Raw genomic sequence first — 57671 nt, forward strand, 5'->3', positions numbered from 1 at the left:
GAAATTAAGATTTTAACCGTAGGTGATCTTATGAAAGCTATAGCGGCGCGGAGATTAGATGATGATGTGATTAACGGATAAATCAATAACGGCTGAAGATTCGCCTGCTGTTTGGCCATGAATATACCATACCTGTCAATGATCACATCGAAGGACAAACGTATAAAGTCAATATAAAGAAACCGATCGTGCTTTTATGTGAGCAGGACTTCTTTCACGGTGTCCCTCCCTGGCAGATCCTTCGCAACAACAATGATCTTACCTCCTACAGGCAATGATGCCGCCTTATAACGCCACTCTATCCCGTTCCAGCCTAACTCCGCCCTGCCACTCTCTTTGATCACGCCGTCCGCATCCAGTACCTTTACTTCGACTTTCGCTACGCGGAATTCATCTTTCGCCGTTACCACCACATCATTCTCTTCCAGCCTGATATTCTGTACTTCCGGAGAACGATAGGCATCTTTCACCGCCATATTATAGGCATTCTGACCAGGACCGGCCATAGATGCATAATATTCCTTTACTGCAGGATCTTCCATCATTGCCTGCGCCAGAGAGGAGGCAATGATCATTCTCTTCCTGGCTGCCAGCTGTTTTTGAGTCGGTTTTTTAGTAGACGGGCCGCGTTTCTTCGCCATAATGATCTGCCCGTTCCTTTCATAGATAGTGAGTTGTCTGCCGATAGTACCCCGGACAAACTGCATGAGGATGTTATCCTTAATAATTGCCATAATAGGTCATTTTGAGATTGTTACGACAAAGGTAAGCCGTTCGGCCGCTGTCCCAATGCATTGTGTAATAAATAGGTTGTTTACAGGTCACTTCAATATCTAGCTGATATAATAGTGACCTGTATCTGACCTGTTTATAACCGGAAGTATCAGCATCTTAATGCTACCTAAGAGATGAAGGAACTATATGCGAAGTGGTAGACATACTATTTTGGGGCTTGTTAACTTTGAATTAACTATATTGTAGAAAATAACTCGTTACTTCGTGACTGTTACCATATCATGGAGAGGGTCCTATGAAACCGCTACATTGATAACCGCACTGTTAATCCGTTTTCCCCCTAATGGCTACTATTTTTTAATTGTTATCCCAATCTGCCACTTTTTATGCAGTCGAGATTTGCTATGTTTTTATCGCGCACGCAGATATTACGCGTGGTTATGTACCTATTCTTAGCAACAACGTATAACGTGTCGCTTATTAGGGCACAGAATCGTCCTGCTAATACTATCAGACCCTCAGCCAGACCAGCGGCATTGTCCCCTGGCTACAGATCCGCGCTTGTGAACCGTATACGTACCTGGACACCAGCCGCTCCGGCTACTGATACGGGATGGGTGACCGCCACTACCAGAACAGCAGTGGAGGTACGTATGCAGACACAGTATTTTGACGGATTAGGACGTTTGTTGCAGACAGTCGGCCGGCAGCATAGCCCTGGAGGAAAAGATGTCGTATCTCCGGCGTTGTATGATGCTTTCGGAAGAGAGCAGTTTAGCTATCTGCCCTATGCACAGCAGACAGGGATCAGCAATGGGGCATTTAAGACGACCCCTTTCCCTGCACAGAGCGCCTATTATAAGGATAGGGCGCTGTCTCCTGGTGTAGGAAGTGATAGTATTTATTACACCCAGACGCGTTATGACGCTTCTCCATTGAACAGGGTAACACATGCCTGGGCACCGGGTAATGCCTGGGCAAAAGAAGGTGGAAGCCGGCCGGTGATGCAGCGTTATCAGGTCAATACTGTCGCTGATTCTGTAAGATGCTGGACGATGCCAGTGACGGGACAGATACCTGTCAGCGTCCGTATATACAGCGCAGGGACCCTGTTAAAAGATGTGGTCATCAGCGAAGCCGGTGTACAGCGTATAACTTACCATGATAAGGCAGGACGTGTTGTATTGTATCGATCACAGCTGGCCGCCAATCCCGGTACCGGGCATATGGGATGGTTATCTACCTATTACGTGTATGACGATGCCGGTATGCTACGTGCGGTGATACCGCCCAAAGCGGTCGATCTTATAAAAGGCAGCTGGACCGTTCCGGAAGTGGCTGCCACTGAACTGTGTTTCCTATACCGCTATGACGGTGAATTACGGACGATCGTACAGAAAGTACCGGGGGCAGATAGTATCGAAATGGTCTATGATAAGCGCGACAGGATCGTGGCCCGCAGAGATGGAGTTATGAAGGCGATGGGGCAATGGTATGCCATCTCATATGATCAGCTCAACAGGGAACGAAAGACGGCCCTGATCAATCTTCCTGATAGCAGGGCGCAATTGCAGATGCGTGTCGATCAGCTGATACCCGGATCGCAGGATATCCTGTCGCTGGTTGCTGCCACTCAGACAAGAATACTGACGAATACCTTTTACGATGATTATAATTTCCCCGGTAAACAATCTTATCTCGTTGCAGATATCAATAAAGTGAAGGCAGGCGGCAATTCCTATCCGGTGTTGCTACCCTCCGTTGCCAGCCAGATGACGAAAGGCCTGATGACGGGGAGGAGCGTGCGGGTCGAAGCGACTGAGCAGTTCATTACGGCTACATTTTATTACGATGCGAAAGGAAGAGTGACGCAGGTGCTGGCTAATAATATGGCTGGAGGTAACGATGTTATTACCACCCTGTATGATTTCAGCGGAAAGATATTAAGCACTTACCAGCGGCATACAAATCCGAGAAGTGTATTGACACCACAGACTACCATCCTGACCACATTCGCCTATGATGCCCTGGGGAGGGTAGACTCGGTAGGGAAGCGTATCAATGATGATCCTGCCACGCAGCACACCATCGCTGTAAATGTCTATGATGAAAATGGCAGGTTACGTACGAAGCGGCTTGAAGTCACCGGCGCCAATGCGCAGTTGGAAACATTGCAGTATGTGTATAATATTCGCGGATGGCTGAAGTCCGTCAACGGGACATTCGTCAATACCTCCGGTTCGACTTCCAACTGGTTCGGACAGGAGTATAGCTATGAGTATGGTTTTGACAGTAGTGAGTATACCGGTAATATAGCCGGTATAAAATGGAAGACTGCCACTGACGGCATTGTCCGGGCCTACGGATTTGACTACGACAGGGCGGACCAGCTCAATTATGCTGATTTCGTACAGCAGCAACCCGGTAGTACCACCTGGACAAATGACAAGGCAGACTTCTCAGTCAGCGGACTAACATATGATCCCGGCGGAAATATCCTGTCGATGAAACAGCGGGGCGTCAGCGGAATGGCTGTGCGGACGATCGACAGTCTGAAATACGGTTACTTCCCCGGCAGTAACCGGCTGAGTTATGTGACCGACAAACGAAACGATCCTGCCACCCAGCTTGGCGACTTCAGGGAAATGGATAACAGGGAAGTGCAGGATTACTGGTATGACCCTAACGGGAATATATCCAGAGACAACAACAAGGCAATCGACACAGTCCTTTACAACCACCAGCAACTGCCAGCAATACTACTTGCTAAAGGAAAAAAGGCCTCCATCCATTATCTCTATGCCGCGGGTAAAGGAGAACTGCTGGCAAAGATGGTGGCTGACACGAGTATAACACCACATCGTTCCAGGATTACACATTACATCAATGGGTTCCAGTACGAACAGGATACCCTGCAGTTCATTGCCCAGGAGGAAGGTCGTATCCGGCCAGTTTACAAAACAGGTAAACCGGTAGTATATGTATTTGATTATTTCCTGAAAGATAACCTGGGAAATGTCCGCATGGTACTCAGCACAGAAAAGGACACTGTCGTATATAAGGCGACAATGGAGACTGCTTCTGCCGCCAGAGAAGCCACCCTGTTCAGTAATATTGCGGAGACGCGTGCAAAGAAGCCGGTTGGTTATCCGGACGGCCTAATAGGAAGCACGGATGGATATGTTGCCAGACTAAACGCCATCAACGGACAAAAGATCGGTCCTTCATTGGTCATACGTGTAATGGCTGGCGATAGTCTCATGATCGGTGTTAACGCATTTCATAAAAAGGGCCCGGCCACACCCATCAATATCAGACCAGAAGCAATGATCACGGCCTTATTGGATGCGTTTAACAGTAAACTACCAGGCAGCCAGGTGCACGGTATAACGGACGCCAGTTTGTCATCCTTCCCGTTTGGCACGGCTGCTCACAAACAATTACAGGACCAGTTACCACGAAACGACATGCCGGATCCGTTACCCGCATATCTCTGTTTTGCAGGCTTTGATGACCAGCTTAACCTGGTCAGCCGGAATACCGGTGTAAGACAGGTACAACCGGAGACAGACATTGTACAAACACTGGTGGCGCCACCGATGCGGATAGATAAGAGCGGATATGTTTATATTTATACCACCAATGAAAGTGCCCAGGATGTATACTTTGATAATCTGACAGTTACACACATTACTGGTCCTTTGCTGGAAGAGACACATTATTATCCTTTTGGCCTCACGATGGCTGCCATCAGTTACCCGGCCCTAAAAGGACTGCAGTACCCGGAAAACAGGAAACGCTATAACGGCATTGAACTTAACACAGCGCTTAGCCTCAATGAATACGATGCCTTTTACAGGACGTTAGACCCTCAAACAGGTAGGTGGAAGCAGATAGACCCCAAGATTGATAAGATGGAGGCATGGTCGCCCTATGTGTCTAATTTCAATAATCCTATACGCTATAGTGACTTCCTGGGAGATAAACCGGAGCCAGATCCGGGGCAGGGAATACTTAAAACGATGTTCCAGGTGTTCAATGTGATGGTGCGACAGCTCAATAACTATATGAACCAGAATAGAAAGGAGAACATGGCGGTGATCCGTGGAGCTGTAAATCAGGGTGTTGAGAATTTTAAAGGTCGTATAGCAACAGGAAACACTACGCCGCAGCTGATATATAATGCGTTTAGGCAAGATCCGCTCGGCGCCGTGACCGGATTTGGAGGATTAGAGCTGAAAGTGGCAGTAACAACGACAAAAGAGCTGGCGCTTACATCGAATGTGGGGAGTGGTGGAGCGAAAGTAGCAGAGGGGATAGAGGTAGGAGTGAAGATGTCAGGGAAGTTGGATGGTGCAGGGCGGGCGAAAGAGTTCGGTGACGAGTGGTCGAAGGCCAGTTTAAGTGAGGCAATAGAGAAATTTGCGCCGGGAGCGGAAGGTGTGGTAAGCGACAATGGAAAGAAAATTATTTATGCAAATGAGGGCTCTACTATTCAAGTAGTAGAAGACCGGCTAGGTAATTATTTTCGAATAGAAAATACTGCATTATCCGGCAAACGAAAGTTTTTAGACTTTGATGGAAAGGTGCCGAATAATAAGATTGTAAACGGAAAAACAAAAGGTAGATCCCAGCCAGAATATAACCAAGTTACGCACTATTTAAATATTGATAAATGAAAACACGAATAATTACAGTGCCCATTGACAAGGAAGCACAATATGAATTAGACTACGATAGGGCAGAGCCACATCAATTGATCGAAATAATGATTGACCAAAGTGAATTCAAGGAATTAGATTCAGCCGGAGTCTTTGATCGAATAAACGAAATTGCTGACGCAATGATAGATGATTATGAAGATGATGGAATAGTTGAAAAGGAAAAGTTGCAAAAAGTTTTGGCAAGCGACGTTTTTGATATTCCAGTCACTACTAATAAACTTAAAGAACTTAAATCTTTATTTATTGAAGCGCTTCAGCGTGGTACCGGTGTATTTTTCTACTTCTGAGATTCGTTATCAGTGATAAAAGAGTTTTACACCGTCTATTTAAGTAGTGATAAATTTCTATCACTACTTGAATAGACTTCGCTTGGGAATCTCCGTGCCGTCCTAATGTCTGCAGTCAGGTTTGCAGATGGAGATGGAGGGCCTTAGCCCTTCATGCGCGGCTCAGCCCATGCAACAGGGGTTTAATAGCCCCACTACCGCCCAATGCCTATCCCTCAGTAGCATAGCAAGGACGCATGGAGGGGTACAGCCCGTAATCCCATCTGATACCGGCAAAGACCATCGTCTGATAAAACCTGTAACGACACCCATTCAACAGCGCATACGCTATCTTGCACATATAAATATTGATCAAATCTATGCCCATACCTTCCCATAGTTCCAATACCCCCGACACCACTACTTAAAAAAACAACATATCCTCCCCATATACCTATTCAAGTAGTTTGATTTTTACAACCCCTCTATTTTTCGTTATTCCCTAAATAACATAACGTTCCCTCTCTCTCAAATCAAATCCCGGATCCATAAACTTTGAATTTTATAGTTATCTGTTTGAATATTACAATTTGCATAACCCTCCTTCGAACTAAATTTGCTTTTAAACGTTAACGATTTCAGGAAGCAAAGGTCAAATTTGATAAGTGATTCCCGTCAGGAACCTGCGGCCACACGCCGTATACGGGTCGTCAGCAGTATCAGTGATCCCTGCCGCAAGTCAACCTATTTAGATCAATTATTTACAGAAAAGCAAATCTTTATGGTTAAACTAAAGATCAACCAGAAAGAGTATTCAGTGGACGCCAGCCCTGACATGCCATTACTATGGGCATTGAGGGACGTGCTGGGATTAACTGGTACCAAATTCGGTTGCGGAATGGCGCAATGTGGCGCCTGTACCGTCCATTTAGATGGAGAAGCAGTGCGTTCATGTGTAACATTGGTGTCACGGGCCGTAGGCAAGGAAGTGACAACAATTGAAGGCTTATCTGCCGATCCGGAAAATTACCTGCAGAAAGCATGGCTGGACATTGATGTACCGCAATGCGGCTATTGCCAGTCCGGACAAATTATGTCCGCCGCCGTTCTGCTCAGGGAGAATCCAAATCCTACAGATGAAGACATCGACAACGCAATGTCCGGGAATATCTGTCGCTGCGGCACATATCCCCGTATAAGAAAGGCTATTCATTTAGCCGCAAAAATGCAGCGGGAAGGAGGTAGCGCGAAATGAGTGAAGTATTGAACAGTAGCAGGCGTAACTTCCTGAAAGCCGGTGCCGTACTGGGTAGCGGATTGCTCATCTCCTTTACCGTACCCGGAGCGAAGAAGCTCGCCGGCGCCGGCGGAGCATCTATGGTAGGTCCGCAAAGCGGAGCAGCATTTGCACCAAATGCCTACCTGCATATCACAGCAGATAATCAGATCCTCGTCTACCTGGCGCACGCCGAAATGGGACAGGGTATCTGGACGACACTGTCTATGATGATCGCAGATGAACTGGATGTTGACGTAAATAAAATGGTCGTGCAACATGGCGATGCCTGGAAACCATACAACCATACGCTGTTTGGTATACAAATCACCGGAGGTTCCAGTACCACATATTCTGAGTTTGAAAGATACCGTAAAGCAGGAGCGACCGCCAGGATGTTACTGGTGGAAGCAGCGGCGAAGAAATTCGGTGTGAGCCCGTCAGCATGTACGACGGCAAACGGTATCGTTACAGCAGGCAATAAAACCGCTACTTACGGCGAACTGGCATCCGAGGCGGCCACATTGACCGCACCGGCTGATGTGCCGCTGAAAGATCCGAAAGACTGGAAATATATCGGTAAAGGCGTGAAACGCCTCGATACCCCCGCGAAGATCAATGGCACCGCTAAATTCGGCATGGATGTGCAGTTCCCCGGACTGCTGACCGCCACCGTTTTACATGCGCCGGTTTTTGGGGCGAAAGTAAAGTCAGTGGATGCAGCGAAAGCGAAAGCTATTCCAGGGGTGAAACAGGTCGTGCAGATCCCGACCGGAGTTGCCGTGCTGGCGGATAACTACTGGGCAGCTAAGAAAGGACGCGCCGCATTGAAAGTGGAGTGGGATTTAGGTAGTGGTGTGCAGGTGGATTCTACAGCGATGATGGCGAAGTATAAACAACTGGCCAAAACACCCGGCGCACCGGCAGCGAAAGGCGGTAACGTAGATACAGGTATGTCAAAGGCCGTGAAGACGGTAGAGGCAGTATACACCTTTCCCTATCTGGCACACGCTCCGATGGAACCACTGAACGTGACCATCGAACTGAAAGACGGAAAGTGCGAGATCTGGTGCGGTACCCAGATGCCAGGTATGGACCAGGATGCAGCAGCGAAAGTACTGGGATTGAAACCGGAACAGGTAAGGGTGAACACCGTATTCCTGGGTGGAGGCTTCGGTAGAAGGGCTACGCCGGCATCCGACTTTGTAAAGGAGGCAGCCGAAATTGTTAAAGCAAGTGGTAAACCACTGGTGAAGATGGTATGGGCGCGTGAAGATGATGTGAAAGGCGGATTCTATCGTCCGGCATTTGTACATAATGTCAAGGTGGGATTGAACGCGGATGGTATGCCGGTTGCGTGGAGTCATAACATCGTAGGACAGTCCATCATGGAAGGGACCCTGTTCGCTGCTATGATCAAGGACGGTATTGACGCAGCCTCTGTGGAAGGGGTAGCCGATTCTCCCTACCTGGCGGCGGTGCCTGACAAGCTGGTGACCCTGCATTCGCCAAAGAACGAAGTACCGGTGCTCTGGTGGCGCTCCGTTGGACATACACATACAGCGATGGCCATGGAAGCGATGATCGATGAACTGGCCCATGCGGTTGGGAAAGACCCGCTGGCATACAGACAGGAACTGCTGAAAGACCATCCGAGACACCTCGCGGCACTGAACCTGGCGGCTGAAAAGGCCGGATGGGGTAAGCCATTGGCTGCAGGACGGTTCAGGGGTATCGCAGTACATGAGTCGTTCCTGAGCTATGTCGCGCACGTGGTGGAGATCTCCCTGAACAGTGATGGTACCATTAAGGTGCACAAGGTCGTGAGTGCCATTGACTGCGGACTGGCCGTTAACCCGGATGGCGTAAGGGCCCAGATAGAAAGTGGTATCAACTTTGGCGTGTCCGGTGCGCTGCTGGGTGAGATCAGCCTGGAAAAGGGCCGTGTGCAACAGGGCAACTTCAATGATTACGTGGTGTCAAGAATGTTTGATACACCAGCTGAAATAGAAGTACATATCGTGGAAAACGGTGGTAAAATGGGCGGTGTCGGAGAACCTGGCGTTCCTCCGGTGGCACCGGCTATTGCCAATGCGTACTTCTCAGCTACCGGCAAACGACTGAGAGATCTGCCGTTTAACAAGGCAATCCTGAAGGCGTAATGTTCCTGATTATTTACACGTAAAGCGATGTTATGTCACAAATAACTAAAAATCAATTTTTTAATACAAGAAAGGGGATTTACCTGCTGCTTGCTGTGACGGCAATTTCGTCGGTTGTAGTATCTTTCCGCTCGGACGCATTCAATAAGGTGCCCGCCGAAAAGAAAACAGCTACTGTTGCGATGCTGGAAGCGGCGGAACCAGACAGCGTGATCTCTAAGAAAGCCTTTTTACAGGCATATAAAGTGCTGATGCACCCGCGTTGTATGAACTGTCATCCAACAGGAGACAGGCCACTACAGGGTGACGACAGCCACATACACACCATGAACGTGCAGCGTGGGGTAGACGGTAAAGGACTGTATGCCATGAAATGTTCTAACTGTCACCAGCCCCAGAACACACCGGGACTGCATATGCCGCCGGGTAATCCGAACTGGCACCTGCCACCTGCTGACATGAAAATGGTGTTCCAGGGTAAGTCGCCGAGAGAACTGGCACAAACAATGCTGGATAAAAGCCAGAATGGTCATAAAGACTATGAAGGCCTGATCGAGCACGTCAGTAAAGACTCGCTCGTAGGCAGCGGCTGGAACCCAGCAGAAGGGCTGGCACATCTGCCAATGAGCCGCGCAGAATTTGTAAAACATTTTAAAACATGGCTGGATAAGGGTGCTTATCTGCCTGACAAATAAGATGAAGGAAATTGAGGATATCATACGGGCGTATAAAGTTTCCCAACAGTCTGGAAAGAAGGTCGCACTAGCTACCGTTGTATATGTGGAAGGCTCTTCCTACCGTCGTCCGGGTGCCAGAATGCTGGTCACGGAAGACGGAGAGATGACCGGCGCTATCAGCGGCGGATGTCTGGAAGGTGACGCACTGAGAAGGGCGTTACTGGCCATCGTGCAGCAGCAGAATAAGCTGATCACCTATGATACAACGGATGAGGATGATGCAAAGATCGGTGTACAACTCGGGTGTAACGGGGTAGTGCATATCCTGTTCGAACCCATAGATCCGCAGTCGCCCCATCATGCTATCCGCCTGCTGGAACAGGTGCTGGAGAAACGGGAAGACGCCGTATTAGTAACCCTGTTCAGGTTAAACCAGGCTGCTCAGCAGCCTGGTACCTGTCTTCGCTATGCTGGTAATAGCTTTGCCGGTAGTCTCGAAGACGGAGAACTGAAAACCATGATCGTAAAGGATGTATTGGAAGTGTTCAGTACAAAGCAGGGCATGGTTAAACAGTACGGCGACGAAAAACCGGCATTGCATGCTTTCGTCGAACTGCTGAAACCTCCGGTATCCCTGATCATCGCCGGTGCTGGTAATGATGCGATGCCCCTGGTGGAGATCGCACGTATACAGGGTTGGCATACTACCGTGGTGGATGGAAGGGCGTTATATGCCACTCCCGCCAGGTTCCCCGGTGCAGGCAGAGTGATCGTCAGCAAAGCGAAAGATGTGTTGGATAAAGTAGTGATTGACGAACGCACCGTTTTTGTGCTGATGACGCATAATTACAATTATGATCTCGCACTGCTGGAATTACTGCTGCAAAAAGAAGTAACTTACATCGGTACGCTGGGGCCGAAGTCAAAGCTGGAACGTATGCTGGATGAACTGGCAGCGAAAGGGATGGTGGTAAGTGAAGAAAGCAGGGCCAGGATACATGGTCCCGTGGGACTCGATATAGGTGCGGAAACAGCAGAAGAAATTGCATTGTCTGTGACGGCTGAAATAAAAAGCGTACTTTCAGAGAGGACCGGCATTCCTCTCAGAGAGAAAGACGGGCCGATACATACTTTGTAAATCGTATGGATATGGAAAAATACGGTGTTATCATTTTGGGAGCGGGAAATTCATCCCGGTTGGGACAGCCGAAACAATTACTGATGTACCAGGGCAAAACCCTGATCTGTAAGATGGCGGAAGAAGCAATTGCGGCAGTAGGCAGTCCGGTGGTATTGGTGACCGGCGCAAACGCGCCCCTGATCATGAAAAAGTTGTGCGGGTTCGCACTCGAGATAATAGAAAATGACCATTGGTCAGCAGGCATGGGATCATCTATCAGCACAGGCATGAAGCTGATAGCCCGTCATACAGATCTCGCCGGGGTGATCATCATGGTATGTGACCAGCCATTCGTGAATGCAGCTCTCCTGCAACAGCTGATCGATCAGCAGACGATCGCCGGAAAAGGCATCATCGCCTGCACATACGATAACACGGCTGGTACCCCCGTACTTTTCAGCAATACCTATTTCGATGCACTCGCTGCCCTTGAAGGACAGCAGGGCGCTAAAAAGATCCTGCAGCAATCCACCGATGATCTGGCGCTGGTGCCATTTCCGCTGGGTGCGCTGGATATTGATACCGCTGAAGACTATCAGCGATTACTAACAGGGCAAGTCGTAAACTGATGATAATTGATTCGTATAACCGTGTGCATGATTACCTGCGGATTTCCCTGACAGATAATTGTAACCTGCGGTGTTTTTACTGCATGCCGGAAGAAGACTATGACTTCACGCCGGCTTCCCGGTTGATGCAGGCGGATGAAATAGCCACTTTAGCAGGGATATTCACTGCCAATGGCGTCCGTAAGATCAGACTGACCGGTGGCGAGCCACTGGTAAGAAAGGATGCTGCAAAGATCATCCTGTCACTTTCCCGGTTGCCTGTCGAACTGACCATGACGACCAATGGCGCCCGACTTCATGAATTTACAGACGTGCTGGAAGAAGCGGGTATCCGCTCGCTCAACATTAGCCTGGATACACTACAGCAGGATAAATTTACGCTCATCACCCGCAGGGATATTTTCCCGCAGGTGAAACGGAACATCGATCTGCTGCTCAATAAGGGTATTCGCGTGAAAGTGAACATGGTTGTAATGAAAGGGCTGAACGATAGCGAGATCAATGACTTCGTTGCCTGGACAAAAGATACCCCGGTACATGTCCGCTTTATTGAGTTCATGCCTTTCAGCGGTAACCGGTGGACGAGCAACAAGGTCCTGTCTTTACACGAGATCCTGCATGGCATCAACGCGGAATATGACTTCTTACCTTTGAAAGGAGGGGCAAATGATACGGCTAAAGGTTTTATCGTACCAGGCCACGCCGGCACCTTCTCCGTGATCAGTACCATGACCGAGCCTTTCTGCAGTACCTGCAACAGGATGCGTCTCACGGCGGATGGTAAACTCAAGAACTGTCTGTTCTCACAGGGAGAAACTGACCTGCTGACCGCCCTGAGAAATGGAGAAGATGTACTACCGCTTATACAGCAGAACATCCGCAGCAAAGCCAAAGAACTGGGTGGCCAGTTCACCGGCAAACTGGAAGATGTGCATGCAGAACTGATTAACAACAGGAGTATGATCACCATCGGTGGTTAATGCGTGAAGCGGTTACATTTGCAGACAGCGTATCCCCGGACAGTGAACAGCACCTCATCTCAAAAGCATCAAAAGACCAACCGGCATCTGAAACATGGAAAAGGCAATCAAGGACATTCTCTCTAATGGGTTACTGAAAATAAACGGAAGTCTCTGGATGGAAGGCGACGGCAAACGTTTCTTCGGTCCCGGCCCCGTAGAACTCCTGGAACTGATCCAGGAAACAGGTTCTATGAACCAGGCAGCCAAGAGAATGAAAATGTCGTATAAAAAGGCCTGGGAGCTGATTAATAACCTGAATAGCATGTCGGCGACACCTCTGGTCATCACCAGCACAGGAGGCGATAATGGAGGCGGTTCCGCTATTTCCGATGAGGCCCGTCAGCTGATCGCCTATCATCGTGAACTCAGGACCAGGTTCAGTAAATTCCTGGAAGAAGAGACGGCAAGGCTAAAATAATGACAGACAGACTGCACATCACCCGTATGTGCTTTTTTTACCTGATCGTTATATCTGATGGTATATAACGAAGCAAATCACTATTATGACCAGACATCTATTCATTGTGTGTAGCCTGGTGAGTGTGGGAGTGCAGGCGCAGGAAAATCCTGCTCCGCAAAAGGATACTGCTATTAAAATTTTATCAGAAGTAACGGTTTCGGCATCGCGTACGCGGGAAAGCCTGCTGCGGTCTCCGGTGAGTATACAGAAGGTCGGTGAACAGTACTTTCGTAACGCAGCCGCGCCTTCTTTCTACGACGCACTGGAGCACTTGCAGGGCGTGCAGCTGATCACCCCCAGTCTGGGATTTAAAGTGCTGAACGCACGTGGATTTGCCAATACGACAAATGTGCGCTTTGCTCAACTGGTTGATGGCATGGATGTACAATCGCCGCATATCGGCGGACCTATCGCCAACGCACTTGGTCCGTCTGAACTGGATGTCACTAACGTGGAAATATTGCCAGGTGTGGCGTCTGCCTTATATGGCATGAATACCATCAACGGACTGGCCAACATCACTACCAAAAATCCATTTACATCGGAAGGACTGCGTATCCAGCAGAAGACAGCCCTGACACATGCCGGAGATGCAAACAGCGCTGTGAAGGCCTATACGGAGACTAGTATCCGCTGGGCGAAGGTCATCAGTCCTACACTTGCGTTTAAGATCAATGGTACGTTCAACCACGGATACGACTGGATCGCCAATGATCACCGCGAACTGAATGGTGAGGCGAATGCCAGTACTGGTTTGCTGGGTAATGACAATCCGGCACAGGACCCGTTGAGCAGCTATGGCAATGAATCATCAGACAGAAAGACGATCTCCCTCGGTGGTCGTAACTATGTCGTATCACGGACCGGCTACGATGAGAAAGATGTAGTAGATTATCAACTGCAAAATACCAAGGCGGATGCCGGCATCTACTACGAACTGAAACCAGGTATGACGCTGACCTACCTCTATCATATGGCCCTGCTGGACAATATATACCAGCGCGCCAACCGCTTCCGGCTGGCAGACTATCTCGTACAGCAACACGGCTTGCAGTTTCAGTCGAACAGCGTGCAGCTGAAACTCTATCTGAACAGGGAAAACACAGGCAACTCCTACAATCTCCGGTCAATGGCAGAGAATATTGACCGTACCTATAAGCCCGATAATCAGTGGTACGCCGATTATACGGCTGCTTTCAATACCGCAACCGGCGCAGGCGCTACCATTGCCGATGCTCACAGACAGGGGAGGATCGCGGCTGATGCGGGCCGCCCCTTACCAGGAACGGCCGCATTTAATAACAGTCTGCACCAGCTGGCACAGATCAATAACTGGGATCTCGGTGCTGCCCTGAAAGTAAAGGCCAGCTTCATTCATGCAGAAGGACAGGTAGACCTTACACAGCAGCTGTTAAGTGATCTGAAAGAGAAAGCAGGCCTGCAGATACTGGTTGGCGCTGATCACCGTACCTATATCATTGAACCGGATGGTAACTATTTCATTAATCCGAAGGCCGGAAAGGAATATACCAATATCCGTTACGCGAAGACAGGTGGTTTTGTGTCTGTCACCAAAACGCTGCTGAACGGCGATCTGAAGCTGGGTGCCATTGTGAGAGGTGATAAGAATGACTATTTTGACCTGATGATCACACCGCGTTTTACAGCGGTGTATTCTCCTGTAACCACACAGCATTTCAGGGCATCGTACCAGAGCGGCTACCGTTATCCCAGCATCTTCGAAGCGTATTCTAATGTCAATAGCGGTGGCGTAAAACGTGTCGGTGGGTTACCAGCCATGTCTAACGGTATCTTTGAAAATGCATGGCTGGCATCTTCCATTACCTCCTTTCAACAGGCCGTCCTGAATGATGTAAACGGCGGCGGACTAACGCAGGACCAGGCCATCGATAAGAACAGGGGCCTGTTGAAAAAGAATCCTTATACCTACATCAGGGCGGAACATGTGCAATCAATAGAAATAGGGTATAAAGGGATTTTCGGAGAAGGGAGGTGCTTCATTGATGCAGAAGCTTACTTCAACAGGTATAAGAACTTTATAGCTCAGGCAAATATGAATGTGCCAAATACAACCGTACCGGATTCTATTCCATATGCCCTGTATAATAAAGCGAAGCAAAGTCCCTACAGGATGTGGACCAACTCTCAGACGGAAGTGAACAACTACGGTGGTAGCCTGGGTCTCACCTATAGTGAGCATGGCTATATGGCTAATGCAAATGTGACTTTCGCCAGACTGAAAATGTCTGATAAGGAAGACGGGCTGGAAGACGGTTTCAATACCCCTTCCTGGACGGTGAATATGTCATTGGCAAAGGAGCGTATTGTAAATCACGTAGGGGCGGGGATCTCCTGGAAATGGCAGAACGGCTATTACTGGCAGTCATTCCTGGTGAACGGCGATGTAGCTGCTTTTTCCACACTGGATGCACAGGCGAGCTACACATTTGATAAGATCGGCTGTAAAGTGAAACTGGGCGCCAGTAACCTCCTGAACAGGTACTATTATTCCTTTCTGGGAGGTCCGGCCATAGGAGGGATGTATTACCTGACAATGACGTACGGTATACGTTAAAAGAACAACTATTCTAATAAATAGTACTCACAAATGACTGCGTAAAGCGTTGGGATTTATAGGAAAAGCCTTGAGATAAGACTATTTTTTCGTAAATTTAGGACAGAATAGTCTTATCTCAAATTTGATAATATGGATGCCAACGCACACAAAAGTCAGGGATTTGTTGGATGTGACGGAACGAAGATAGAGAACGGGAACTTTAAGGTGCAATCTGTCAGTAATCAATGGAAAACCGCAACCCCATATATCCGCAGGGATTTTTATAAGATCACATTATTTACAGGGATCGCCCGGTTACATTATGCTGATACCGGCATATTGATCGACCGGCCTGCGCTGGTATTCTCTAATCCGCTGGTGCCTTACAGCTGGGAGCCTGTGTCCGATACCTGGACGGGCAACTACTGCCAGTTCACAGAGGAGTTTATGAATATTCATGAGCGTAGTCATCAGTCATTCCAGGATTCCCCGTTGTTTAAAATAGGTGGTAATCCGGTATGTTTCCTCTCGGCCGCGCAGTATGCCACCGTAGAAGCACTTTTCCAGAAGATGATAGAAGAGGAAGCGACGGATTATATACATAAACATGACGTGATCAAGAATTATGTTAATCTGGTGATCCATGAAGCATTGCGTGTACAGCCGGCGGAACCTGTCAGCAGGCCTACCAGCGCAGCCGTGCGTATAACGATGTCCTTTATGGAGCTGCTGGAGAAACAGTTTCCGATCGTCCATCCGTCGCAGACACTGTCGCTTAAAGCCGCCGGCGATTATGCAAAAAGTCTCGCTATTCATGTGAACCACCTGAACCATGCTGTCCGGGAGGTTACAGGAAAAGCCACTACGGTGCACATCAGGGAACGTATTATAGCAGAAGCGAAATTATTATTGAGAAATACAGACTGGAGTATCGCTGATATCGCGTATGCATTGGGGTTTGATTATCCGGCGTATTTCAATAACTTCTTTAAGAAGCAGACAGGGATGACACCCCGGTCTGCCAAACTGGTCACAACAGGGAGTAATTAGGCGGCTCCCTGTTCTGCCTGTGATAAAATTTCTTTTACCTGTACCAGACGATCGTAAAAAGGTTCAAAAATTGTGACCCCTTTTCTTAGCCTGATAATCTGAAGATGACTGAAAACAAAGGCTTTCACGTCAGTAATGTTAACCCCGGGGGCTAAATTTATTGTTTGTGGTAATACGGCTGTTTTAAAAAATTCCTCCATCTCCTGGATCTCTTTATCGGCATATTTCATGCGGCAAAGATAACAGTAACAGATATTTATGTGAATTTTTTTATCTTGGCGGCGCCATATATTAACCTGAACCCTGATGAAGCTGATAATCAATGTTAAAGCAGCAGGACGGAAACATGCCATACTCGAGAAGCAACATGCAGAAATAGATGACTTAGGCAATAACCCTTCTGTACAGGAACTGATCACCGCAGTTGTAAAACAACAGGTGAATGCTTACAACAGTAAGCCTTTTGAAAAGAATGTATTACCCTTTTTGACCAGTGAGCAGATCGAGGGACAGACTGCCAGTGGAAAAGTAGGTTTCGGAAGTATTTATAACGAACAGAAAGCAGATCCTGCGAAAGCACAGGAGGCAGCCCTGCAGGCCTTTGAAGACGGTATGTATGCCGTGTTTGCGGACGAAAGGGAGCTGACAAAGCTATCTGAACCAGTTGCATTAACCCCCGAGACAGTGATCACATTTATTCGATTAACATTTCTAGCCGGTAGTTACTGGTAATGGAAAACCCTTAATTTATTTGACATGAACGTGAAAACATTCCTCGAATCGAGGATTATCCCTGATTATGAGAAAGGACTTATCGAAACCCTTACCTCCGTTTATAACGGAACCGTCAGCCATCCACTACTGACCAGGAACATGGCGGAATTTGCATTGGTAATTGCACGCCGGTTAGAAGGACATACTGTTCCTAATAACAATCTTTATTATGAAATCCCTGTTGGCAGTAATACCTATAACAGGTTGATAGCATTGTTGCCGGAGAAAGAGTGGGAAGATGAGGAAGCATTTAACCTGTTACGCTTCCTCTTTGGTGAGGAGCATGCGGTCTACGTAAAACACGCCTGGTCGAAGTTCCGCTACCAGATATACCAGACCGGCAGCTACCGTCGTTCATTCCGTTCACCGGAAAAAAGAGAGATGTACCTCATCCATCAGCTGCATTTCCTGAAAGGCGTAATTTTTCAGTCCTACCTGTTCGGATATGATACACAGTACACTTTCACGTGCTATCATCTCAGCCTCCCGGAGCAGATCATCTGCGATCATGAGCATGGAACTCCCTATATGTACCATATCTGGGCAGCCGCACTGGATCTGGGTAACAACGAGGTATTCACTACGCTGGAGAATATCATCTACAATAAAGAACCAGTGGGTAAAGTCAGCCGGAACATTATTAAAGCGCTGCTGCTGAGTGATAAGCCCGAAGCCTGGGAGCTGGTGGCTAAGCTGTTGCTGGCGGCGCAAAGACAGGAAGGGCTCCGGCAGGCGGTATTGGAAGAGCTGGATGAAACGAGTACAGGAGCTTTGAAATATATGCTCAAAGTCATCATAGATAATAAACTGACCAGGTTCTCTGCTGTTGTCAGGGCATTGGATGTATGGGCTGGCCTGAACTGGGAGGCAGAGAAAGAATCCGCAGTAAAAAGCTTCGTGGAGAAAGCTTATACCTATCTCTCCGATCCGTCACTGATCCCAGCAGCTATCAAAAGTGATAATAACGCGGACGTATATATGGCCCTTTGGGCACAGGGTGTTTACGATATTGAGAAGACACTACCTTATTTGCTGGAACTGATGAAGGGAACGGATGTAGAGAAGCGGTGGCTTGCACAACAGTTTGTGAATGAGACGCGGCATCCTGCAGTAGATATGCCGGTGTTGTTTGCAGGTATTGAGGATGAGCACCTGGCAGTAAATGGCCTGGCAGTGAGGATCATAGAAAGGCGTGTCACTTTTAGGTCTAATTATTACGACAGGAATTATCCGCAGTTGTTCGATAAACTGCATGCCATACTACAACGTTCGTCTGTAAAAGAGAAGGCATTTGCCAATAAGCCCTTCCACTGGATGAATGGTACCTATAAACGAAGCGAAGTACTGGAAGCCATGCTGCCGCTGATAAAGGAAAGGTCGGAACGATTAGATACGGTGATGTCTTACTTCGATGATATGGAGCTTCCTGTGAAGTCCACGCTGACCAGAATTATCCTGCCGGGCTACACGGATTACAACTGGGATGAACGCAAGGAGGTAAAGCCTGTTACCGGTTTCCAGCGCACTTACTGCATGCGTATCATTAAAGAAAGAGGAGAGTTCCTGCAGACCTCCGCGATGAGGGCATTGACGAAAATAGTGCTGGTAGCAGAAGAAGCGGTCGTGCTCAAAGAGCTGTTAAAGCGTAAAAGCAGCGCGATGCGTAGCCAGATCATCGGTATCCTGATGCGACAACCTGATGCGATACTTTCAGGTCAGCTGGAAGACCTGCTGAACGGCGATGGTGAACAGCGGCTCGCGGGTCTGGATATCGCTATACAGCTTCAGCAGCAGCAGCGTTTACAGTCTGTGATCACCCCATTGCTGGAGACTTTCAGAAGCAGAAAGAGCATTCCGCAGAAGGAAGCGATCCTTCTGGAACAATTATCAGCCGATAAGCAGGTAGTGGTCTATGATAATACTAACGGATACGGATTATATGATCCGGCTGCGATAACGCCTGTCATTGCTCCGGCAAGAGATCCGGAGGATTATTACAACAGGTGCCTTGCTGAGGGACCATATGGTTTTACATTGCCGGAGGCCGCTATCAGAGAAGGTCTGAAGGAGCTGTATGCCTTGTTCATGGAACATGCAGACTATGAATACGAAGTAGCATATTACAACAATACACGGGAGAAGGTACTGCTGGGTAATACCATGCGAAGCACCATGCAAACCTTCGATGATGCTTTGTCGCCCGAAGAGCGCTATGCTACTTATCCGTTGTCTGGGTTATGGAAGGAATGGTATGAAAAGTCCGGTTTTACAGCAAGAGACCTTTTTATACTGAGTGATGTGACGGTACAGGCTGACTACGAAAGTTTTACAGGTGTTGCTATAATCGCCAGGCCACATATACCAGAGCTGAATGACTATCTGCCTGAAGGGATGACCAATGCGCACAGGTATAACTGGAGTAATCCGCTGTTACAGATATTGAAGGCGCTGGCGATCATTTATCCTTTTACAGAAAGAGAAGCATATCTCCTGGGCGCAGCTGCCAACCTGTTCGCTATATATCCGGAAGAGGTACTGAAGCATAAGTCGGTAGAAGCCTATCGCTATTATGCCTGCGGCGATGGCTGGCAGGACAATAGTTTACTGAACTGGTATCTTAACAGGCTTTCTGTCCGGCGCCTGAAAGATGAGGAGGTGGCCCGTTGCTGGCAGTTATACAACTGGAGACAGTTCTCCGGCTTACCTGAGAATATCCGCTACAGCCACCCGCCACTGGATATCTTCTGCCGTGCATTTCAGCAGGGCCTGATCTCAGAAAGTGAGATGTACAGGGGGATACTGGATGGCGACAATGTGCGCGTGCTTTCCAGCAGGAAAGAGGCCAAAGATGAAGAAGGTTATTTCGTCAGATATCCTTTCCTGCAGCCGATGTTCAACCGCGTGCGTGAGCACCTGCTGGACATTGAGTTAAAACGTGGAGATACTGCGACCAGTGTGACTGACTTTGCGAAAGAGATACAAAGCCTGGAAGGTACGCAGCGGTTTGCAGATATACTCGCCGGCTTAGGAAAGACTACGTTGCACAAAGGATATATCTACTCATCTGAGAGCGAGAATAAACAGCAATTGTTCAGTACAATGCTGAAACGTTGTTTCCCACTGGCTACAGATACGGACGAACAGTTCGCAGCAGCGATGGATCGTATAAAAGTAACAGAGACGCGTTTGCTGGAGGCGGCAGTGTATGCGCCGCAATGGCAGAAACTGGTGAGTAAGTATCTTGGCTGGAAGGGGCTGGATGCAGCAATCTGGTGGATGCATGCACATACAAAAACATCTGCTTATGCAGAGCAGACAGCAGAAGCAGAGAGTGAGATTGCCCGTTATTCTTCTGTAGATGTACAGGACTTCAAAGACGGTGCGGTCGATAAGGACTGGTTTCTGCAGGCCTATAAGGAGATCGGAACGGAGCGTTGGCAGAAAGTTTACGATGCCGCGAAGTACATCAGTGATGGGAATGGTCACCGCAGAGCAAGATTATATGCGGATGTGATGACGGGTAGCCTGAAGATCAGGGAGGTGACAGAGAAGGTAAGGGACAAACGCGATCAGGACTACCTGCGTATGTATGGACTGATACCATTGCATAAGACCAATAAGGAAAAAGATATCCTGGACCGTTATGAATATATCCAGCAGTTCAAAAAGGAAAGTAAACAGTTTGGTGCACAGAAGCAAGCGAGTGAGGCAACGGCGATCCGTATTGCGATGGAGAACCTGGCGAGAAATGCCGGTTATGCTGATCCGCAGCGCCTGACATGGGCCATGGAAACCAAACAGGTACAAACGATCCTCTCTAAGGAGACACAGGTGCAGTATGATGATGTGCTGATCGGGTTGATCATAGACGAAGATGGAGAAGCGGATGTGGTAGCATTCAAAAATGACAGGAAGCTGGCAAGTATTCCGGCAAAATATAAAAAAGATACCAAGGTACTCGAACTCCTGGAGTTTAAAAAGACCCTGAAAGAGCAGTTCCGCCGTTCCCGCAAGGCACTGGAAGATGCGATGGTCAAGGGAGATGCATTTGACGGAGCGGAGCTGATCAATCTGTTTACACATCCGGTGATCGCGCGTCACCTGGAGAAACTGGTCTTTATTACAGATAAGGGACACGGTTTCTGGACAGACGGTACGCTGGTACCATGTAAAGGGAAGGCAGTCAAAATAAGTGCGGATGACCAGATCAGGATCGCGCACTGTATCGATCTGCAGCAGACGGTGAGTTGGAGTGGTTACCAGCAGTATTGTTTTGAAAAGCAGATACAGCAGCCATTTAAACAGGTATTCCGTGAGCTCTATCTGCCGATGGAGGAAGAAATGCAGGAAAAGGCCGTTTCCCGACGTTATGCCGGTCATCAGGTACAACCATCCAAGACGGTAGCGTTACTGAAAACAAGGGGCTGGAAAGTGGATTACGAAGAGGGTTTACAGAAGGTATTCCATCAGCAGGGCTTCATGGTGAAAATGTATGCGCAGGCGAACTGGTTCTCTCCGGCGGAAGTGGAAAGCCCGGTACTGGAAACTGTGATCTTCCATCATATCAGAACAGGGCAGCCTGTAGCGTTTAAAGATATCGATCCGCGTATTTTCAGTGAGGTGATGCGGGATATTGATCTGGTGGTGAGCGTCGCACACGCAGGGGGCGTAGATCCTGAAGCGAGTCATTCAACTATTGAAATGAGAACAGTACTGCTGAATGAAACACTGCGATTGTTCAAACTGGATAATGTCACGGTGAGTGGTCATCATGCAAAGATCGCTGGCCAGTATGGCAATTACAGCGTGCATCTGGGAAGTGCAGTGGTGCATCAGATGCCAGGCAGGTACCTGTCTATCTTACCGGTGCATTCACAGCAACGGGGCAGACTGTTCCTGCCTTTTGCAGATGATGATCCGAAGTCGGCTGAACTGATTTCCAAGGTGTTGTTACTGGCGAGGGACAAAGAGATCCAGGATCCGACCATTCTGCGGCAGCTGGAATTCTCAGCGTAACAGGTCATCGTCCTCGCCGAAGGCGGCTACACGGCCTATCTGGCCGTCATCCAATCTGACCTTTATACCCCGGGAATGGTAGGGTGCCGATGTAAGAATATCTTTTACAATACCATACGTCAGGTTACCACTGCGTTGGTCTTTTTTAAGAATGATCGCTACCACCATTCCCGGTTTTATGTCTTTTCTGTATTGGCCGTCCATATATTTTTTTAATTTATGGGCGCAAAGGTAAGTTTTTTCGGCTGATCAGGTAGGGAAGGAGACACTGAACATTGCTCCGAGGCCTTCCTCGCCTTCAGCCGTGATCGTACCATTGTGGTTATCCATGATCTTTTTACAGATGGCCAGTCCTATCCCAATGTTGGATTGCGGACCATTTTTATTCAGGCTCTGGAAGATCTTGAAGATAATATCCGCGTATTTATTCTGGAACCCGATGCCGTTGTCTTTGAACGTAATGATATGATACTGCGGAGATCTGTGATAGCGAATAGCCAGCTTCAGCGGGGTATCGTCCTTTGAGAATTTCAGGGAATTGGAGATCAGGTTAGAGAAAAGTTGTTCTGCCTGAAAAGGTAATACATCCAGGGAAGGCAGTGCATCTGAGGTGATGACCGCTTCTTTTGCATTGATCTCTTTCCTGTACTTACCGATCACCTGCGTTAATGTATTATTCAGGTTGATCTTTTCAAACTCCTCGTTGGTCTTGCTCATGGTAGCGAAGGACAGCATACTGTCCAGCAGCAGCTGTATTTTGGAGGCTGCCAGTTGTATTTTCACCAGTGAGTCTTTGTAGATATCCAGGGAGACTTCCGAATAGAAGGTCCTGGAAGCAAAGAGCTGTATCTTACGCAGGGGTTCTTTCAGGTCATGTGCGCTGATCCAGTTGAAATTTTCCAGTTCCGCGTTAGCTGCTTCCAGTTTAGCTGCCAGCTCCTTGTACCTTTTTTCTTCCCGGCGGATATCCGCCAGATGTGCCTGTTTTTGGAGACTATTCGCCAGGCGTGCTGCTACGGTCAGCTCCGGTGTGACCCATTCCTCGCTATAACATTTTACGACCTCTTTCCATAATTCAAAAGACTTACGTGGAGAGAGACGGGCGCCTGCGGCGTCCATGACGATCGCCTTACTGGGGTTTCCTGCCCAGTTGATCGACTTTTCCATTTCTGGTCTGAGCCAGATCACACAGTTCTTATTTTCTGAGTCCAGTGTGTGATAGATCAGGCCGGCAACAGTGTCGCTCATATCCGTAGCAGGGGCATAGACCTCCACGAGATGATCGGTGGAATAATGCCCGCTGGTAGAGTATTGTTTCAGCCATTGCAGTAGCGGGAAGAGCTGCTCATCCGGCGGTACATTCCCGTTCCTGTATACTACCTCATTCAGTACGATCACAAAGCCGGAGGCTCGGATCGCTTCTCTCAGCAGCGGATTCTCAAAATGCTGTTCTATGAAATTGTCACCAGACATCAGCTCCAGCACCGGCTGGATGTTATGTTCGATCAGCTGCGCGTAGTTATACTCATCAGCCGCCTGCCTTACCCTGATCTGGGACGTAAAGAAATATCCCTGCAGAAGGGCAGATAAGCGCGTGTAATGAGGAATATTCTTAGGAGAATAATGATGGCAGGAGATCAGTCCCCATAGCTTATTATCCTGTATTAACGAAATAGTGAGTGTGGCCCTGACACCCATATTCTTCAGGTATTCGATGTGTATGGGAGATACACTCCTGAGAATAGAGAGGCTGAGATCCAGGTGTTTTTCCTGTTGCTCGTCTGCAATAGTATACAGTGGCACTGGCTGATAATCCACATCTACGATCATACGTAGCATATTGGTCAGGTAGAGCGCTCTGGCCTGCGCAGGTATATCGGTATGTGGATAGTTATGTCCGAGTAGCGGGAGGAGGTCGTCACGTTTGGCTTCTGCAATCACTTCTCCGTTATAGTTCTTGTCAAAACGGTAGATCATCACACGGTCGTAACCGGTAATGGATCTGGTTTCTGAAGCGATGGACTGACATAGCTGCTTCAGGTCCTGTGCGTCGTTCAGATACGAAACAAACTGTTGGGTTTGTTTGTACAGGTTGGGCATGTCCAGTGTGCCATCAGGGAAGGGTTCAAATTCCAGGATGATGGTATTGTTACTGATATGCGGTTTGGTATTGTACTTTACATCATTGATGGTGAAGACAAAAGGTTGACGCTGGTCGAAGGAAGCAGCTGCCAGAAATGCACGCAGCATGTCTTCCTGTTCGGCGCTGCAGAGCAATTGTAGCGGCTTGCCCAGTAACTGAAGATGTGTGAATCCGGTGAAGGCCGGTACGTTTTCGCTGCAATATTTGATAAGCAGTGAATCGTGTGCCAGACCCAGTAAAAATCCGTGCTCCTGAATACATCCCGGGATGTGAATCGGTTCACTTTCACAGTTCAATAAGTTGATGTTATCCTTATTGACGATACTTCTGATATTCATTTACACATTGAAATTATTCAGGAAAATGTTTACTTTTCAATCCGCAGCGGAAGCTACTTTATGAATGACAGATTGACCGAAAGTTCACCAGCTTCGTACGAAAATAAACAGGTAATGGCAAAATGGTCAATTCAGGACCTAAAAGTAAAGAATTATCTGTCTCATTGTTAACTTATTCTTACCGGCCACAGGCGTTCTACCGATATAACCCATATGCTTTTATTTATTATAAAATTACACACTATGAAAACACTGACCGGACTGGTGCTGGCCTTATTTTCTCCCTTGCTTTTTGCCTGCCAGAAACAGCTCATCGCCGAACAGGCGCCAGTACTATCTTTAGATGACAGGCAGCAGGCGGCTGTTGCTGCGGCGACCTGGGAAACCGTTATAGACAATGCTACTTTCGCCAGTTATACGGCGTTCGAAGCGGCATGGAACTACCTGTATCCATGGGGATCTGACCACAACGGGACAGCCCGTATGTATGGTAGTCCTACAGATCATAATCATATCTACCTCAACAATGGGGTACTGACTATCAAAGCTACCAGCATCAACTGGAATGAAGGTAACAGCAGTTCGGACCCCTATCTGCCGATCCGGTATCACTCCGGTGCAGTAAATACCAAACAACATGTGGTCGTTAACGATCAGTTCCCTAACTGGGAAGTGAAATGTGACTTCCAGGTACCCATTGTTACCGGTTCCTGGCCTGCCTTCTGGCTGACAGGCGTGAACAGCTGGCCGCCGGAAAGCGACATCATGGAGTTCAAAGGGAATGCCACAAACTGGCAGAATACATTCAGAACACCTTCAGATGTGTCAAGTACGCTAACGACGGTATCGTCACCAGGCAGCTGGCATACGTATCGTGCGTGGATCACGAAGGTGAGTGCCACACATGTGGACATCCACTACTACATTGATGGTGTATGGAAAGCGGTTCACAATGCTGATTTTGTGGGCAAACCCCTCTATGTGATCATCAATATGCAGATGGAGGGCTCCAGTGGTAGTCCCGGCCCGACAGCGGATACCTATCTGAATGCCAGAAATATCTATATAGGAAGAACGAGGGCGTATTAGGAGAATAGCCTGTGGCACTTAAATATGGTGAGTATCATTAACGCTTACCGGTAACCGAAATAATAACACCAAAGTCGCCGCCTGTATCTTCGGGTCGATGTTGCGGCAGGTACATTTTTGAAATGGCACCATCAAGGTAGAGTGCATCGCTACATCCGAAGAGATCTTTGAATATACTCGCGAAGTCGAAGAAGGTAGTATTTGCTTCTTTTGAGATGATGAATACAACATTGCCATTAGACAATATACCGACGCCGCTATGATATGTGCGTCGCAATTCTCTCCCATATTTCCGGATAGTTGATCACTAATCCTGCTTCATCCACTTCCAGTTCAGCAGTGAATCCGGAGGTCAGGCTTTCATATCTGTAGGTGGTTGCTGATAGCCGTGAATATCGTTGCCTGGCGGGTTTAATATCCATACCCGGTAGGTCAAAATATACAACGGCGATGTCAGCTGAAGCACCTATAGCTAATGACAGCCTGTTGATCGGCAGCGTGTTGGTGAAAGGCGTTAATGAAATATCAATGTCCGTACAATCGTCGAAGATGGCATGCACAGTACCCTGCTTATCCTGCCAGCGATCGTTTGCCCGTGTGAGCTGTAAGGTATTCTCCCCATGTTCAAGGATACTGATGATAACTGTTTGTACTTCCCATTGAGCGTTCGTACTAATTTTGTATTGCACATGTATCGGCAGATCCTTAACCAGACCAGTAATATTCCCCTGTATATCATGTGTGGTATCTGACTGGATATGAAGATATTCCAGCGTGTTATAATAAATGCCTTTCCAGAGGATACGCTGTGTACGCATGTGTTTTTGTTTTCTTTAAGTTACATCAAATAGCAAAGTGTGGCTGATATATTTTGAAAATATGTAAATTTGCCGCCCATGAAAAAAATAATTGTTCCTATAGTACTGGTTTTTTTATCATTAGCCTGTTCAGATACGAAAGAAATTAAAGCTACCACATCAGACACGCCGATAGATACTACATTATACATTAGCATGGGAGACCCGGATACTGCACTTGTAATGTCCATGTTCACGGAATGTACACACTATAATTACTGGACGCAGCGCGAGCAATATATGAGATGGGATACCGAGCGTGCGACTATCCATCCTTTATTCAAAGCTATGTTTGGCAGCCACGATGCCTATCAGGAAAGATTGAAGCTGATAGAAAGTAATCAGATGCGGTTTATCGACGACGTGCATAACGAAATGACAACGAGTGCCCGTCAGTATGGAGGCGTAAGTGGCACCCCCGAGTTTACCTACCTGGTATCGAAAAAAGATACGGCGTTTAAGGCTTTGATTGAGGAAATGCTGGAGGATGAGAATGTGAGTGAGGAGGAGAAGGAGATATTAAAAGATGTGCTGGGGAGTATGTGAGATGAGGGGGATAGACTTCATTAAGTAGGATTACCCAGATTGGCCATGTTTTCAAAAAAAAACATGCGTCAAAGTTTGAATGTTTTAAAAAAATGCTATGTTTGTGCCCGAATTGCGTAGCATTTATTGAGTTATGTTGATACCAGACATTAAAGAAGAAGATTGATTAGTCCGGGGATCAAAATGCAAGTAAATAAGTTTGTCTATACCTATTGTCAATGCGTTGTTCAGATACTTATAATGATTGTTTGCGCTCTTGATTAATAATACACTGATGGAAAAGATTGTTTGAACCCTTACTTTTTGTCAAGTGTTTATTGACCTGGAATTCGTTTGATTATACTATACCGTGAAATATTTTTTATTCCTGATCATGATTACTTTGGCCGCTGCCAATGTATATAGTCAGTCTGTGCTAACTACGCCCATGACGGACTATTACACGAAGTGGAAAGTAAAATTGCCCGAAAAGCAGCAATATCCTGCATTCGGTGACAGTCTGCTGTCGTTTTCTAACGCAGCCAGCAGATCAAGGAAGTATGTTATTGCCCCTTTTGTTCCAATCACTTACGATACTTTCATTGGCGTTTATGAGCATAATAAGAGAAATCCTAAGCAGGTAGTCGTCGTGCATAAACAACGTAATCCGCTGCTGACTGTACATGGTAATGTGATGTACGATCTCTTCTACCAGTCAAGTGTAGACACACCTGTCACGCAGAAGGATGTATACCAGCATACCGTGCAGACGAGTCTTGAGCTGACTTACAAGGACAATTATCCTATCAGGCTGAACTTTTCTACCCGTATGGGTAATTCTTCTCTCTTCAGGAATCTTACCGATTTTAATCTCCAGTATACCAACCGGGATTTTAAGAATGCGATGATGAAGAAGGCGAGGGGCTGGGATGCGGGGAAATATGCGCAACTCGAGGAGTTACAGCAGCTGCGGGCACAGGTGGAAGCGAAGCAGCTGGAAATTAATAAACTGAAGAAGTGGAAGAGTGATCCAGCCTTGTTACAGCATATCATTGAAGCCCGTGAGCGAGCGTATTATGCGAAGATACGGGATTCCCTGGAGGCGTTGAACAAGCCTGATTTAAGGATCCCTGACCTGGATATCAGTAAGCGCAAGCGGTCTGACGGTAAATTGTCTGACCTGGAAGAGAAGAGTAAGAAAGTGAATGAATCGGCGGACTCCGTACTGCAACGGTTCAATGACAAGTATGCGGCAGTGGACAAGAAGATAGACTCACTACAGCAGGAACTGGCAAAGTTGCAGGGTGTATACAAGCAACAGGAGAATATTTACAATATCAGAAAGAATGCATTGACCGATGTGTTAGCCCGTAGTAAAAATAACAAGGAACTCGCGGACAACCTCAAAGCAATGAACCTCCCTGATTCTATATTACCTAAAGGATATAAACATCTGCTTGCTATCCGGACAGTGGGAGTAGGGCGCCTGTTAGTGGACTATTCAGAGCTGACGGCGAAGAATATCAGCATATTCGGGGCCCAGGCAGAGTATAATCCTGATTACTATGTGGCTTTTGCGACAGGCAGAGTTGATTACCGTTTCAGGGACTTCATCTTCAATGACAACAGGACGAAACAGCACCTCAATCTGGTACGTGTTGGTAAGGGTATGCGGGATGGTAATAATATCATACTGACTTATTACACCGGTAGAAAGCAGGTGTATAATTTTAATACTGTTTCTAATAATGGAACGCCGAGTCCGACGAACCTGAGTCAGCATATTATGGGATTATCCCTGGAGGGAAGATGGCAGTTGGACGAAAATAACTATATCAAGGGAGAGATCGCTAAATCATCTCTGCCGACTTACGCAAGACCAGTAGGAGAGCATGAGGATGCCGGCAATGGTATTTTCAAACTGGGCGATCATTCTAATGAGGCATATGCTATCTCTGCCAACTCTGTGTTGCCTAAAACAGGCACCAGGTTTAGTGGTGTGTTTAAGATGATGGGGGCTAATTTCCAGTCGTTCAGTCTGTATACTACCGGTTCTTCTCAAACAGGTTGGGCGCTGAAGGTGGACCAGCCTTTCTTTCAGCAACAGCTGACATTAAGTGCAGGTATCAGAAAGAACGATTTTACGACCAGTTACCAGCAAACGAATTATTCCAGTAACACCGTATTTAAGAGCTTCCAGGCCACGTTCCGCAGGAAGAAATGGCCGACACTGACACTGGGGTATTTCCCAAGTTCACAGCTGACGAAGATGAGTGATACGAGCTATGCCGAGAACCTGTACTACAATCTGTCAGGAACTGCGAGTCATTTCTACTATTACAGGGGAATCATGATGAGCACGATGCTGACTTATACACAGTTTTATAATAAACAGACGGATAGTAGCTTCTTATATTTCAACAGTAAGAATATGGTATTAAGCCAGACGGTATTTTATGGCAGGTTCATATTTACAGCGGGTGGTGCAATAGCTGTGAATCCTGAGTATAATTTATATACCGGGGAAGGTGGTGTGCAATACAAGATGCTTAGCTGGTTTGAATTAGGTGGAGGTATGAAATACAATTATCAGACCTCCTTCAATCTTACCCAGATCGGTTTTTCCGGTAACGCGAAGATCACAATCCCTAAGCTGGGGGAGATCGCAGTCATGGCAGAAAAGGCATTTATACCAGGAATGCAGAAGCGCCTGGTATCCAGTAATAACGGAAGAGTAACTTATATAAAGACATTTTGATTAAAATGAAAAGTTGGACCCACATTTTTGTTTTTTTAGGTGTGCTCTTAGGAGTGCAGGCCAGTGCACAGGTAACGATGACGGCGCAGGTACCTCCCGAAGGTGTGCTGATGAAGGCACAGCTCTGGAACATTGCGATGGTATCTGTTTCTGATGCACCGGTAACAGTCAGGATCATGATGCGCCTTACCGATGTAAGGACGAATCAGCCGGTACTGACAGGTATTTCAAGAGAGCTGACACTGAACAAAGGCGCTAAGCAGTTACAGGCCGGAGATGTTTCTCCGATACAGTACGAGTACCTGTCTGACGTGGCTGACAGAAGTCCGAACGGGCTGCTGCCTGTAGGTAACTACCAGGCTTGTTACAGCGTCTATATCAACGGTACCTATAAAGGTGATCTGATCTCGGAAGATTGTAGTCCTTTTGCGGTAGCACCTGTTGGTCCGCCGTTACTGAATACACCAGCAGACAAGAGCGTACTGGAATCGTTCAATCCGCAGTTCACCTGGTTACCACCATCTCCTGCGACGTTATTCAGCAATCTGAATTATGAGTTGCTGCTGACAGAAGTGAGAAGCGGACAGTCATCCGTAGAAGCGATCCAGCAGAACTTACCTGTATACCGTTTACCTTCCACTAAAAGCCCTTTTGCCAACTATCCGTCATCCGCATTATCGCTGGATACCGGGAAAGTATATGCCTGGACGGTGATTGCGCGTAATGGGAATGCATTTGCTGCACAGACGGATGTGTGGACATTCTCGCTGAAGTCTACACTGGTGAAGAAAGAGTTAGCACAGGATTCACATATTCAGCTGAGAAAAGAGCTGGACGGTGCCGTAGCTGCTGTAACAGGCAATGTACACTTTACCTATATCAATGCGGTTAACGACAGTACCGTTCAATATGAACTGCTGGGTCTTGAAGCGGGTAATAAAGTCATTACCTACGGTGAGATCGAAGTAGTACCCGGCGATAACATGATCTCCTTCCCAATAAGAAGAAAATATAGTCTGCAGGATGGCAAGACCTACCTGCTGCGTGTACAAAATTCACGGAGAGAATATTTCCAGATGAAGTTTGTCTACACGAAAGAGAATTAACCGGCGAATCAGTCCCTATACCTATAAAATAGATCGAAGATGATATTGGCTCTTGCTGCTAAGAGGAAGAAGACATTTGCGTGTACCATGCTGGCACTGATGTATTTTGAGATGATCATTCCTCCTGCTACATCACAGGCAGCTGTAATAAATCCTGCGTATAGAAAGGAGAATAATTATCCTGCAACTACCGGTGTGGCTAATACTGCACCAGTAGCGAAACCGATGCCTGTGGCCACTCCTATAGTGGCGAAGGATGCGGAGAAAAATACATTTGCACCGGAGAAAGCGGAAGGCGGTCCCGGGCAGCCTGAGATGGCGGAGTTTCACTCTGTGAACAGTGACAATATGGTCGATCTGTTTTCGGGAGATTTGTCCTACTCGATCCCCTTGATGGATGTGGGGGGATATCCAATTGCAATAGGGTATAACAGTGGTATTACGATGGACCAGGAGGCGAGCTGGGTAGGTTTAGGATGGAGCTTGAACCCAGGGGTTATTAATCGTAACCTGCGAGGCGTACCGGATGAGTTTAACGGTGCAGATACTTTAACCAAGACGCAGAGTATCAGGGAAAGCAAGACGATAGGTGGAAACCTCGGTATTGATCTGGAGTTGGCAGGTCGTACGCAGAACATAGGCGGAAAGGATGTTGGAACAGACGCAGTGAGAGTATCCTTATCTGCATCTCTTGGGATTGTTCATAATACTTATAAAGGTATAGGTATTGAAATGGGTACGGCCGTGGGTTTACGTGTAGCGAAAGGTCAGGCATCAGGTTTATCAGGCGGTCTCGGTTTTACAAACAGCAGCCAGAATGGGTTGACGATTTCTCCCAGCGTTGGCTATTCTATCCAGGCGGCGGAGTATGGAGATAAAGGAAACCTGATGGTACCACTCAGTGTAGGTACTGCGCTGAATACGAGGGAAGGTATGAAATCAGTGCAGTTCTCGGCAGGCACCTCGCTTTACAGAACGAACGAGAAGAATACAAAGGCCAATGGAGAGGGTAATGGGATGACAACAACCGGTCGCTTATCGGGTGCTATTTCGTTTGCTTCTCCTTCATTCAACCCTGCTATGTCAGTACCGTACACCAGTACAATGTTGACGATTTCGGCTAAGGTGGGTGCCCAGATGAAGATTGTACATCCGAGCTTGTCGTTGGGTGGATATATTGCTAAACAAGGCATTGAGCCGGAAGACCAGGTGATGCGTTTGCCAGCGTATGGGTACCTTAATTATCAGCATGCAGAGGGAAATCCATTAGCTGTGCTTGATTACAATAGAGAAAAGGATGCTAGCTACAGAGATAGAGATCCACAGTCAACAAATATTGCTATACCTATTTACACCTATGACGTTTTCTCCATATTGGGAGAGGGCGTAAGTGGCAGCTTCCGTGGCTACAGAAGTGATGTAGGTTATGTATATGATCACAAGCTCAAAACAAAGGATAAGTCTTTAAGTATAGGCGCTGACGTCGGATTCGGAGATATTGTGAAAATAGGTGTGGACGTAAACTATACCCGTTCATTTACTGAAACCTTGCCATGGACAGATTCAAGGTCTAATCCACTGGCTTCATCACTTGCTTTTACCAAAGGTGGAGGGCTTGTTGAGCCGTCTTATTTCCGTAATCCGGGTGAGAAGACCGTGAATACCAAAGCATTTTATGACCTGATCGGCGGCGAAGATATTGTTGTGCCAAAGTTATTCCAGGCAGGAGCGGATATCAGAACGCTGAATACACTGACCACGTATAAAGATGGTCGCTTCGGCAAAGATGTAGCGTTGAAAGCACGGGAGAATGTGAAGGAGAACAGAGATAAAAGAACACAGGTGATTACTTACATGACGGCTAAAGAGGCTAGTGTCGCCGGTCAGTCTCCTTACCTTGAAAATTATCAGCTAAATAAATTCATGCTACAGAATGATTGCGCCGTTAATACAGGAAACAAGGGCATCATTGATGAAGAGGAGCATGGACTCCTGGGGGAATATTTTGAAGGAAGAGAGTTGGATGGTAAGAAATTTATGACCAGGATCGATACCGGGCTTCACTTTAAGGATGTGTATGATTTTAAGTTTCCATATGGTGTAGGTAGTAATAAGGCTGATGCACCTCCTAACACGGTAAGGTGGACGGGACGTATCAAGGCGCCAGTCACTGGTGTATATCAAATCATTACAGATACAGATGATGGTGTAAGGGTTTTCATGAACGGTGAAAGTCTGATAAATGGATGGTGGACAGGTTATGGCATTCGTAAAACAACGGTGAACCTCGAAGCAGGACAGATGTATGATTTACGTGTGGAATTATTTAACTGGATTGGCGATACCAGGATCCATTTCACAATGTTCTCCGGAGAGACCTATATTACCGCGAAGGATTTCTACACACCTGCTATCGTACATGATACTTTCACAGCGGTGCCAGATTTTCTGACCAATGAGAGAAGGATTACCAGCATGAGAAAGGCAAATCATATTTCTCAGGTGGAAGTGTTGAGCCCTGATGGCAAACGTAATATTTACGGTCTTCCTGTTTATAATATCAAACAGAAAGAAACAACATTTGCTGTAAAGCATGAAAATGGAAACCCGGAAGATGGTAGCGTAGCTTATAATCACGGGGTTGATAATACTGTAGGAAATAAGAATGGCACTGACTGGTATTTCTCTTCAGAGGAAACGCCGGCTTATCCGACTGCTTTTCTGTTAACGGGTATCATGTCTCCTGACTATGTGGATCTCACCGGAAACGGTATTTCTGATGATGATCCAGGTAATGCGGTCAAGTTCAACTATACTAAGACAGCTGGTAAGGATAATCCGTTTAAATGGCGTACACCTTATTCTAAGGGGGCTAATTATAATGAAGGTATGAAATCTGACAATCGTGATGATAAGGGTAGTTATGTGTACGGAGAGAAAGAGTTATGGTACCTGAACTCGATTGAGTCAAAAAATATGGTGGCAACTTTTGTATTGGCCGACAGATATGACCAGCAACCAATAGATGAAAATGGCAATAAAGGTGGTATTAATCCATCAAAACGTCTGGAAGAAATTAATCTGTATACCAAGGCAGATTTTTTAAAATACAATACCGCTGCGCGACCAATCAAGACAGTGCATTTTGAATATAATTACCAACTTTGTAAAGGTTACAGCAACGCGGATAGTACAGGTAAATTAACGCTGACGCGTATCTGGTTTACATACAATGGAAACAAGAAGGGAAAGAAGAATGCCTACGTATTCAATTATAATGCCGTGAATCCGGACTATGATCATAAGTCAGCTGACCGTTGGGGAAACTACAAAAACCCGGCAGATAATTTTGGATATAGTGAGAATAATAAGATCACTAACGGAGAGAATCCCTATGCAGTTCAGGATAGTGCTTTAGCGGCCACTAATATTGCTGCCTGGACGTTGGACGAAATCACATTGCCATCTGGTGGTCGTATGAAGATCACTTATGAAAGTGATGATTATGGTTTTGTTCAACACACAAGAGCTGCGAGAATGTTTAACATTGCCGGTTTCTCTCGTGAAAAACCGGTTATTACGGAAAAGCCATTCACCAGTAACCTGACACCTACTTTGTATGAGTCGGCAGGTGACAATGCCTATGTAGCGATTAATGTACCTGAGTCAGTGTCGTCCAAGGAAGAGGTATATACTAAATATCTGACAGGTCTTGATGACATGATGTCTTTCCGGTTGAATGTAAAAATGCCGACAGATAAATGGGGTAGCGGGTACGAGTTTATTAATGTATACGCAGTGCTTGAACCTGGAGAGTATGGATATACGAATGGGGGCAGAACAATCTGGTTTAAAGTGAAGACCGTCAACGACAAAGGCAAACTGGGAGGAGACCTGACGCCGATGGCCAGAATGGCGGCGCAATTCCTTCGTTTGCATGCACCATCCAAAGCCTACCCGGGCTCTGATGTTGGCGATAATCCTAACGTAGTGGATGCGCTGCAGATGTTTATGGCGCAGGCAGATAATATACTGAATGCATTGAGATCTTTCGACGCCACTGTGCGTAGCAAAAAATGGATGAAGTATGTGGATCTGAACCGCTCCTTTGTACGTCTGAATGTGCCTGACTACAAGAAATATGGAAATGGCCACCGTGTGAAGAGAATTGTTATCTATGATAACTGGAATAAGATGACTGGACGTAAAGAGTCCATGTATGGTACTGAATACGAATACACCAGGACGATGAAAATCGACGGTGTGGAAAGAAAGATCAGTAGCGGGGTGGCTACATATGAGCCAATGGTGGGAGCGGAAGAGAACCCGTTACGTAAACCTATCGCATATGGTGACAGATCTGCACTATGGGCACCGGTGGATATCAGCTATATGGAGTCACCTGTAGCAGAGTCTTTCTACCCGGGTGCATCGGTTGGTTACAGTGCGGTGATATCAAGATCTATTAACAATGATCCGAAGATAAAATCACGTACCGGCTTTAAAGAGAATCTGTTCTATACGGCTTATGATTTCCCGACTTTCTCTGATCAGTCAATATTTGATGCAACAACCAAAAAGGTGTACAAGCCGACGTTAAATAACCTGTTTAAGATAAATGCCCGCCATTATCTGACTTTAAGCCAGGGCTTCAAGGTGGAGTTAAATGACATGCATGGTAAACCGAAAGCGGAGAATATTTACGGCGATGCGGATAAAACGCCTAATTCTTACACACGCTATTTCTATAGGGTCGCCAACGACCTGAGTGCAGAGAAACGACTGAGCAACACCGTACTGACGATGGATGCCAAGGGTAATATCAGCACAGATCTTACCATTGGTGAAGATGTGGAGTTAATGATGGATATGCGTCAGAGCCGGATGGAAACCAGCAGTATGGCAGTTGAGGCGAACCTCGATATCTTCTTCCTGAATCCGCCTATTCCGTTTGGTTTGCCAATGGTCATACCGATACCACAGAGTGAGAAAAACCAGTTCCGTTCAGTGGCGGCAATGAAGGTGATTAACAGGCATGGTATTATGGACAGTGTGGAAGTAATGGATAAGGGAAGTAAGGTAGTAACCAGGAACCTGCTGTATGATGGAGAAACAGGAGATGTGATATTGACATCCACTCAGAATGAGTTTGGTGATCCGGTGTTTAATTTCAGTTATCCGGCAGGTTGGATGTACGAGGGTATGTCCGGTGCATATAAGAATGTGAATGCATCACTGGATCATGTCTATTTGCAGAATGGAAAGATTATTGGCGGTTTAACACCTGGAGGTATTTCTGACGGAACCATCAATAGTCTGTTTTTCTCTGGTGATGAGATATTGGCCTATGGAAGAAACAAGGTCAATGACGATGAATGTAATCCGGTGCCAGCGACCTTCCCGAATGCAGGCATGTTATGGGTAGTGAATGCGAATGAGTTGAGTGATGGTGTACAAAGTCTTTATTTCATAGATGAAAATGGAAAGCCTTATACAGGAAATGATGTGACACTTAAAGTGATCAGGTCTGGTAGAAGGAATATGAATGCAGGTGCGGGTTCAGTAACGATGATGAAATCACCATTGGATCTGGCAGGAAACGGGAAATATATCCTGAACATCAATAAGGATAAGAAGATCATCAGTGCCAGTATGATTGAATACAAGCAGAACTGGCAGGTACAGGACCGTAAAAAGCAGAAGATCCTTTGTGCTTATTAATCACAACACTGTAAAAGAAAAGATATGCTGAATAGAATATTATGGGTAGTACTGTTTGCAACACTGGGCTTCGTGTATAACGCGGACGCCCAGCAGCAGGCAGATGCTGCGAGGTTACAGGGTAACTGGGTATTAACTGGAGTACAGTCAGCACTATATTCTCAGAGCGATGACAGGTTGATGGAAAAAAACACGATTGACCTTTCATCCGTCGTGCGTTGGAGAACACCAGTACCGATGAACGCCAGGTTTAAACAAGACTCCTGTTTCCTGACAGGTCGTATGCCTTCTTTTCAGAAGTATACAACCGCAGAGAAGGGATTGCTGATAATCAGTCAGAAAATGAAGCCAGGCTTTCCTGCGATGAGTACATCGTATCACTTTGAGATTTCTCCATCAGGTGCATTGACGATTATCATGCCAGCTGCATATTATCAGGATGCGGCGTCGAAGTCGGCAGTAAAGATGGTATACCACTGCCAGTATAAGCGAAAGTGATTATTGAAGGGGCTTAATTTGAATAATACTTTATCTGGGATTCAATGATATTTAAGAACAGGCATAAATGGGGGGTGATCATCTGCGGGATGGTGTTGCATCTCTTATTGCTGAGCAGCAAAACGCTGCATGCACAGTGTAATCAATGGGATGTAACAGCAGCTGTAGAGACATCCACATGTGCGGCGAATGGTAAAATAACCGCCTCTCTGACCGGGAGTAATGCGCCTTCACTGACGAATGTATTGTATAGTCTGCGGCCACTTACACCAGGTGGACGTTTCGTTGACCAGAGTACGTCTCCTGTCTTCGAAAACCTGCAGGGTGGGAACTATCGCGTAATTGTTCAGGCGTTATGTAACAGTGTGTCTGTGTGGGATAGTGTACAGGTTACTGTTACAACTAGCTATGTGCCGATGAACGTGACTGCCTCACAGGTGATAGCAGCTTTAGCAGGTTGTAACAGTGGTCGGGCGGATGTCGTGATTGCGAGCGGAAGTGCACCATACACAGTGACATTGGCAACAGTGCCTGCCGGTTACTCCGGCCGCAGAACATTCACAACTGATGTAAATGTTCTCAGAATAGATAGTCTCAAAGCGGGAAATTATACGATATCTGTTACAGATGCCTGTAATGCAACTTCCCCTGCACAAACGCTGACGATTGGGAATGTCGCAAATGCTGGTGGCGTTTATGCTGCGTTGGTTCCTGTACAGGACAATAATTGCAGTCTGGTGACCTTCGGCAATTTTGGAGTTTATAATGGGGAGCTCCAGCAAATATTATATGCACAAAATAGTCCGGTAGAGGTTTCGTTTACTATTGGTGGAGTGACATCAGGTTATAAGCCTGTAACTGTCGTAAACACCGTATTCGATACAATCACATTGCCAGGCGGGAAAAAGATCAGTGACTATATTGGTTCGTATATTAAAGTGAATTTCAGAACTGCCTGCGGGAATATATTTTCTGATTCAACGGCTACTGCTGCACCAATACTGATAATGCAAACGCAGTATAACTGTAATACAAACTACAATCTGCAATACTATATCGGAGCCAGTAATATGGCTTGTTATCCGCTGTATATTGCTTTAAAGAACAAAGAGACAAACCATTACCGCTATGATACGGTAAAGACCTATAATGACGGTCTTGGCACGCGCAGCATTAAGGGACTTGCGTTCGGTGACTACACTATTTCGGTGGTTGATGCTAATGGTAAGGTAGCAACATCCAACTGGGGCGACGAGTTTAGCGTAACTGCTCCGGGAAGTGAATCTCCTTATGCATTGTCGATGGAATTAGGATATGGTGCTTCAGGGTATCAGGGACATGCTTTTTTCTCCGTATACAAATCATCCTTGTTTACACCAGGAACGAAGATCGAACTGGTAAGTCCGGCAGATCAACGTTTTAGCTTCATCGTTAACGATGAAACAAGTGGGACTGCGGTGTACAAGAATAACGAACTGGCATTTTTTGGTGTTGGAAGCTATTTATTCAGAATCACTGACAATTGCGGCAGTTATGATATGCCGGTTACGATCAGACAGCAGGATGTATATAAATATATCTGGAAGGATACAACGATACAGACCTGCGATGGACTTGGTTTGACTGTTACTGGAGAGGCTTATTATCAAAATCAGACGTTACCATTATATTATTCGATTTTGTCCCCTAATCAGTATTATCGTATAGTTCCTGCAGGGCAGCAAATAATATTACCGCTTCCGGGAACTTACCAGATAGGTGTATCTGGTTCAACTTCTGTACAAGAGTTTCCGGGCATTAATACATTCACTGTAGAGTACAAAAATAACGCGTTAGGTATTGACACTAAACGGTCTATTGGCTGGGTATGTCCAAGCCGGCCGAAAGATCTCGGTACAATATGGGCATATGGTGTAAACGGGGTACGTTCTTCGTATGGTAGCGGATATACATTTCAACTTGCGGAAGAGGGTAACGGAGCAACAGGTCCTTACCTGGCTACTAACAACACCGGTATTTTTACTGCTACTTCAAATGGACCATTTAAGCTGACAGCAAATAAAACATACGAGGTCAGGATTTCAGATTCATGCGGTGCATCTGCTATACAGCCGATTAAGATTATTGACTATGCGACAGCACAGGTGATATCAACTGAGAGGGCTGAATACTGTATCGGAGAGACTGTATCGATAAATGTACTGAACCTGCCAACTGATGCGAACCGTTTCTTCTGGAAATATCCTAATGGAGTTGAGAAAGAGGGGCAGGCACAGCTGATTCTTAAGAATTTCCAGGTAAAAGATACGGGTACATACAAGATAACGATTACCAGTGATATGTGTGATGATCCGATAGTAGGTTCTGTGCACGTCGGCGTCGCGCCTTATCTGGAAATCTGTTACAGCGCAGTAACAGATACAAGTGTGAATCCGTATAAGTATAGCTTGCTGGGTAACTGGCGTCCGGTACGTTCTTACGTTTATTATACTGCCCGGGCTGAGTCTGATCCTAATCAGCCGACCAATATCAGAACAGACGGTGCATATGCAGAGTATGAGTCTTTCTGGACACTGAAGAATGGTAAATGGTCTGCTAACAAAGCGGAGAACTGGGTATGGAATTCGGAGAGCACCATTTTTAATGCGAAAGGATTTGAGCTGGAGAATAAAGATCCACTGGGTCGATTCAATGCAGGATTGTATGGTTATGCGGATGCGATTCCGACAGCAGTAGTACAGAACAGCCGTTACCAGGAGGCAGCATATGAAGGATTTGAAGACTATTACTTTGGCAATGGCGCATGTGAAGGTCCATGCCCAACCGGCCGCCGTTTTGACTTCTCTATTTACAAGGGTAGAATTGATTCTACACAGAAACATACGGGCCGTTATAGCATCAGGGTAGCCCCAGGTGATACCGTGGGGGTGGTCAGTACTGTAATGGCTACTCCGGTCGAGCAGGGATTGCCTACTTTCAACGAAACAACCGTTCAATGTGGCAGTGTAACTTCTACTGTATTGAAGAGTATTCGTGCAAATTCAGATGTGATCATGCCCTCCTTTGCGCCACTTTCGGGCAAACAGATCCTCTTCACTGCCTGGGTAAAAGAAATACAGGATTGTAGTTGCACGTCTTATACAAGTAATGAAATCGGACTGGCAGTGCAAAGTAATAGTGGCAGCACCGTATTGAAGATCAAGCCGACGGGTGCGATCATTGACGGCTGGCAGCGCTATGAGCAGGTTGTTGACCTGCCGGCAGGTAGTACAGGGTTCTCTGTGGTGCTGATGGCTACAGGATCAACCACTGTTTTTTATGACGATATCAGGGTACACCCTTACAATGCTAACATGAAGTCTTTTGTGTATGATGCAAGAAATCTGAGGATGATGGCAGAACTGGATGAGAATAACTATGCTACATTCTTCGAGTATGATGATGATGCAACGCTTACCCGCGTGAAGAAAGAAACAGAGCGTGGTGTTAAGACAATCAAAGAAACAAGAAGTGCTTTAATAAAAGAGTAAATCCTGTACCTATTATGAAAATGTTGAGAATTGGACTGGTATTCATAGGTTTTTTACTGGGTCAGTCAGCCGCCGCGCAGGATCAGTCAGATACCACCCGGATGTATGCGGAGATAAGAAAAATGCAGTCTGCCTACAAGGACAAGCCTTTGTCATTCGATATCAGGTATACTTATACCAGTGAACAGCATCCGGAGACGGTGCTTGATTCATTGAACGGGCATATGGATATTTCCGGACGTAACTATCATTACAGCCTCTCTTCAACAGAGATGACGGCCAACGAACAGTATATAGTAACGCTCTTCAAGGAGGAAGGCGTAATGTACCTGGCGAAAGCACCTGAGGTCAACCCGGTAGACCCTATTGAACAGATGAGAGCTGCGATACAGCGGGTAGGGATTGGTAGTTGCTCGGTAACAGAAACAGCCACTGTAAGAACTATGCGTGTTGGGTTCAAGCCAGGGATGCCTTATAAGGAGTTCCGCATGGACTTTGATAAGAAAACCAACGTGCTGACGGAAATGCAGTATGTGTTGAAGACAGAGATGTTGATGGAGTCAATGGGAGGCGCGGAAGATAATGCATCTGTCATTAAACAGTATGGTGAGTATGCCGTTGTACGCTGTTATTTCACAGACTACAAGATATTAACGCAACCAACCGGCATTTTCGATAATAGCAAATTCTTTTATAAAGAAGGCAGCGAGTTCAAGGCAAAAGCACCTTATGACGCCTATCAGGTGTTTGTAGGTACTCCCAACCTGCAGTAATAACAGATTAGTCAGATTATTTTGGATAAAATTATGAACAGAAGAATGAAGCAGCTGTTGCTGTTGTTGAGCATTCCTTTTGCTACAAGCCAGGTAATGGCACAGAAAAATGTATATCAGATCAGGGCTGACAGTGTTCGCATTTACAGTGGTTGCGATACAGCAGAACTGATTATAGAGAACAGAACGAAAGATACACTGGGTTTCCTCTTCAATAAAGGAAAGGGACGCACAGAGTTTCGTAAACTGCAGTTGCAGACGGTAGGTAACAATGCCATTGCGATTACCGGACAGGATACTTTGCAGTTAGGGGCGATTATAAAGACAACGGTGGATACTTTGTATACTTCGGGTACGAACCTGTATTACAGAAAGACAGATGGTACAGTCGTAACGGTGCCGCTGAACCTGGATGGAAGGTATGACCTGTTATCAACGAATATGGTATACGTCCCAAATAACAGTAGCGTTCCGTTTGCCTCTTGGCCATCAAATAAAGTAGTAGGTTACTTCGCTTATACAGGAAGTGATATGCCTGCGCTTTCTGATCAGGCATTTAAGAACGTCGGTCAGAAAAACTATTATGATGGACTGATGTTCAAATATGGGAAAACCGGCTTTGACATGGCGGTTAACTGGGATAGCGAAACGCAGGGACCTAACGGTGCTTTCCTGAGAATCAAGGATGATACGGATTCAAGTGAGGGCTGGAGTGCCTGGAGGGAACTGCTGTTTAAAGACTATGCAGATAAGAAATATGCGCCACGTGCAGCGACTGGTTGGACGACTACAAGTGGTCCAGGATGGTATAGAATAGCTATTAACGGTAATGCCACAACAGGAGCGACAAATGGTAACCGTGCCTATGGACATTTCATTATCACAGATGGTACGGCATCCTTTCATCAGACAGTTGAGTTTATTGTAACAGTGCTTTACAACAGGGCACCAACTATTCAGGTGATCAGTAACGGTGTTTTTGGTACACAACCTTTTGCCGCTATAAGAGTTGTGAAAGGTGGCACATATGAAGGTACTGCGATAGATATTCTGACATATAGGCCGGAAACGCTGAGTGTAAAAGCGTCCATGACTGATAATGAGCAAACAGGTGGATGGGGAATGGTCAACTGGCAAAAGATAACGTCAGCGACGGACTATAATGAAGGAGTACCAACTGGTATGACGCAGATGAGCTACGTATTGAATCCGGATGTGATAGAAGGAACGGCTGATCAGAATGGGCAATATTGGATGTTTAGCAGAAATACAGGTATGACCACTAATAATGGATACCGTACGAGAGGACCATTGAGTCTGGTGGGTGACTATAAGGTAAATTCTACTAATAAGAAGGTGATATGGACAGTAGGGGATGACAATATCGGTACAGATAACTATTATGGTATCGGTTATGACTTCGGTAACCAGGTCACGCCTAATAATTCCGATCATCAGATTGTATTTGCCAAGAACGGTTTGATCACGCATCGCTTTAATCTGGGCGGTGGCGTATTACTTAATGGTAATGTCAAAACGAATGGAGCTATGACTGCTTTGGGCTTTCTTACTACTGGCTCAGTTGGTATGATGGGAGATTTTTCGATTACTGGTTTAGCGAGAAAAATCATCTGGACCAAGGGTGACAAGTTTGTTTCCGATACAAATTACTATGGAATTGGCTATGACATAGGTAACCAGGTTATACCTTCAATAAGTGATGAACAGATCGTAATTGCGTCAAATGGGGTTGTTGCACATCGTTTCAATATGAAAGGTGGTGTTCTGCTCGGCGGTGATGTAAGAACGACTGGGAATATAACTGCGGCTGGAAACATGACTTCTACAGGTTTCTATCAGTCTTCATTACGTTCCCTGAAAAAGGACATCACGCTTTTCAATGGAGATGCATTGAAACTGATCAAAGATCTAAAGATAGTGGAGTTCTCCTATAAAGAGGATAAGGAAAGTAATCGGCACGTGGGTATTATCGCTGATGATAGTGACTGGCATTTCTCGACCCAGAAACATGACAAGTTTGACAGTAATTCTGCTATTTCTATCACAATGAAGGCCGTGCAGGAGCTGACAGAGAAATTGGAGGCGCTGAATAAGAGACTGGACGAGCTGGAGTCAGCGGTTAACAAAGCCAGCGGTAATAAATAATATTAAAAAACGTCGGCCGTTGTAAGAATGTGGCAGCGGTAACAATCAGAATAGTCTAAGCATATGAACGGAAATATGAAACGGTTAGTACTGCTGTTAAGCATTCCTTTTGCGGCGAGCCAGGTAATGGCGCAGAAAAACACCTACCAGATTCGTGCGGATAGTGTACGTATTTACAGTGGTTGTGATACCGCGGAACTGATCCTGGAAAACAGGACGAAGGATACGCTTGGTTATTTGTATAATAAAGGCAAAGGCGTAACAGAGTTTCGTAAACTGCCGTTGGAGACATTACGAACTGTAATGGCAAGGGATAGTAGTACGCCTTATACTATCAATTTCAATCGGTCTTCCAGTAACCCTTCTAATGGATTGAGATGGCAGTATTTTACTGACAGATGGTCAATATTTGCTGAGGCTACACAAGATGATCCCCCTGGCAATCTCATTTTTCTCGCTGAAGATAACATTAATGAAGGGTGGATATTTCGTCATGACGGGAGTTCCACAGGCGGTCAGAAGACAGATATCCTGTCTATCGGAAGAGACCGTTTGAAGTATAAGGGATCTGATCTGTTTCATACTGCTAACCTGAATCCTGTAAGAGGTGGCACGTTTGAGCCTGCAAATACAGATTGGAATACGTTGGTGAATTATAGCTTTATTGGTTCTGTAAATGGTACTGTGAATGGGCCTGTCAATGACGGACTCTGGTGGAGTGTTATTTCAACAAGGCATAGAAATGGGGCTAGTGACGGTACACTATATGGCATGCAGATAGCCAATGGAATGACATCCAGTGTCAATCAGAACAGAATATTTTTCAGAAGTCAGGGAAACGGGACCTGGACTGCATGGAAGGAATTCTGGCATACAGCGAATCTGCGTCTGAATATTGATAGTGATAGCTCCCTGGCGATTGAATCATGGTTGCGTGTGCCGAACCGTAAAGGAATAAAAACCACTGATGGGGCATTGTTTTATCAACCGTTCACGTCAAGCTGGGCCATCAGATCAACAGCTGGTGCAAATGTCGTATGGCTGGAATTGCAAACTGCGGATGGTATAGGACGTGGAAGTGTATATGCGGCCAGCGATAACCAGATTGGATTTACAGGACCATCAGGTACCGGTTGGAGATTGAGAACCGACGCGAGTGGTAATACGGTGATTGCAGGGCAGGTGACAGCTACGGCGTTTGTACAGTCGTCCATGAGGAGTCTGAAGAAAGATATAGCGCCGTTTACAGCAAATGCAACGGATATTCTGAAAGATGCGCAGGTGCGTACGTTCGTTTATAAGGCTGATAGCGCTAATATTAAGCACATTGGGTTTATTGCCGATGAGTTACCGGATGAAATGGCAGCTGCGGAGCGTAAAGGCGTTGATCAGGCGAATACAGTGGCATTGTTGGTGAAGGCTTTGCAGGAGATGAACGCGAAGGTAGATGCGTTGGAGAAAGAGGTGAAGATGCTGAAAGAAGAGAGATCAACCCAGAAGAAATAAGGCTGTTTGTTTGTTGCTAACGGACAAATAGTAAAAAGATTAAGTAGATAGATTATCCCAGACCTTATGAACATAGAGAGGCGAATTAAACAGTTCCTCAGAGGAGCATTGTTCCTATTGTTGGCATACCTGCCACAGTTAACCCATGCGCAGACAGGAGGACAAATTATATTAAAGCGAATCCTGGATGGTGCCAAAGGCCAGTTAGTTGCAGATTCGGCTATTGCAGTATCAGATACGGCTTATTTTGGTAGTGGATTAGCGGGTAAGCTTGATACCCCATATCAGGTTAAAAATATCATTACGTTCAGTATAAATGAGTATGCAAAGGTGGTGCTGCCGGATTCATTTCGTGCGACCGCCAATTTGCGTATTTATTATACCCTACCTGATCTCTCAGTGGATTCTGTTGATCAAAGCCTCTCTATAAATTACGATACAGCGGGAACCTATACTATGCGGAGTAGCTTTGTATTTAATGGAGCTCACCGTGTAAACGTGAAGATATTAGGTGTTACAATTATAGGAGGTGATACAAATAAGGCATCAAGCAGGACTACAAATACTGTATCTACCGATATTTTATCGGCACTTATGGTAACTAATGAGATAGAGGTTCATCCGGTTTATAAATTATCCTGTACGGCGGATGCGGTTAAAAGTGTCAGTCATGATATAGCGAGTGTAGCTAAAACAGGAGAACTGGTGGTTAGCTGGCCTTTAATGACAGGTGCGGATGTGTATGATCTGGAATGGGCATATGTTGATCAGACTGCATTGTCTGACGGCCGTTATGGGAGTCCTTCAAATCCATCTGCGGAGTTACTTTTTGAGGATAATACCACCCGCGTTACTATTGCGACTAATAGTTATAGTATCCCGTTATTGTACGATGCCATAGGAACTTTATATTATAGAGTTAGAGGTGTTCAGGAGAAAGCAGGTTATCAGCGTATAGAAACGGGGTGGAGTTCCAATGCGACAGGTGGGCTGGGCGCATTTTCGTTTGGGGGCCATGAGCCAGGGCTTAACTGGCAATCCAATATTGATTTTGCAGAGGATGGTAAGCGTAAGGTTACTATTAAATATTATGATGGTAGTCTAAGGAATCATCAGACAATGACCAAAGACAATTCCACTAATACGGTTATTGCTACGGAGGTGTTTTATGATTACCAGGGGCGTCCTGCCTTGCAGGTCATGCCGGCTCCAACGTTAAGTAAGATATTAAACTATGCGCATAATCTGAACGCAGCCTTAAACGGTGCAGAGTATGACAAAGATCAGTATGATGCACTCGCCATTCCGGAGAGTTATCTGACTGCTTCTGCTGCGCAAATGAGTAGTACATCAGGTTCCAATCAGTATTATTCTAATAACAACCCGGAAAAGTTAATTGGTAATAGTCAGTATCTCCCTAATGCAGACGGCTATGCGTTTTCGGAGACGGAGTATACGGCTGATAATACGGGACGCATTCAGCGTCAGAGTTCTGTAGGTAAGACGTTCAAACTGGGTAGCGGTCATGAGACAAAGTATAGCTATAATACTCCTACCAAGAATGAGCTATATGCGCTGTTTGGTACAGAGGTAGGTGATGTGACACACTATTTTAAAAATACAGTAACTGATGGTAATGGTCAGACGACTGTTACCTATTTGGATATGCATAACCGGACTATTGCTACCGCATTAGCTGGTGTGCCGGAGAATGGTGATTTAGAGAATTTATCTTCTTTAAATAGCATTGTAGTAACAGATACAGTATCGGGTGCAGAGAACGCCATCATAGAAGGTAACCGGATAACCAGTCGTAAGGAACATTTCGCTACGCAGGGAGATAGTGTCAGATTTGTTTATGAGCTGACTCCCCCTGTCTTACAAAAACAGAACTGTAAGGATACAGTTATCTGCTACACTGGTATGTATGATCTGGAAATCCGTATCACCGATGATGTATTTAGCCAGCACCTGCCAGGTGGCAAACCAGTGGATACTGTGTTACGGGCTAAGCTTGACACGATCAGTGTAGACTGTGATCAGCCTGTTAAACCGATCCGTCTGGCATTCAGTCTCTGGCTGGATAAGGGTAGCTATACTTTTACGAAGACATTAACGATCAGTCAGGCTGCGATGGATTACTACCGTGATAGTGTGTTCCTGAAAAGTAATGTATGTAAGAGCTATGAGCAGATCCTGGAAGAACAAAAGGCGATACAACGTACAATACCGTGTGAGCCTGACTGTGCGAGCTGTCTGGCGGGTATCGGCCTCTGGGAAGAGTACCGTATCCGTTATATGAATGATAATGGTTACGTAGGTGATAGTGTCAACTACCGCGCAGAAGCATGGGCATCGTATAATGAAGCGTTGGCAACCTGTAACGAGCTATGTGGTAAAGGTACGGAGACAGACGCGATGCGTCAGGCGATGCTGCTGGACATGTCCGCTCCTGGCGGTCAGTATGCGCTGCCACGTGATACGGCGAACAGGTATTCTATCTTCTATCTTGACATGAAGGATACGACGTATAACTATGCAGATACATCTATCCACTATCTGAACGAGATCGGCGAGCGTGACATGGTGTATGATATAGCCGGTGGTCAGTATGTGTTACCGCAGAAATTAGGTCCTGCGGAGTTTGCGGCAGCTTTCAAGTCTTCGTGGGCAGAGGCATTACTGCCGTTGCATCCGGAGTATTGCAAGCTGTTGACTAAAAATGGCTACCGCCTTAGTGAGGAATGGGATATGGCGTTTGAAAAGGTAGAAACCTATCAGGAGGCGCGGGATGCCGGTTATCTGAACCCGCAGGGGATGAGTAATAGAAATTTCCCTATTAATAAGAAGGATCCCTTAGATAATACAACCTTAACGGGCAAGCTGATTAGTCAGTTGGAGCATTTTAACGGTGGTAGTTATGATATGTGGCGTGTGGCGGTAGCGTCAGTGAAATGTGACGAATCCGGAGCTGGTTGTATCAACAGTTATAGTTCACCAGAGGATGCGTTTAATTCGGCTAAATTATGCGAAGGCGATCTGAACATGGCATGGCGTAGTTTCCGGAGCATGTATCTTGGTGCTAAACGTACGGTAATAGATGACTACCTGAAGAGTCTGAATTGTGGCGCGAGTGCAAAAGAGCTATTGGACTCAGGTAAGGTATTACGCTTTACGTCCAGTACCGACCAGCTGGCGAATGCAGGCCTGGGTGCATCATCGGCTTATCTAAAAGATAAGAATGCCGCAGAGACGGCGTCAAGGACGCTCTCAGACAGTGCGTACACCGCCAACTGTACTGCGTACGTATCTTATTGGGTACAACAGTTATCTGGTTGTTATGATACAACGGCTATTAAAACTGATATTATCCCCAAACTGTTAGCGGTTTGTAAGGAAGGTTCAGATGTGGACCATCCCCGCGGCTCCAGTTCTGTAAGGCCTGGTAGCACTAATGCTTACCGTAGTTTCGAGGAAGTGATAGATGAGTATAATCGTCTGCGAGGTAGAAGTAAAGACCTGGTGTGTAATGCGGATGTGATCACGATGCCGAAACCCTATGACCGTCAGGTAAGTTATGGAGATCAGCCGACGTATGCGCCACCAACTGATTGTCAGTGTGATAAGATATCCGAGCTGAAGCAGGAGTACGCGGCGATGAAGCATAGTGGGGAGACGTTTTCAGCTTATATCAGTCGCAAACGAGGTGTAAGTATCAGTCAGGACGACCTGGAAGCGCTGGCGACGGCGTGTAACAATCGCAACAGCAGCTGTAACTGGTTGCCGAAGCAACTGGTATTACCATCAATCTTCCAGTGTAATGTAGCGCCGGCGTGTGCGACATGTGAAGAGGTAACGCGTTTATATATCTCCTTTAAAACGAGTTATGGTATTACACCAGAGATGAAGGAAGAAGACAGTGTGCAGGATAAGAAGAATGCATTATTTGCAGCGTATATGAACAACCGCCTTGGCTTTGCGAAGCAGGCGTGGGAATACCTGTCGTTTATCAATGACAGCTGTAAACAGCCTTCAGGTAATGTTGTACAGGTATGTAAGCCCGGATCACTGAAGGGTAATCCTCAGGTAAGCACGTATTCGAATGGATCAGTAGATGAGATCAATGATATCGTTCGTAGCCGTGATGGCGGTTACTTACTGGCTGGTTGGACAAGAGGTTGCAGTAATGGTGAGGAGGATGCGTACCTGATCAAAACGGATAGTACGGGAGCATTATTGTGGTCAAAGACCTATGGCGCAGAGAATCATGAAGAGATCAAACGTATCCGTCAGACGCGTGATGGCGGCTATATCGGTATCGGTTCTACAAACTCGTATTGTTATGATAATGGTGCTATCTTATTAGTGAAGTTTGACAGTGCAGGTGTGATCCAGTGGAATAAGGCGTTGGATCTGGGTAGTAATGGTTACACCGGTAAGGGTACTGATGTGATCGAGACGCTTGATAGTAATTATGCATTTGCAGGTCAGGGCCTTCCATCGAAATGGATCATGGGAGTCGTTACAGGTGAAGGTGAACTGAAGTGGAGCAAGGTATTGTCATCCAGTGACCGTAAGGAGCAGATGAATATAGTGGAGAATGGAGACACTTTGGTAGCCGGAACGGCGATAGCTATAGGTAGTGGTAAATATGATGCCGCAATATTGAAGTTCAGCAAGGTAGATGGTAATCTGCTGGAACAGAGTGGTTACAGTGCTGATAACAGCGACCATATCCCGGGTAGTATCCTGAAGACAGCCAGTGGTTATAAGTTGGTTGGTCTGAATAGTGCGACGTTGGTTGATATTAGTAGTACAGGTTCTATTGTATCTGCGAGAAAGGCAGCGGCACCAGGTAGCATTATAGCTGGCTCAGTGACGGCGACAGGAACCAGAGATGGTAGCTTGTTGTTATCACAGTCCGTATCAGGTAGTACTGGTGGTGCATACTGGCAGAAGATAGGTATCAATAATGGTGTATTATGGAGTAGTCATGTAGGTGTAAGCGGCCAGGAGTATCTTCGCCACATTGTTTCCAATACTGACGGTACGATGGCCGGCGGTGGTGTAATGGATGGCAAAGCAATGCTGATGCTGGCGAATGTGAGTGGTAAGACAGGATGTAAGGACAGTAGTGAAATAATCACCAGTGTAGATATTCTAGCCTCTACGTTGCGCAAATCACTGCCAGCACAAACCATTACCGATCTGGCTCCGAATTTACTGAGTGCGATAGCCTTAAATGAGAAGAACTGTTCGCCAATAAGAAATATGAGCAGTTGTCCGGGCATGGATAGTTGTTATACAGTGTATGATCTGCCGTTACTGTGTGGTAACATGGGTGTATTCCCGACGGTACCGTTGGATGAGTCAACAGCCTGTTCCGACAGCACCTTCTTTGCGGAGAGTGCAGCGACGACCATCTATAAGGCTTACACAGACTCCGTGAAGAACGACTTCAATGAGAAATATCTTGCTACTGCCCTACAGGCAGCATCGTTAGAGAAATTCGCGGTGACTTACTCTACAAGTGAATATCATTATACTTTATATTACTATAATCAGGCTGGTACTCTGGTGAAGACAGTGCCACCGGCAGGCGTAGTGAAGAATATGCGTCAAAGCTGGGTGGACAGTGTGACGGTGGCGAAAGCAGCTAATCAAAAACTGGTACCTGCTCATACTATGGCTACAGAATACAGATATAACTCATTGGGTGGTGTAATCGCGCAAAAGACACCTGATGCAGGCATCAGTCAGTTCTGGTATGACAGGATGGGCCGACTGGTACTCTCACAGAATTATAAACAGAAAGGTAAATTCCTTTACGGTTATACATTGTATGACGATCTCGGAAGGGCGACAGAGCTAGGAGAGTTGTCATCAGCGGCTTCTATGACGGATATTGTGAGTAGGAGGCCTGGAAGTCTGGCTAGCTGGTTAAACAATGTAGCATCAAGCAGACATCAGATTACCCGCACCACTTATGACCTGGCTTATATGTTCTTTGATGATAACAGCTTTGTTGGCCGCAACCTTCGCAACCGGGTTTCATGGACAGCATTATATAATGGAACGGAATCATTGGCTGGGGGTAAACATACTACAGCAACATTCTACAGCTATGATATTCATGGTAACGTGGAAACGCTTTTGCAGGATTATAGAGAAGGGGCGATGGCTGCCGGAGGTCAGCGATTTAAGAAAATTGCATATAACTATGATGTAGTAAGTGGGAAAGTGAATGAGGTAGCTTATCAGGCTGGAGAATCAGATGCATTTTACCATCGTTACGATTATGATGCGGAGAACAGGTTGACAAATGTAGAAACCAGCCATGATAAGGTATACTGGGAAAATGATGCGTATTACGATTATTACAAGCATGGGCCACTGGCAAGAACGGTGATTGGTCACCAGCAAGTGCAGGGTATAGATAATGTTTATACGCTGCAGGGTAATATCAAAGGTGTAAATAGTACAACATTAGATGCCGCGAATGATCCTGGAGAGGACGGAAAACTCGGAAGTGCGGTACCTAAAGATGCATTTGGTTTCACATTGCACTACTATGGGTCTGAAGATTATAAACCTATTAATGCTGCAAAAAAGCCATTTGCAGTTGCAGCAGGTGATTTTAAGCCGCTATATAACAGTAACGTTGCCGCTAGTAGTCAGCATATTGCGACAATAGGTGATCCGCTTTTATATAATTATCAATATGACGTACTGAATCGTCTGAAAGGTATGCAGGCTTATAAGGGATTGAATCAGTCAACCAATACATGGGAAGTGGTGCCGTTAGAAGATTTCAAAGAATCAATGAGTTATGATGGGAATGGTAATATCCTGACGTACAATCGTAACGGCAATAACACCTTTGCAAATAATTCTCTTGAAATGGACAAGTTATCATACAACTACCGTCCAGGCACGCATAAGCTCGATTGGATTGACGATGCAGTGGCGACAGAAAATTACAATAATGATATTGATAGGCAGCAATCTGGTAACTACGTATATGACAGCATAGGTAATTTAATAGGTGATGTTGCAGCGGGTATTGTAACTGTAGAGTGGAATATTTACGGCAAAATAGCATATATTGTGAAGGCCAATAATGACACGATACATTATACCTATGACATAGCTGGTAACAGGATTAGCAAAAGATATCAAAACATAACAACATGGTATGTGCGGGACGCATCTGGTAACGTGTTGTCTACCTATACCCGAGACGCAGATGGCCCGGTTTTGCTTTCGGAGATGGCGCTCTACGGTGCAAACAGACTCGGAATGGTTGATGTTGAATCTGGTACTCTAAGCAATAATGAGACTAGCGTAGTGTTGGCTAAACTTGGATCAGGTGAAGTTATTGACTTTGTCAGAGGCAACAAGCGTTTTGAGTTAAGTAATCATCTTGGTAACGTGCTGGCGACGGTGACTGATAAGAAGTTTGCCCGCGCATCCGGAGATAATATCTTATATGACTTTAATCTGTTATCGGCTAATGAATATTATCCATTTGGAATGCAGATGCCAGGCAGAAACTACAATACCACTGCCTATAGGTATGGATTCAATGGGAAGGAGAATGATAATGAAGTGAAAGGAGATGACAACTCGATTGACTTCGGCGCTAGGATATATGATCCCCGTGTAGGAAGGATGCTTTCGGTGGATCCTGCTGCTGATGAGTATCCAGCACTTTCGCCATATTCCGGTTTAGGAAATAATCCAACGATATTTATCGATCCAGATGGCAAGAGAATCTATTTTGTCCCTGGATTAGGGTACGACGCTACAAAAGGAGACAAGAATAGTCCATACGCGCGGCAAGGCCAGAATTCAGGTGGGGTTGCAGATGTCCTTAGGCAATATCTGCAGGATAATAATACTTATTCTAAGACGATTCAGGGTTCAAAAGGTGGTCGTTTTGCAGATATGGGATATGTTGCCTGGCATGGTCAGCGTCCGCGCCTTGACATTGAAAACGATGATAGGGTTATGATGGTGATCAATGGAATTAAAGATGACTTGCAGCGTAATCCTTTGAAAAGGTCAGAGGGAGAACAGATGAATCTGTTAGGAACTAGTCAGGGATCTGTTACCGTTGCACAAGCCGCCGTTGCCATGTTGGAGAATCCCGAGAAATTTGGACTAGAAAAAGGATTTAAAATAGATAACCTGGTACTTGCCGGTTCTCCCGTTTCACCTAAATCAGCACTTTATAAAAGATTACAGGAGTTAGAAACACAAGGTAAAATCGGTAAGCTGGAATATGAGGACTTTCAGGCTGACGGCGATGTTGTATCTGGCCTTGCAAGTACTACAAGGGTGGGTGCGATGGTTAAAGGATCAAAGTTCTTGGGGAAAATTGCTCAGGCAATATCTCTGGCTTTAAGAAAACAAGAGCAGAAAGACGTTCACATTAGAGCTGCTGAAAATCTGCCTATAGAAATTAACGGAGAAAAAAATACTTTCGGTGGACACATTAAAAAGTTGTTTGAAAGGAAGCACATTCATTAGTTTGATCTGTGCATTCTCATTTTTGAGTTGTCAAACTATTAGTCCTACACGTCTTATAGATGGGGGATTTAAAGATTTGGGAGACTATAAAAAGATGACGAAACATATAGTTGAGAATGACTTCCAGAATGGATATAAAGGAGATTCGATCATTGAACGATCTAATGCGGATAGTATTTTAGCCGACTTTATGAAAAAAAGAGGAATCATGGTTATACAAATTATCCGCGGAACGGAAAATCCAAAGGATACATGTCATGATTGTCTAGTACAATATCGTTTTTTCCATGTACCAATATTTGGTAAAGGAAAGGAATTGACGTTCGATTTTACTTCCGATCCGCCCATGAAAAGTGAAAGGAGCGATGGAACGATATTGAAGGTATTGGAAAAAGGAGTTTATTATTTAAAATATTAGAATCCACTAGGTATTTCATTTAAATGATCTTTGAATGGCGTCTTCTGACTAGAGGACGCCATTCAATTTTTTAATTGGTATATGGATGGTGGAAGAAATGAGCAGGCAGGTCAAAATACACATCTCAACAGGGCGGCAATAGTATTTTTAAAAGCTTTTTTATTGTGTCTCTCTCTGTGCTAGCGGCGAATGAGACTAATATCATGAGGCTTTATGCCAGAAATAAGAAGTATACTAAAGATCTCGCCAGTAAATAGATCAGGAGGGTACGATATAAGAAGATTGCGGACTCTTTGTAAATGAGTTTAATGGATACCTGGTCAGACCGCGAGACCGGATGGTACAGATAATCCGTGGAAGAAATGGAAATATAACCCTAAAACGGATCAAACTACCAGGAAGGATGCAAATGGCAAGACATCATCGTAAAAGAAACACCTGAATTTATTGAATTTTGGAAAAAAAAACATCCAGATAAGAAAATACCAGACCGAGGGAAGCCTAAGCAACCACAGCCTGAGCAATCAAACAAACCTAAGAAAACTTAATAGTAATATCAGTCATATGAAAAATATTCGAATGAAGAGATTTATTAAGATTTCTGATAAGAGTGGATTTTCCGAATATCAGATAGCATGTCGATTTGATAACAGAATACTATTTCATACTAAAAGTCGGAATAGACGTCGTGTCTTATATAGAAAATATCTGTTTTTTTTGAAAATATCTGCAAATTTAGGATATCCTTTAGCACAAGAGTCTATGGCATTGGCATATGGTGATAGTAATACTTTAGGGTTTAATAATCCTGACGAGAATGAAGAAATGCAAATGTATTGGTTTAAAAAAGCCTGTGACAACGATATCGCTAGTTCATGTAATGCACTGGCAGTCATTTATGAGCGGAGAGGTTTAATAGATGAAGCGATCAAAACATATAATAAAGCGATAGCGTTAGGAGATGGTCTGGCAGTTGGGAATCTGGCGACATTAAAATTTCCGAATGGGGCTTCTGAAGAGTAAGTTGGATAAGCTTAGATGGAATTAGTGTGACAATGAATTTGATTTTAACAGCGTGGATAGTCATGACGCATTTCGTGATATGAGTAAACGTTTGTTGTCGATATTAAACGCGCAATATTAAATATCTAATACGGGGTATTGGGTAAATGCTGATGAGTACTTTGGGCATACTTCTTAAGTACGCAAAATGATAGCACAGAGCATTCAGATAAATATACGGTCGTCTTCTGATGAAAGACGACAGTATGTCGTTATATTGCTTGTCCTTAATTAATCTATTGGTATAATCGCATTTATTTGCCCCGCTTTCTATACCTTCGCTGCCGATTGAGAAAATGCAACTAGTATTGAATGTTCGTATCATTGTTCCCTATACGTTAGGCGAGTATTGACGTAAACAGATGGTTTACTTACAGTAGAAGCTATTGCGATAAGAAGAATAGAATATCCCGGACCTATGAATTTAGAGAGGCAAATTAGGCAGTTCTTAAAAGGAGCATTGTTTTTTTTATTGGCATACCTGCCACAGTTAACCCATGCACAGACAGGAGGACAGATTACATTAAAGCGAATACTGGATGGTGCTAAAGGACAATTAGCTCCCGACTCCGCTACTACGGTGTCAGATACCGCTTATTTTAACAGTGGTCCTGCTGGCCGGCTGGATACTCCCTATCAGGTAAAGAATATTATCACCTTCAGTATCAATGAATATGCAAAGGTGGTGTTGCCGGACTCATTCCGTGTGACCGCCAATCTGCGTATTTATTATACGCTGCCCGATCTCTCCGTGGATTCTGCTGATCAAAGCTTCTTGATCAATTATGGTACTGCAGGTACCTATACGATGCGTAGTAGTTTTGTGTTTAAAGGCGCTCACCGTGTAAACGTGAAGGTATTAGGTGTTACTATTATAGAAGGTAATACAAATACAGCAGCAAGCAGGACTACAAATACTGTATCTACCGATATTTTATCTGCACTGTTGGTAACGAATGAGATGGAGGTACATCCGGTCTATAAATTATCCTGTATGGCAGATGCGGTTAAGAGTGTTAGCCAGAATATCGACAGCGTGATTAAGACAGGTGAGTTGGAAGTTAACTGGCCTGTAATGACAGGTGCAGATGTGTATGATCTGGAGTGGGCATATATTGATCAAAGCGCCTTATCTGATGGTCGTTATGGAGATCCTTCTAATCCATCTGCTACATTGATATTTGAGAACAATACTACCCGTGTTACGATATCTGCTAATAGCTACAGCATACCATTATTGTACGATGCTCCTGGTACACTTTATTATCGTGTCAGAGGAGTGCAGGAGAAGGCAGGTTATCGGCGTATAGAGACGGACTGGAGTTCCAATACTTCCAATGGCCTCGGAGTTTATCAATATGGTGGACATGAACCCAATCTTAACTGGCAGTCCTCTATATCCTTTTCCGAAGATGGAAAGCGTAAGGTGACAGTTAGCTATTATGATGGTAGTTTAAAGAACCGCCAGATAGTGACTAAAGATAACACAACGAATACGATAATTGCTGCAGAGACTTTATATGATTATCAGGGACGGCCTACCATACAGGTAATGCCCGCACCAACATTAAATAAAATACTGAGTTACGCCCATAATCTGAACGCAGCCTTAAACGGTGCAGAGTATGACAAAGACCAGTATGATGTACTCGCCAGTCCGGAGAGTTATCTGAATGCCTCTGCAGCACAGATGAGCAGTCAGTCAGGCGCTAATCAATATTACTCGCCGAATAATCCTGAGAAAAGTATTGGGTATAACCAATACATTCCTGATGCGGACGGTTATGCGTTTTCAGAAATTGAGTATACCGCTGATAATACAGGACGTATTTCGCGTCAGGGAGAGATAGGTAGGACCTTTAAGCTAGGTAGTGGTCATGAGACAAAGTACAGCTATAATACTCCTACTAAGAATGAACTATATGCGCTGTTTGGTACAGAGGTGGGTGATGTGACACACTATTTTAAAAATACAGTAACTGATGGTAATGGTCAGACGACTGTTACCTATTTGGATATGCATAACCGGACTATTGCTACCGCATTAGCTGGTGTGCCGGAGAATGGTGGTTTAGAGAATTTATCTTCTTTAAATAGCATTGTAGTAACAGATACAGTATCGGGTGCAGAGAACGCCATCATAGAAGGTAACCGGATAAC

General features: G+C 45.7%; 33 protein-coding genes (2 of these 33 only partly in view). 27 read left to right on the forward strand and 6 right to left on the reverse strand.

The window, feature by feature from the left end:
• Positions 1-81, forward strand: partial view of a DUF1493 family protein gene (locus GWR21_RS02875; RefSeq protein WP_162330276.1) — the 3' end only. 228 nt of this gene lie to the left of the window's left edge; only the last 81 of its 309 coding nucleotides appear in the window; the start codon falls outside the window, past its left edge; the stop codon is at positions 79-81.
• Between the two features lie 113 nt (positions 82-194).
• Here the strand turns inward: GWR21_RS02875 and GWR21_RS02880 are convergent, their stop codons facing one another.
• Positions 195-734: a hypothetical protein gene (locus GWR21_RS02880; protein ID WP_162330277.1), complete on the reverse strand. Its 540-nt coding sequence runs from the start codon at positions 732-734 to the stop codon at positions 195-197.
• 441 nt (positions 735-1175) lie between these two features.
• Here GWR21_RS02880 and GWR21_RS02885 point away from each other — a divergent pair, with 441 nt between their 5' ends.
• The 11 genes from GWR21_RS02885 to GWR21_RS02935 all read left to right on the forward strand — a co-directional run bounded on the left by GWR21_RS02885 (position 1176) and on the right by GWR21_RS02935 (position 16699).
• Entirely contained in the window at positions 1176-5414 is a 4239-nt protein-coding gene (locus GWR21_RS02885) for a DUF6443 domain-containing protein (RefSeq protein WP_162330278.1), read from the forward strand.
• Positions 5411-5746, forward strand: coding sequence for a hypothetical protein (locus GWR21_RS02890; RefSeq protein WP_162330279.1), 336 nt, complete (start codon positions 5411-5413; stop codon positions 5744-5746). The genes GWR21_RS02885 and GWR21_RS02890 overlap by 4 nt, the downstream gene beginning before the upstream one ends.
• Positions 5747-6506: 760 nt before the next feature.
• The gene (locus tag GWR21_RS02895) at positions 6507-6980 is read left to right on the forward strand and encodes a (2Fe-2S)-binding protein (protein ID WP_162330280.1); all 474 of its coding nucleotides are present in this window, start codon (positions 6507-6509) and stop codon (positions 6978-6980) included.
• The gene (locus GWR21_RS02900; protein ID WP_162330281.1) at positions 6977-9163 is read left to right on the forward strand and encodes a xanthine dehydrogenase family protein molybdopterin-binding subunit; all 2187 of its coding nucleotides are present in this window, start codon (positions 6977-6979) and stop codon (positions 9161-9163) included. Before GWR21_RS02895 ends, GWR21_RS02900 begins: the two co-directional genes overlap by 4 nt.
• A 32-nt stretch (positions 9164-9195) precedes the next feature.
• The gene (locus GWR21_RS02905; RefSeq protein ID WP_162330282.1) at positions 9196-9858 is read left to right on the forward strand and encodes a hypothetical protein; all 663 of its coding nucleotides are present in this window, start codon (positions 9196-9198) and stop codon (positions 9856-9858) included.
• Position 9859: 1 nt separating this feature from the next.
• Positions 9860-10978: an XdhC family protein gene (locus tag GWR21_RS02910; protein WP_162330283.1), complete on the forward strand. Its 1119-nt coding sequence runs from the start codon at positions 9860-9862 to the stop codon at positions 10976-10978.
• An 11-nt stretch (positions 10979-10989) separates the two neighbouring features.
• Complete coding sequence (locus GWR21_RS02915; RefSeq protein ID WP_162330284.1) at positions 10990-11589, forward strand: nucleotidyltransferase family protein; 600 nt, start codon at positions 10990-10992, stop codon at positions 11587-11589.
• Positions 11589-12569: a GTP 3',8-cyclase MoaA gene (moaA, locus tag GWR21_RS02920; RefSeq protein WP_162330285.1), complete on the forward strand. Its 981-nt coding sequence runs from the start codon at positions 11589-11591 to the stop codon at positions 12567-12569. Before GWR21_RS02915 ends, moaA begins: the two co-directional genes overlap by 1 nt.
• A 94-nt stretch (positions 12570-12663) precedes the next feature.
• The gene (locus GWR21_RS02925; protein WP_162330286.1) at positions 12664-13029 is read left to right on the forward strand and encodes a winged helix-turn-helix domain-containing protein; all 366 of its coding nucleotides are present in this window, start codon (positions 12664-12666) and stop codon (positions 13027-13029) included.
• Between the two features lie 85 nt (positions 13030-13114).
• Positions 13115-15667 (forward strand): TonB-dependent receptor domain-containing protein, encoded by a 2553-nt coding sequence (locus GWR21_RS02930; RefSeq protein ID WP_162330287.1) that lies wholly within the window; start codon positions 13115-13117, stop codon positions 15665-15667.
• Positions 15668-15799: 132 nt separating this feature from the next.
• Positions 15800-16699 carry a helix-turn-helix domain-containing protein gene (locus GWR21_RS02935; protein WP_162330288.1) on the forward strand — a complete coding sequence of 300 codons (900 nt, stop codon included), beginning with the start codon at positions 15800-15802 and terminating at the stop codon, positions 16697-16699.
• Here the strand turns inward: GWR21_RS02935 and GWR21_RS02940 are convergent.
• Complete coding sequence (locus GWR21_RS02940; RefSeq protein WP_162330289.1) at positions 16696-16929, reverse strand: DUF6965 family protein; 234 nt, start codon at positions 16927-16929, stop codon at positions 16696-16698. The genes GWR21_RS02935 and GWR21_RS02940 overlap by 4 nt on opposite strands.
• Positions 16930-17005: 76 nt before the next feature.
• Here GWR21_RS02940 and GWR21_RS02945 point away from each other — a divergent pair, with 76 nt between their 5' ends.
• Both GWR21_RS02945 and GWR21_RS02950 read left to right on the forward strand, forming a co-directional pair.
• Positions 17006-17431, forward strand: a complete 426-nt coding sequence (locus GWR21_RS02945; RefSeq protein WP_162330290.1) for a hypothetical protein — start codon at positions 17006-17008, stop codon at positions 17429-17431.
• A 24-nt stretch (positions 17432-17455) separates the two neighbouring features.
• Positions 17456-22489: a DUF4132 domain-containing protein gene (locus tag GWR21_RS02950; protein WP_162330291.1), complete on the forward strand. Its 5034-nt coding sequence runs from the start codon at positions 17456-17458 to the stop codon at positions 22487-22489.
• Here GWR21_RS02950 and GWR21_RS02955 read toward each other — a convergent pair.
• Positions 22481-22693 carry a YwbE family protein gene (locus GWR21_RS02955; protein ID WP_162330292.1) on the reverse strand — a complete coding sequence of 71 codons (213 nt, stop codon included), beginning with the start codon at positions 22691-22693 and terminating at the stop codon, positions 22481-22483. The genes GWR21_RS02950 and GWR21_RS02955 overlap by 9 nt on opposite strands.
• Positions 22694-22738: 45 nt before the next feature.
• Positions 22739-24970 carry an ATP-binding protein gene (locus GWR21_RS02960; RefSeq protein ID WP_162330293.1) on the reverse strand — a complete coding sequence of 744 codons (2232 nt, stop codon included), beginning with the start codon at positions 24968-24970 and terminating at the stop codon, positions 22739-22741.
• Positions 24971-25213: 243 nt separating this feature from the next.
• On the opposite strand from GWR21_RS02960, the gene GWR21_RS02965 reads away from it, so the two are divergent.
• Positions 25214-26059: a LamG domain-containing protein gene (locus tag GWR21_RS02965; protein WP_162330294.1), complete on the forward strand. Its 846-nt coding sequence runs from the start codon at positions 25214-25216 to the stop codon at positions 26057-26059.
• Positions 26060-26096: 37 nt separating this feature from the next.
• On the opposite strand, the gene GWR21_RS02970 is transcribed toward GWR21_RS02965, so the two are convergent.
• Together GWR21_RS02970 and GWR21_RS02975 are read right to left on the reverse strand one after the other, a co-directional pair.
• Positions 26097-26336 (reverse strand): phosphodiester glycosidase family protein, encoded by a 240-nt coding sequence (locus GWR21_RS02970; protein WP_162330295.1) that lies wholly within the window; start codon positions 26334-26336, stop codon positions 26097-26099.
• Positions 26317-26877 carry a putative glycolipid-binding domain-containing protein gene (locus GWR21_RS02975; RefSeq protein ID WP_162330296.1) on the reverse strand — a complete coding sequence of 187 codons (561 nt, stop codon included), beginning with the start codon at positions 26875-26877 and terminating at the stop codon, positions 26317-26319. The genes GWR21_RS02970 and GWR21_RS02975 overlap by 20 nt, the downstream gene beginning before the upstream one ends.
• 78 nt (positions 26878-26955) lie before the next feature.
• On the opposite strand from GWR21_RS02975, the gene GWR21_RS02980 reads away from it, so the two are divergent.
• The 12 genes from GWR21_RS02980 to GWR21_RS03035 all read left to right on the forward strand — a co-directional run.
• A complete protein-coding gene (locus GWR21_RS02980) occupies positions 26956-27462 on the forward strand; it encodes a hypothetical protein (RefSeq protein ID WP_162330297.1) in 507 nt (168 codons plus the stop codon).
• A gap of 373 nt (positions 27463-27835) precedes the next feature.
• On the forward strand, positions 27836-30199 hold the full coding sequence (locus tag GWR21_RS02985; RefSeq protein ID WP_162330298.1) for an AAA family ATPase: 2364 nt from the start codon (positions 27836-27838) through the stop codon (positions 30197-30199).
• 5 nt (positions 30200-30204) lie between these two features.
• Positions 30205-31305 (forward strand): hypothetical protein, encoded by a 1101-nt coding sequence (locus tag GWR21_RS02990; RefSeq protein ID WP_162330299.1) that lies wholly within the window; start codon positions 30205-30207, stop codon positions 31303-31305.
• A gap of 39 nt (positions 31306-31344) precedes the next feature.
• Entirely contained in the window at positions 31345-37026 is a 5682-nt protein-coding gene (locus tag GWR21_RS02995; RefSeq protein WP_162330300.1) for a PA14 domain-containing protein, read from the forward strand.
• 24 nt (positions 37027-37050) lie between these two features.
• Positions 37051-37524 (forward strand): hypothetical protein, encoded by a 474-nt coding sequence (locus tag GWR21_RS03000; RefSeq protein WP_162330301.1) that lies wholly within the window; start codon positions 37051-37053, stop codon positions 37522-37524.
• Between the two features lie 44 nt (positions 37525-37568).
• The gene (locus GWR21_RS03005; protein WP_162330302.1) at positions 37569-41054 is read left to right on the forward strand and encodes a hypothetical protein; all 3486 of its coding nucleotides are present in this window, start codon (positions 37569-37571) and stop codon (positions 41052-41054) included.
• 14 nt (positions 41055-41068) lie between these two features.
• Positions 41069-41827, forward strand: a complete 759-nt coding sequence (locus GWR21_RS03010; RefSeq protein WP_162330303.1) for a hypothetical protein — start codon at positions 41069-41071, stop codon at positions 41825-41827.
• Between the two features lie 33 nt (positions 41828-41860).
• Positions 41861-43993 carry a tail fiber domain-containing protein gene (locus GWR21_RS03015; RefSeq protein ID WP_162330304.1) on the forward strand — a complete coding sequence of 711 codons (2133 nt, stop codon included), beginning with the start codon at positions 41861-41863 and terminating at the stop codon, positions 43991-43993.
• Between the two features lie 75 nt (positions 43994-44068).
• Positions 44069-45499 carry a pyocin knob domain-containing S74 family peptidase gene (locus GWR21_RS03020; RefSeq protein ID WP_162330305.1) on the forward strand — a complete coding sequence of 477 codons (1431 nt, stop codon included), beginning with the start codon at positions 44069-44071 and terminating at the stop codon, positions 45497-45499.
• Between the two features lie 66 nt (positions 45500-45565).
• Entirely contained in the window at positions 45566-54031 is an 8466-nt protein-coding gene (locus GWR21_RS03025) for an RHS repeat domain-containing protein (protein ID WP_162330306.1), read from the forward strand.
• A 982-nt stretch (positions 54032-55013) separates the two neighbouring features.
• A complete protein-coding gene (locus GWR21_RS03030; protein WP_162330307.1) occupies positions 55014-55472 on the forward strand; it encodes a tetratricopeptide repeat protein in 459 nt (152 codons plus the stop codon).
• A gap of 499 nt (positions 55473-55971) precedes the next feature.
• Positions 55972-57671, forward strand: the 5' portion of a protein-coding gene (locus tag GWR21_RS03035; protein ID WP_162330308.1) for a hypothetical protein. The gene runs 1630 nt beyond the window's last position; the window shows 1700 of its 3330 coding nt (coding positions 1-1700); it begins with the start codon at positions 55972-55974; its stop codon lies off the right edge, out of view.

Source organism: Chitinophaga agri (assembly GCF_010093065.1).
Classification (GTDB): Bacteria; Bacteroidota; Bacteroidia; order Chitinophagales; family Chitinophagaceae; genus Chitinophaga; species Chitinophaga agri.

Bases quoted from the DNA above. Each gene is read 5' to 3' on its own strand.
- GWR21_RS02940 (WP_162330289.1), bottom strand. From the start codon at position 16,929: ATGAAATATGCCGATAAAGAGATCCAGGAGATGGAGGAATTTTTTAAA.
- GWR21_RS02975 (WP_162330296.1), bottom strand. From the start codon at position 26,877: ATGCGTACACAGCGTATCCTCTGGAAAGGCATTTATTATAACACGCTG.
- GWR21_RS02935 (WP_162330288.1), top strand. From the start codon at position 15,800: ATGGATGCCAACGCACACAAAAGTCAGGGATTTGTTGGATGTGACGGA.
- GWR21_RS02960 (WP_162330293.1), bottom strand. From the start codon at position 24,970: ATGAATATCAGAAGTATCGTCAATAAGGATAACATCAACTTATTGAAC.
- GWR21_RS02980 (WP_162330297.1), top strand. From the start codon at position 26,956: ATGAAAAAAATAATTGTTCCTATAGTACTGGTTTTTTTATCATTAGCC.
- moaA (WP_162330285.1), top strand. From the start codon at position 11,589: ATGATAATTGATTCGTATAACCGTGTGCATGATTACCTGCGGATTTCC.
- GWR21_RS02965 (WP_162330294.1), top strand. From the start codon at position 25,214: ATGAAAACACTGACCGGACTGGTGCTGGCCTTATTTTCTCCCTTGCTT.
- GWR21_RS02905 (WP_162330282.1), top strand. From the start codon at position 9,196: ATGTCACAAATAACTAAAAATCAATTTTTTAATACAAGAAAGGGGATT.
- GWR21_RS02880 (WP_162330277.1), bottom strand. From the start codon at position 734: ATGGCAATTATTAAGGATAACATCCTCATGCAGTTTGTCCGGGGTACT.
- GWR21_RS02950 (WP_162330291.1), top strand. From the start codon at position 17,456: ATGAACGTGAAAACATTCCTCGAATCGAGGATTATCCCTGATTATGAG.
- GWR21_RS02890 (WP_162330279.1), top strand. From the start codon at position 5,411: ATGAAAACACGAATAATTACAGTGCCCATTGACAAGGAAGCACAATAT.
- GWR21_RS02910 (WP_162330283.1), top strand. From the start codon at position 9,860: ATGAAGGAAATTGAGGATATCATACGGGCGTATAAAGTTTCCCAACAG.
- GWR21_RS02885 (WP_162330278.1), top strand. From the start codon at position 1,176: ATGTACCTATTCTTAGCAACAACGTATAACGTGTCGCTTATTAGGGCA.
- GWR21_RS03020 (WP_162330305.1), top strand. From the start codon at position 44,069: ATGAAACGGTTAGTACTGCTGTTAAGCATTCCTTTTGCGGCGAGCCAG.
- GWR21_RS02995 (WP_162330300.1), top strand. From the start codon at position 31,345: ATGATATTGGCTCTTGCTGCTAAGAGGAAGAAGACATTTGCGTGTACC.
- GWR21_RS02990 (WP_162330299.1), top strand. From the start codon at position 30,205: ATGAAAAGTTGGACCCACATTTTTGTTTTTTTAGGTGTGCTCTTAGGA.
- GWR21_RS03005 (WP_162330302.1), top strand. From the start codon at position 37,569: ATGATATTTAAGAACAGGCATAAATGGGGGGTGATCATCTGCGGGATG.
- GWR21_RS03030 (WP_162330307.1), top strand. From the start codon at position 55,014: ATGAAAAATATTCGAATGAAGAGATTTATTAAGATTTCTGATAAGAGT.
- GWR21_RS03000 (WP_162330301.1), top strand. From the start codon at position 37,051: ATGCTGAATAGAATATTATGGGTAGTACTGTTTGCAACACTGGGCTTC.
- GWR21_RS02925 (WP_162330286.1), top strand. From the start codon at position 12,664: ATGGAAAAGGCAATCAAGGACATTCTCTCTAATGGGTTACTGAAAATA.
- GWR21_RS03025 (WP_162330306.1), top strand. From the start codon at position 45,566: ATGAACATAGAGAGGCGAATTAAACAGTTCCTCAGAGGAGCATTGTTC.
- GWR21_RS02985 (WP_162330298.1), top strand. From the start codon at position 27,836: ATGATTACTTTGGCCGCTGCCAATGTATATAGTCAGTCTGTGCTAACT.
- GWR21_RS02955 (WP_162330292.1), bottom strand. From the start codon at position 22,693: ATGGACGGCCAATACAGAAAAGACATAAAACCGGGAATGGTGGTAGCG.
- GWR21_RS03015 (WP_162330304.1), top strand. From the start codon at position 41,861: ATGAACAGAAGAATGAAGCAGCTGTTGCTGTTGTTGAGCATTCCTTTT.
- GWR21_RS02900 (WP_162330281.1), top strand. From the start codon at position 6,977: ATGAGTGAAGTATTGAACAGTAGCAGGCGTAACTTCCTGAAAGCCGGT.
- GWR21_RS03010 (WP_162330303.1), top strand. From the start codon at position 41,069: ATGAAAATGTTGAGAATTGGACTGGTATTCATAGGTTTTTTACTGGGT.
- GWR21_RS02945 (WP_162330290.1), top strand. From the start codon at position 17,006: ATGAAGCTGATAATCAATGTTAAAGCAGCAGGACGGAAACATGCCATA.
- GWR21_RS02915 (WP_162330284.1), top strand. From the start codon at position 10,990: ATGGAAAAATACGGTGTTATCATTTTGGGAGCGGGAAATTCATCCCGG.
- GWR21_RS02930 (WP_162330287.1), top strand. From the start codon at position 13,115: ATGACCAGACATCTATTCATTGTGTGTAGCCTGGTGAGTGTGGGAGTG.
- GWR21_RS02895 (WP_162330280.1), top strand. From the start codon at position 6,507: ATGGTTAAACTAAAGATCAACCAGAAAGAGTATTCAGTGGACGCCAGC.